A 57671-nucleotide genomic window follows, 5' to 3' on the forward strand; every position below is an offset into this window, starting at 1 on the left:
GCCTGACGGCCACAGTTCAGCAACACCGCAACGCCGCGGCCGGGGATCAGGTAGTCGAGCCTGCAGGCCTGCGTCCAACCGGTGGTGGTTGCCGCGGCAATGCCGGGGGTATCGATCACGGTCATCGGTGTCATCCTCCAAACGCCCTACCCATTGGTACAGGCGTCCTGTTTCTGTGCGGTTAAGCCGTCATTTCCCGTGCGTAGCGGTGCTGGTCCCCGCCCCTACGACCACCTCAGGCATGCCGAGCAGCACCGGCACCTTCCGTGCACCGGAATCGTCGAACGAGATGGTCGGATCAGCCTCCTCCGGCGCGTTCACGAAGGACACGAAGCGCGACAGCTTCTCCTCGTCCTCCAGCACCGCGGCCCATTCGTCGCGGTAACCGGCGACATGCTTGGCCATCGCGGCCTCCAGCTCGTCGGCGATGCCGAGGCTGTCCTCGCAGACAACCTGCTTCAGGTAGTCGATGCCGCCCTCGAGCGCCTCCTGCCACGGTGCGGTGCGCTGCAGCCGGTCGGCGGTGCGCACGTAGAACATCAGGTAGCGGTCGATGTACCTGATCAGCGTCTCGTCGTCGAGTTCACCGGCGAGCAGCACCGCGTGCTTCGGGGTGAGTCCGCCGTTGCCGCCGACATACAGGTTCCAGCCCTGCTCGGTGGCGATCACGCCGACGTCCTTGCCGCGCGCCTCGGCGCATTCCCGGGCACAGCCGGACACGGCCAGCTTCAGTTTGTGCGGGGAACGCAGTCCGCGATAACGCTTTTCGAGCAGCACGGCCATGCCGACCGAGTCCTGCTGGCCGTAGCGGCACCAGGTGGAGCCGACGCAGCTCTTCACCGTGCGCAGCGACTTGCCGTAGGCGTGACCGGATTCCATGCCGACGTCGACGAGGCGCTGCCAGATCTGCGGCAGCTGTTCGACTCTCGCGCCGAACAGGTCGATCCGCTGACCACCGGTGACCTTCACATACAAGCCGAAGTCCTTGGCGATCTGACCGATGGTGATGAGCTGATCGGCTGTCACCTCGCCGCCCGGCATCCGCGGCACCACCGAATAGGTGCCGTTCTTCTGCATGTTGGCCAGGAAGTGGTCGTTGGTGTCCTGCAGCGCGGCCTGCTCGCCGTCGAGGATGTGCTCGCTCGAGGTGGACGCGAGAATGGAGGCGACCGTCGGCTTGCAGATATCGCAGCCGGTGCCCTTGCCGTACTTGGCGATCAGGCCGGAGAAGGTGCGGATGCCGGTGACCTGGACGATCTGGAACAGCTCGGCGCGCGACTGACCGAAGTGCTCGCACAGCGCCTTGGACATCTCGACGCCGGACTGCTCCAGCAGCTTCTTGAGCATGGGAACGCAACCGCCGCAGGAGGTTCCGGCGGACGTGCATTTCTTGATGCCCGCGATATCGCAGGCGCCGTCGGCGATGGCGCCGCAGATCGAGCCCTTCGACACGTTGTTGCACGAGCAGATCTGCGCGTCGTCCGGCAGCGCGTCGGCGCCCAATTCCGCACCGGCGGGCGAGATCAGCGCCGCGGGCTCGGCGGGCAGCGGCCGCCCGACCAGCGGCCGCAGCGCGGCGTAGGCGGTGGCGTCGCCGACCAGGATGCCGCCGAGCAGGATCTGCGCGTCATCGGAGACAACAAGTTTCGCGTAGGTGCCCTTGGCAGCATCGTGCAGCACCACCGACAGCGCGCCCTCGGTGGTGGCGTGCGCGTCGCCGAAGCTGGCCACGTCGACACCGAGCAGCTTGAGCTTGGTCGACATGTCCGCGCCGGGGAATTCGCCGGTGCCACCGAGCAATCGGTCCGCGACGATCTCGGCGGTGGTGTAGCCGGGTGCGACCAGGCCGTAGCAGGTGCCCTCGACCGCGGCGCATTCGCCGATGGCCCAGATGTTCGGATCGGAGGTCTGCAGCCCGAGATCGGTGATGATGCCGCCGCGCGGCCCGACCTCGAGTCCGCTCTCGCGAGCGATCTGGTCACGCGGCCGGACGCCCGCGGAGAACACGACCAGCGCCGCGTCGATCACCGACTCGTCGGAAAGGCCTACCCGCACACCACTTTTGGTCGCCTCGATCGAGGAGGTGCCGACGCCGGTGTGCACGGTGAGGCCGAGGTCGGTGACCAGGCGCTCCAGGATGGCGCCGCCGCCCTCGTCGACCTGCGCGGGCATCAGCCGGTCGTTGTACTCGACCACGTGCGGCGTAAGACCGAGCTGGCGCAAGGCATTCGCGGCCTCCAGGCCGAGCAGCCCGCCGCCGACGACGACACCGACCGCGCCGGGCCCTGCGGCCTCGGCGGTCGCCCTGATCCCGTCCAGATCGTCGAGGGTGCGGTAGACGAAGCACTCCGGCAGGTCGTGGCCCGGCACCGGGGGCACGAACGGATACGAGCCGGTGGCAAGCACCAGCGCGTCGTAGCCGAGGGTGTCGCCCGCCGAGGTGGTGACCTTGCGTGCGTCCCGGTCGATGGTTTCGGCCCGCTGCCCGAGCCGCAGCTCGACCAGCGCGTCGTCGGCGTACTCGTTGCCCGGCAGCGCCAAAGCGCTTGCGTCCCAGGCGCCTACGTAGGACGACAGGCCGACCCGGTCATAGGCGGGCAGCAGTTCCTCGCTGAGCACGACGACCTGCCACTGGCCCGCCTCGTCCCGCGCGCGCAGCGCCTCGACGAACCGGTGCCCGACCATGCCGTGCCCGACCACAACGGCGGTCTTGCGCCCGGTCGGATCGACTGAGGGATTCATCGATATTCCTCCTTGACTGTGCTGGCGTCAGGCGCGGGGCGCGGAGCTTGCGGACACGGATGAAAAGGGTTGTGGCGCGGCCTCAGCCGCCAGCACCATGGACTCGGCCGCGACGACGACGTCGGAGTCGGCCCGGCGACCCGGCGTGCGCAGGAAGACCGCCCAGGTGACCAGCGTGCAGGCGATGTAGAAGGCCATGAACACCCAGAACGCGGTGGTCGCGGACGCGGTCGAGGCGTAGGACGAGCGCAGCACCAGGTTGATGGCGACTCCGCCGAGCGCGCCGACGGCGCCGACGAAACCGATCAGCGCACCCGAGGTGTGCTGCGCCCACGCGGCCCTGGCTTCCTGGCTCGCGTCGAGGCTCTTGGACTTCGCGGCGAAGACCGAAGGGATGATCGTGGTGACCGATCCGTTGCCGATGCCGGACAGCACGAACAGGGCGATGAAGCCGGCGACCAGCGCGATCATCGCCGCCCCGCTCGGCACGCCGCCGCTGCGGTCGCCGAGGGTGCTCGCGACGGCAACGACGACCGCGGCCACCGTCATCGCAGCGAAGATGTACATGCTGACCCGGCTTCCGCCGACCCGGTCGGCCCACTTGCCACCGTAGGGCCGGGCCAGCGAGCCGAGCAGCGGTCCGATGAAGGCGATTTGCGCGGCATGCAGCGCGGCCTGCGCCGTGCTGTCGCCGCCCGCCTTGAAGCTGATCTGCAGCACCTGGCCGAAGGCGAAGCTGTACCCGATGAACGAGCCGAAGGTGCCGATGTAGAGGAACGCGATCGCCCACGACTGCGGCACCTTCAGCGCCGTCAGCATCGAGGACAGGTCGGCCTTCTGGTTGCGCAGGTTGTCCATGTACAGCGCGGCGCCGACGCCTGCCAGCGCGACGAGCACCAGATAGATGGCGCAGATCAGCGAGGCATAGCCGTTGCCGAGGGTGGCGATGACGAGCAGCCCGACCAGCTGGATGGCGGGAACGCCGATATTGCCGCCGCCCGCGTTCAGTCCGAGTGCCCAGCCCTTGAGCCGCTGCGGGTAGAAGGCGTTGATATTGGTCATCGAGGAGGCGAAGTTGCCGCCACCGAAACCGGCGAACGCCGCGACCACCAGAAACGTGGTGTACGAGGTGCCCGGCTGATTGATGAAATACAGCGTGAGCAGCGTAGGAATCAGCAGGAGCAGCGCGCTGAAGATGGTCCAGTTACGCCCGCCGAATTTCGCGGTCGCCACGGTGTACGGAATTCGCAGAATGGCGCCGACGAGCGTCGGAACCGCCACGAGAAAGAACTTGCCCGCCGGGTCGATACCGAACGTGTCGGTGGGCATGAACAGCACCATCACCGACCAGATGGACCACACCGAGAACCCGACATGCTCGGCGAACACCGACCACACCAGGTTGCGCTTGGCGACGTCTTTACCGCCTGCCTCCCACGCAGTGACGTCTTCGGCATCCCAGTGCTCGATATCGCGATTGCGCATGAGCATGCTCAAGAAGGGCCTCCCAAATTCCGGTTGGCCCAACGGTAGGTAACGGGTATTGCGGTAATGCTGCGTGAAATGACCGGCGTATCAACGGTTGCTCACGAGTGTCCGAGATCGAGGGTGAGCACGCGCTTATGTTGCAGGCATGTGACACAGCGGTTTCCGCGGATCACCGATTGCCTGGCCGGACTGGCAGCGGCCGGTGAGGTGTGACGTACAGCATGGCCACACCGACACCGGCCCGCAACTCGAGCGGGGTTATCCCCAGGTGTCTTCCAGCATCCGCGGCTTGCATGCCTGCCAGGCACCGGCGAGCAGCACCAGCACCGCGACGACGAGCAGGGCGAACGGCGCGAGCCAGCCGTCGGTCAGCGAGTGCAGCACGCCGAACAGCAGCGGCCCGACGCAGGCGACCGCGTAGCCGACGCCCTGGGTGAACCCGGACAGCGCGGCGGAGCCACCCGAGGTGTTGGTGCGCAGGTTGATCAGCGTCAGCCCCATCGGGAAGGTGCTCGGACCGATGCCGAGCAGCACCACCCACAGAATGGGCGCGCTCATGGGGGCGACGAGCAGCCCGACGAAGGCAGCGATGAAGAACGCCGCGCAGCCGACCACGATGAAGAAGGGATTGCGGAAGCGCGCGACCACCGTCGGCGCGATGAACGCGGCGGCCAGGCCGACGACCGCGAACAGACCGGTCATCGAGCCGCCGAAGCTCGCGCTTGCTCCGGCGTCGCTGAGGATCTTGGGCAGCCAGGTGAACATGGCATAGGTGATCAACGACGTCATGCCGAACATGCCTGCCATGCCCCAGGCGAGCGGCGAACGCCACACCTGCCCGGTCCTCGGCTCGTCGGTCGGCAGTGCGGTGGTGTCCGCGCGATCGCGACCACGCCGGTCGCGCAGCACCCCGAGCCACGGCAGCACGGCCGCGAAGCTGAGGATCGACCACAGCCCCAAGGAGATTCGCCAGCCGTGCGCGTCGGCGATCGGCACCGCGACGAACGCGGGCACCACCGTGCCGAGCTGCACCATCACGATGTACAGCGAGCTGACCACCGCCAGCCGGTCGGCGAAGTACCGCTTCACCAGCGGCGGGATCACCACGTTGCCGATGCCCATGCCTGCCAGGGCGAGGGCGGAGAAGACGAGGAGTTCGGCGGTGCCGTTCAGCAGCACCCGGACCAGCATGCCGGTGCCCGCCATGAGCATGGCCGCCAGCGCGGTGCGTTCCAGGCCGAGCCGCCCGACGAGCAGCGGGGTCAGCACGCCGGACAGCGCGAACATCGCGGTCGGGATCATGCCGAAGACACCGACAACGGCGGTGCCGTAGCCGACGTCGGCGCCGATCCGTTCGGCAAGCGGGCTGAATGCGGTGACCGCGACACGCAGGGTGAGTGCCGACATCAGGATGGCTGCGAGCACGAGCAGACGACCCTCGATCAGCGCGCGTCGGCGCTGCTCGACCAGTGCGGATTCCGGCCGTTGCTGAGTTTCCTGGAGGGTTGCAGTCACCGCGAAATCATAGGATGACCGGATGATAGGAGGCAACGATTTGTGATGAGCGGTACTCTAGGTCAGTGCAACCAGTCCGGCGCACCAGCCTCATTGCCCAGGTCACCGAGCAGCTGCGTGCCGAAATACGTTCCAGCCGTTGGCCGATCGGCTCTCGCATCCCTACCGAACCCGAGCTCACCGAGCTGACGGGGACGGGTCGAAACACCGTGCGCGAGGCCGTTCAAGCCCTCGTCCACGCGGGGATGCTCGAGCGAAGGCAAGGCTCGGGAACCTACGTGATCGCCTCCTCCGACCTGGGAGGCACACTCGGTAAATACTTCGCCGATGCCGAAGAGCGCGACGTCCTCGAACTGCGGCTCGCCCTCGACACCACGGCCGCCGCGCTGGCCGCGCGCCGCCGCGACGACGGCGATATCGCGAACCTGCTGCAGCTGCTCGCCGAGCGGGACAAGGCCTACGACGACGACAACCCGGCCGCCATCGAGGCGGACGTCGAGCTGCACCGCGCGATCGTGGTCGCCAGCCACAACGCCGTCTACCTCGAGTTCTACGATTCGCTGCTGCCCATCATCGAACAGGTGATCCGGGCACGGACATTGAAGTCCGACGACTCGTACCCCGAGGAGCACGCCGAATTGGTGCACGCGGTGATCGACGGCGATCCCGAGCGGGCCGCGTCGGCCGCGAGCTGCTTCCTCAACTCGCTGATCGCCGAATACCCCGACCAGCGGTAGGCGTCATTCGCGGCATCGAACAGCAGGGTAACCAAGTCGTCACACGTCGACTGCCCAGCATGTGAGTCGGAATTGCCGGGAACTTCACCGAGAGCCATAGCGCGGCAACAACTCCTCCCTAGGTTATGAATCGACCATAACCAGGCAACTCGACCGAGCCTGTGGCCACCGTGCCGCGATGAGGGCAGTCGAGCTGAAGTGAGAGGAAGCCGATGACTGCCATCGCCACCGGCACCCCGTCGAACCCACCGAACGAAGTACCAACGGAATCACCGACTTTCGTCCATCAGCTGCGGGGGCGCTGGCTCGAGCACTGGGAGCCGGACAACCCGACGTTCTGGGCAGCGGGCGGTGACAAGACCGCGCGCAAGAACCTGATCTTCTCGGTGTTCGCGGAAAACCTCGGCTTCGCCGTCTGGGTCCTCTGGGGCACCGTCGTCACCAGCATGGGCGCCGCGGGCTTCGGCTTCCTGGCCGGGCTCGGCAAGGGCGATCCGACCGCGGTGAGCAACGCGCTGCTGCTGTCGTCGACCCCGACCCTGGTCGGTGCCGCGCTGCGCATCCCGTATACCTTCGCCATCCCCAAGTTCGGCGGACGGGCGTTCACCACGTTCAGCGCTGCGCTGCTGCTGATCCCGACGCTCGGGCTGGCGTACTTCATCAACCAGCCGGGCACACCCATGTGGGTCTTCATGATCCTGGCCGCGCTGGCCGGTGTCGGCGGCGGCAACTTCTCCTCCTCGATGGCCAACATCAACTTCTTCTTCCCCGACGGCAAGAAGGGCGCCGCGCTCGGCATCAACGCGGCAGGCGGCAATCTCGGCGTCGCGCAGACCCAGCTGGTGCTGCCGCTGCTGATCACCCTCGGCACGCATCTCACCGCCAAAGACGCTGCGGGCTACCGCTTCGGGCTCACGCTGGCCATCCTGGTCTGGGTGCCGTTCATCCTCGTCGCGGCTTTCGGTGCGCTGCGCTACATGGACAGCGTGTCGAATGCCAAGTCCGACGGTCGTTCCTACAAGCTGGCGCTGACCAACGTGCACACCTGGGTGATGGCGGTGCTCTACATCGGCACCTTCGGCTCGTTCATCGGGTTCTCCTTCGCCTTCCCGACGTTGATCAAGGCCAACTTCCCGGAGCTGACCAAGATCGGCTGGATCACCACGCTCGGCAACCTGGCCTTCCTCGGCGCGCTGGTCGGCTCGGTCAGCCGTCCGTTCGGCGGGTGGGTGTCGGACAAGGTCGGTGGCGCCAAGATCACCCTCTATGTGTTCGGCGGCATGGCGGTGTCGGTCGCATTGATCATGGCCGGGCTGGAGCTGAAGAGCTTCCCGCTGTACCTGATCGCGTTCCTGCTGCTGTTCGTCCTCGCCGGCATCGGCAACGGTTCGACCTATCGGATGATCCCGACCATCTTCACCGCCGAAACCAAGAAGTACGCCGCGGAACACGGTCTGAGCCAGAGTGAGTCGGCCGCCTCGGCCCGGCGACAGGCAGGCGCTGCGATCGGTGTGATCGGTGCGGTGGGCGCCGCGGGCGGGTGGCTGTTGCAGCAGGCGCTGCGGCTGTCCAACATCAACTACCACTCGATGGCGCCCGCGTTCTGGGCCTACGCGGTGGCGTTCCTGCTCATGGGCGCCGCAACCTGGTGGTTCTACCTGCGGTCCTCGTTCGCGATCGGTCGCTCGCCGTCCCTGGCCTACGCGAACGTGTAACCGCCGCAGCGCGTTCCCCGGCCTACAGCAGCAGGCGGACCATATCCGCCGTGCGGGCAAGACCGGGGAACGCCTCCGGTGTCGAACGCGGGTGCAGCGCGTGCACCGCGAGCCGGAACATGACCGCGCGCAACAACATCTGCGGCCACTCCGGCAGATCCCGCCAGCGCTCCAGCAGCCCGTCGTCGGCGCCGCCCCACGCCAGCGCGTCGACCACGATCACCCCGGCGGCCCACGGCGCAGGCCGCCAGTACGGCGTGATGTCGGTGAGCCCCGGCGTGAAAACCCCTGCGAACAACACGGTTCCGAACAGATCGCCGTGCACGAGCTGAGCGGGCGTCTGCACCGGCTTCCGCAGCGTGGCCAGCTGACCGATGAGCTCCATGCTGCGCAGCCCGTCCGGCGACTGCGACGGCTGGGCCGCCCCACCCGCGCGCAGGCTGCGCAGCGGCACCGCCTCCCATGCGGCCCGGTCCGCGGCGACGAACACGTCAACGTCGACCCACGGCGCGACCGGCGGCTGCACCAGGAATCGGGGTCGCTCGAGCTGCGCCGTGGCCTGATGCAGGCGCAACGACACCGAAACCACTTCGTCGTGCCTCGGTTCCGGGACACCCTCGAGATAGGTGTCGGCGCGCCAGCCGGACACCACGTAGCGCCCGTCGGTCGCACGCACCGGGCGGGCCAGGCGCAGCCCGTCCACCTTCAGCGTCTCGCGCACCTTGGCCGACCACGCGGCCCGTGCATGATCGGCGACCGGGCTGAGCACCACGTCCCCGAAACGCCAGCCACCTTCCCAGTCGCCCAAGGTAACCGGTGTCACTTCGCGCAGACCGAACGTGGCACGCACGTGCTCGGGGGGTTCCACAGAAGTCACGGCCGTACCGTACCGCCGGGGTGGACGCTGTACAGGACGCCGCGCCGATGCGCAACCCCCGCCGGTCAGGCTGGGGTCACCAAGCGTGCGTCAGCCGCCGCGGACCGTCAGTAGACCGGCAGCGAGGGGTCGACCTGGCGGGCCCAGGCGATCACACCGCCCTGCAGGTGCGTGGCATCGGCGAAGCCTGCGCGCTTGAGCGCTGCGAGGGCCTCGGCGGAACGGACACCGGTCTTGCAGTGCAACACGATCGGACGATTCTGCGGCAGTTCGGCCAGCGCCTCACCGGACAGGATGCGGTCCTTCGGAATCAGCTTGGCGCCATCGATGTGCACGATGTCCCACTCGACGGGCTCACGCACGTCGATCAGCTCGATCTCCTTGCCCGCGTCGAGCAGCTCCTTCAGCTCGCGCGCGGTCACCGTCGAGCCCGCCGCGGCGGCTTGGCCTTCCTCGGACACCACACCGCAGAACGCTTCGTAGTCGATCAATTCGGTGATCGGCTGCCGTTCCGGGTCGCGGCGCAGCTTGATGGTCCGGTAGTTCATGTCCAGTGCGTCGTACACCATCAGCCGACCGAGCAACGGCTCGCCGATGCCGGTGATCAGCTTGATCGCCTCGGTCACCATGACCGAGCCGATGGACGCGCACAGCACGCCGAGCACGCCGCCCTCGGCGCAGGACGGAACCATGCCCGGCGGCGGCGCCTCCGGGTAGAGGTCGCGGTAGTTGATGCCGCGCCCGTCCGGTGCGTCCTCCCAGAAGACCGAAACCTGGCCCTCGAAGCGGTAAATGGAGCCCCACACATAGGGCTTGCCCGCCAGCACCGCCGCGTCGTTGACGAGGTAGCGGGTGGCGAAGTTGTCGGTGCCGTCCACGATCAGGTCGTACTCGGCGAACAGCTCGACCGCGTTCTCCGGCTCCAGCCGCAGCTTGTGCAGCCGCACGTCGATGCCGGAGTTGATCTCCAGGATCGAGTCGCGCGCGCTGTCGGCCTTCGGCCGCCCGATATCGGACTCGCCGTGGATGATCTGGCGCTGCAGATTCGAGGCATCGACCTCGTCGAACTCGACGATGCCGAGGGTGCCGACACCCGCGGCGGCCAGGTAGAGCAGCGCCGGAGATCCGAGCCCACCCGCACCGATGACCAGCACCTTGGCGTTCTTCAGCCGCTTCTGTCCGTCCACGCCGAGGTCGGGAATGATCAGGTGGCGACTGTAGCGGGCGACCTCGTCCTTGGTCAGCTCCGCGGCAGGCTCGACCAGCGGCGGCAGGGACTTAGGTGATGACACGTCCAGGACTCCTCGCATCGAATGGGTCGATCTCGTTGTGCAACATCCGCGACCAGACCGTTCTTCCCGACCTATCGTCGCGCACCGGTTGCCGAGTCAGCCGCGGGGGTACGGCCACGGGTTGAAGCGACATCGCTTGCCGTCCATCGGAACGGCCCCGCCCGGCTCGAGCGCGGCGATGTCGTTGTTCTTGATGCCGAAGGTCTGCTGCATCATCACCGGGGCGAGGCCGCCGTCGGTCTCGCACGGCTGATGCTGGTGGTAGCCGATGGCGTGGCCGACCTCGTGGTTGATCTGGTACTGCCGGTAGGAGCCGATGTCGCCCTCGAACGCGATCGCGCCGCGGACCCAGCGGACCTCGGAGAGCACCACCCGGCCGAGATCGGCGTTGTAGCAGGACGAGTCGATCGGGATCTCGAAACCGCAGGCCTCGCGGCTGGTCTTGCGGGAGGTGAGCGAGATGCGGAACTCGGTGTCGCCCTGGTCGACTCGGCGGAAGGCGAACTTCTGATCCTGGGTCCAGCTCTTCGGGTTGGCCAGCGTGGAGTCGACCAGCTTCGCCACCGACTGGTCGCCGCCGAACGCGGTCGTGTCGACGCCGTCCTCGATCTCGACGGTGTAGCGGAACACGGTGTCGGTGCCCGTCCCGACCTGCGCGGTGCCGCCGGGCACCACATGCCAAGAGCCCGTACCGCTTTCGACGAACGGGCCGCCGTCCGGCAATGCGCCGGTCGGCAGGTCGGTGGGAAAGTGGCCGTCGCCGGGTGGTGCGCCGATGATGCCCGAGTTCGCGGCCCGCGGGCTCAAATGTCCCAAGCCGGGCGCGGTGGCGGCAGCGACCGACGGATCGCTGCCGCGCACTGCGTCGACGACCACCAGCACGGTGACGACGAACAGGACAGGCAGCGCGTACGCGCGCCAGCCGTAGGTGGAGACGAATCGGCCTAGCGCGCTTTGCTTTTTGACGCTGCGCTCGGGGCGGCCTCGGTCTCTGCCCTCGGCCGGGGCGGTGGGATCCCAGCTGGCGCGCAACGGTTGATGGGAGCGGTCGGACTGGCCGTAGAGGCCGAGCGGGTCGTAGATCTCGACGCCGTTGTGATCGCGCCGCACCCCGTCCGAATCGGGCTGCCCGTCATGGTGATTCGCACCGCGCCTCGGCCGGGTGGTGGCGCCGGGACGTGGGCGGGCGCGGCGCTCCTCGGTGGTGAATCCGTCGGCGGCGGCATAGCTGTCGATGCCGAGTTCGTCCTCCGGGTCGAAGCCGTCGTCGGGCCGCAGCGGGTCGTCGGCATCGAACCGCGACGCAGCGCCGGTACGGGCGGCTGCGCCCCGACGTATCTCCGGGCCGGACCTTGCCACGGGGTCTGACACTACGGAACCGGGCGCGCCGGGACCAGCACGGCGGCGCGAGTCGCGCCCACCGCCGGACGGCCCTTCCCGTCGGTCCTTCACGGACACCAGGTTCTCACAGCCGCCGAGCGGCGCCGTCGGGCACGCCAGCACCGCCCTCAGGTGCGACATTTCTCACCGCCCCGAATGACTTCTCACGCCCGGGTCTAGTGGTCGGCAACAACCGAGTATCGTTCTTGGGATACCCGGTGCATACCCCTTGCCGGGGAATCAACTGGGAGAGCCGAAATGACTGACCTCGTGGACCGGATGGCGTCCCGCAGATCGTCGTCCGAGCCCGCCAAACGCGGCACCCGGCTTCCGCGGGACGAGCGACGTCAGCAGCTACTCGCGGCGGCCAGCGAAGTATTCGTGCAGCGTGGCTACCACGCCGCCGGTATGGACGAGATCTCGCAGTGCGCAGGCGTGAGCAAGCCGGTGCTGTACCAACACTTCACCAGCAAGCTGGAGCTGTATCTGGCGGTGCTGCAGAACTACGTGGACATGCTGGTCTCCAGCGTCCGGCAGGCACTGCGGTCGACCACCGACAACCGCCAGCGGGTGCGGGCCGCCGTGCAGGCCTACTTCGACTTCGTCGACAACGAGATGCAGGGCTTCCGCCTCGTCTTCGAATCCGACCTCACCAGCGAGCCGCAGGTGCAGCGCCGGGTCGAGCAGGCCACCGAGGCCTGTGTGGACGCGGTCTTCGATCTGGTCGCCCACGACTCCGGCCTCGACCCGTACCGGGCCCGCATCCTCGCGGTCGGCCTGGTCGGTGCGAGCCAGTTCACCGCGCGCTACTGGCTGGAGGCGGACCGGCCCATCCCGAAGGAAGAGGCCGTCGACACGACGGTGTCGCTCGCCTGGGGCGGTCTGTCGCACGTCCCGCTGCACCCGATCGACTGACGCACGAACAGCAACGAGCCCCTGCCTCCCGAGGAGGCAGGGGCTCGTTGCTGTTCGGCCGGGTGTTTTTAGACGGTGGCGAAGCCGACGCGGCCCGCGGTCACGGTGCCGATCTCGACGTAGGCGACCTTCGAGGCCTGGATCAGGAACTTGCGGCCCTTGTCGTCGGTCAGGGACACGACGCCGCCGTTGCCGTTCAGCGCACCGGACACCAGCGCTTCGACCTCGTCCGGGGTCTGCGAGCTGTTGATCACGAGCTCGCGCGGGCTATCCGAAATACCGATCTTGACCTCCACGGCCAACCTCCGAACGTAAGAGTCCTGTGCTGTCCCGATAAAGGCTAGTGCAGCGAAACCCACAGCGGACAGACGGCTACCTGCGCCCTCAGCGAACACAGGAAAGGCCCGCACGCCGCTGTGCAGGCCTGTCGCGGGAGCACCGTTTTACTTGGGCTCGATCAGCTGGATCTCGAGCTCGATGTTGACCTTGTCGCTCAGCATGCCCGGCAGCAGGCCGCCGACGCCGAAGTCGGTGCGCTTGATGGTGCCGGTGGCGGAGAATCCGGCGTGGCGGTCGCCGGTCGCGCCGAATTCCTGCACGCCGCCCCACTCGACGTCGAGGGTGACCGGCTTGGTGACGCCGCCGAGCGTGGCCTCGCCCTCGACCTCGAAGCTCTCGCCGACCTGCACCGGCTCGGTGGCGCGGAAGGTCAGCGTCGGCCGGTTGGCGACGTCGAGGAAGTCCGCGGTGCGGATGTGCGCGTCGCGGTCGGCGTTGCCGGTGTCGAACGAGTCGAGGTGGATGGTCGCGCCGAGCTGGGCGGCGCCGGACTCGTCGACCACGAATTCGGTCTCGAACTTGGTGAAGCCGCCCCGCACCTTGGAGATGCCGAGGTGGCGAATGGTGAAGGCGACCGAGGAGTGCGCGGTGTCGAGCGCCCAGGTGCCTGCCTTCAGCGACGTGGTGGTTTCGGAGGAAGTTGTCATGCCAACCACAATGACCGGACCGTGGTCCGTTAACCAGACCGCCGTTATCCTGGACCTGACAGGGCGAGGCTAAGCCTCCTAGGAGACGGCACGATGGAGCCCATGGCAACCAACGGATTCGCGGAGTTCCTGATCGCGCGCCGGGCCGAACTCCGGCCAGGCGACGTCGGCATGCCGGAGGGCAGGCGGCGGCGGACCCCGGGACTGCGCCGCGAGGAGGTCGCCGTCCGCGCCGGCGTCAGCGCCGACTACCTGGCGCGCCTGGAACAGGGCCGCGACACCAATCCCTCGGTCGCGGTGGTCGACGCGCTCGCCGACGCGCTCTTGCTTCGCGGCAAACAGCGACACCACTTCAGCCTGCTCGCCCTGGCCTCGGGCAACGAATCCCGTTGCCCCGGTAGCGAATCCGCCGAGGAGCAGATCGCCGAGACGATCCAGTCCATCCTGCACGCCTTGCAGCCGACCCCCGCCTTCGTGGTCGGCAGACGACTCAACGTGCTCGGCTGGAACGCCGCATGGGCCGACTTCGCCGCACCCATCGGCCTGCTCGGCACCGAGGGCCAGCCGAATCTGGCCTGGTACACGTTCGTCGATCCGACGGCGCGCACCGTGCTGCGCAACTGGTCCGAGGCCGCGGATCTGTTCGCCGCGGCGCTCTTGCGCGCCAAATCACGGTGGCCAGGCGATGATTCGCTGCTGGAAACCATCGATGCGCTGCGCAAGTACCCCGCCTTCGCCGAGCGCTGGAAACCCCATCAGGTCGGCGCGCCCGCCTCGGGGATGCTGCATATCGACCATCCGGAGCACGGCCAGGTCGCGGTGCCGTTCGAAACGCTGGAAGCCGACCGCGATCAGAGCATCGTCGTCTGGCTCGTCGATCAGGCCCAGGTCCAGACGCAGGGTCTGCGCCTGGTCCGGTCCACGGCGGTCAACGAATAGTGCTGGAGCCCAAGCAGGTCTAAATGCCGAGCTTTGCCATGCGCTCGGCGTGGCTGGCCTGCATGCGCTCGAACAGTGCGGCAATCCCGTTCAGGTCACCGGTGGCGCTGAGCACCAGCTCGGTCAGCTCGTCGCGCTGCGCCATCACGTACTGCGCCTGGGTGATCGCCTCGCCGAGCAGCCGCCTGCCCCACAGGGTGAGCCGGTCGCGCTCGGAGCGGCTCTCCTCGACCGCGCGGCGCACCTCTTCGACCACGAACTCGGAGTGGCTGGTTTCGGCGAGCACGTCCCGGACCACCTCGGCAACCTCGGGGGCGAGCGCACCGGCGATCTCGGTGTAGAAGTCCGCGGCGATGCCGTCGCCGACGTAGAACTTCACCATCGACTCGAGCCAGGTCGAGGGATCGGTGGAGGCGTGGTAGGCGTCCAGCGCCCGCACGAAGGGCGCCATCGCGTCGAAGATGTCGACGCCGCGGTCGGCCAGTGCCGACTCGAGCGCCTTGAAGTGTTCCATCTCGGCGGAGGCCATCTTGGCGACCGCGACCTTGCCCCGCAGAGTCGGGGACAGCTTGGCTTCCTCGGCCAGCCGATAGAACGCCGAGATCTCGCCATAGGCGAGCACCGCGAACAGTTCTATGACCCCAGGGTGGTCGGCGGGGATGGAGTCGGTCGACGAAACACCCAGCGCGGCAGGTGACTGTGCTCCCATGCCCCCCAGCCTAGTACCAGGTCTTGCTGCCTAGAGAGGCGTGTGAGAATTCGCCTCCGCCAAGAACTTGTCCAGGTATGCCCATGTGGTCGCGCGGGCCTCGGGTCCGGTGAGGATGCCGAGGTGGCTGCCCGGCGCGGTTTCGTAGCGCACCGTCGCGGCGCCGGTGAGGGTGCGGGTGCCCGCCTCGACGGCGGCGGCCGGAGCGATCACGTCCGAGGGGCCGCCGACCAGCAGCACCGGGGCACTCACCTGGGCCAGCTCGATGTGCCGGTCGCCGAGCTGCACGACGCCCTTGCCGATGTCGTTGTTCAGGATCATCCGGCGCCACAGCTGATCGTAGAAACGACCGGGGTAGCCGGGCATCTCGGCCATGAACCGATCGATCGACTCCATCCGCGCCAGCGTCTCGGTGCTGGTGATGTTGTTTGCGATGAACCACGGGCGTTTGAGCTCGCGATCCCAGGCGGTGATCTTGTAGGCGAAGCGGGTCAGCGGCGCGGGCACGCCGCCCGTTGCCCGGATGAGCGTCGACATCCCGAGGCCGCCGGTGAGTTTCGCGGCCGCGCGCAATTGCGGGATGCCTGCGAGCTTGTCGTAGTCCAGCGGTGCGCCGACGGCGGTGATGGACCGGATCGGCAGTTCGGGATGCGCGGCGGCGGTGAGCAACGCGAGGGTGCCGCCGAGCGACCAGCCGACCAGATCGACCGGCCTGCCGTCCTGATCGGCGGACGTGCGCAGCACCGCCTCGGGCAGGATCTCGTCGATCCACTCCTCGAAGCCCATGCCCCGATCGCCGAAGGTGATGTCGCCGTAGTCGACGACGTAGGGCGTGCGGCCCGTCTCCAGCAGGAAGCCGGCCATGCTCTGGTCGCGACGCAGGTCGAAGCAGCTGGCAGGCGCGGCCAGCGGCGGCACCAGCAGCACCGCGGAATCCGTTGCGGCCGTTGCGGTGTCGAATTCCGCCTGGGCCGAGTCGAGGTCCGCGCGCTGCTCGAAGCGACGCAGTTGCCGGTGCGGTTCGTCCCACAGCACCGTCGACGGGGTGGGGTCGGGAGCTTCGACGCCGGGGCCGAAGGTCAGCGCCCACGCGTTGCGGGCGGCGATCGTGACAGTGTCCGCGATGTTCACCCGGAAAATGTCTCACATATCGGTACCGGCGGTAACAGGCAAGGCCCGCTTTGCCGCTACCGCTTCCCCATCGCGACCGGGTTCATCGGCGGAACGATGTCCACGTGCAGCCGCTTGACCAGCGGCTCGAGCGAGGTCGTCAGCTCGGTGACGGCGTCGGCGGACAGCACGGACAGTCCGCCGTTCCAGGCCGCCGCATCGGTGCTCGCCTCCACCCGCTCCAGCAGTTCGCCGCCGCTGTTGGTCAGCGCGGGATTGGTCGATTCGCCGCGCACCAATCCCCTGGCCCGCAGGTCGTCGAACGCGTCGGACCACTCCGGTTCGGAAAGCCCCCGCGCCCGCCGCATCACCGATTCCGCGACCTTGCCCGCCGCTACCTGCATGATCATTGCGTGGCGGCCGGTCAGTCCGTGCGTCACCAGCGCGGCGATGTGCCCGTCGCCACGGTGCTCGCGCAACGAGGCGCACAGCTGCCACAGTGCGCCGACCGGATCCGCGGGCAGCGGCAGCGCCGCATTCGCCGCGAAGAGCGGCCGTCCGGTCGGATCCGCGGCCTCCTGCACCGGAACAAGCAACTCGACCGCGCGCGCACATTCCGCATCGCCCGCCCCGATGCCACGGAGCAACGCGGTGGACAGGTCGAGCCGGACATCGAGACACTGCTGCGGCGTGGCGCGTGACCACGCCTCGGGTAGCGCCTTATAGATCATTTCCCGATGAAAACCGGCGAAGGTCGCCAGCACTGTGGCGGGGGTCACCGGGCCGAGCGGCGCGGCCCGAAATGCGAAGTATGTTTGCCAGTAACCGCGCAGCCCGATCGCGACGCCCGCCTCCTTGACACCGGTCCCGAAATAGACCACGTCATGGAGTGGCTCCAGGGTCGTCCAGATTTGCCGTGCGGGATGAATTGCCATGTCGCGCAGCGTACGTCGATGAACAGGCGCGCGGTTACCGGAGATGGGATTTCGAATAATCGGCGGTGCAATTCGAGTGGCGCACAATATCACGCTACAATCGCAGCGGACAACGAAAATTTTCGCTCGACCGAGTTGCCAGATCTATGCGAGCACCGCACCGCGGTACCGACAGATCGGCCTTTCGAGCAGCGGATTCGTCGTTCAGGAAAATGTGCGCGCACCAGCTCCGCATCACCAGTGCGCCGCGCCGATGTCTCCCGAGGTAGCTGCGCTCCGATCGCCGCACCCGACGACATCCAGAGCGTGGCCGGGTGAGTATCACAGGCGGAGACGTGGTCGTCGCGGGCCGGCCGGTCCGCCCCACCTCGTGCGCGCGGGACGCGATTACGAGGAAGGCACGAACCTGAGCAAGATCACCGTCGAACAGGAACCCGGGGTGGCGGAGACGCTGTTGACCGCCGAACTGGACGCAACGCATACCGCACCCACATTTGCCGAATTAGGAGTTCGCGACGAAATCGTCCGCGCGCTCGACGAGATCGGCATCGAACGTACTTTCGCTATTCAGGAACTCACCCTGCCGCTCGCGCTCGCCGGTGAGGATCTCATCGGCCAGGCACGCACCGGCATGGGCAAAACCTTCGGTTTCGGCGTTCCGCTGCTGCACCGCATCGCCACCGCCGACACCGGGACGACGCCGCTGGACGGCACCCCGCGGGCACTGGTCATCGTGCCGACCCGCGAGCTGTGCATCCAGGTCACCAGCGACCTGGAGAACGCGGGCAAATACCTGACCAACCACCAGGGCGCGCTGAAGGTGGCCTCGATCTACGGTGGCCGCCCCTACGAGTCGCAGATCGCGGCGCTGCGCACCGGCGTCGACGTCGTCGTCGGCACGCCGGGCCGCCTGCTCGATCTGGCGAACCAGAACCACCTGATCCTCGGCAAGATCGGCGTGCTCGTGCTCGACGAGGCCGACGAGATGCTCGACCTCGGCTTCCTTCCCGACATCGAGCGCATCCTCACCATGGTCCCGGACAAGCGCCAGACCATGCTGTTCTCCGCGACCATGCCGGGCCCGATCATCACGCTGGCCCGCACGTTCCTGACCCGCCCGACGCACATCAGGGCCGAGGAACCGCACGATTCCGCCGTGCACGACCGCACCGCACAGTTCGTCTACCGCGCACACGCGCTGGACAAGAGCGAGCTGATCGCCAAGATCCTGCAGGCCGAGGGTCGCGGCGCCACCATGATCTTCACCAGGACCAAGCGCACCGCGCAGAAGGTCGCCGACGATCTGGCCGAGCGCGGCTTCTCGGTCGGCGCCGTGCACGGTGACCTCGGTCAGATCGCCCGCGAGAAGGCGCTCACCAAGTTCCGCAAGGGCGCCATCGACGTGCTCGTCGCAACCGACGTCGCGGCCCGCGGCATCGACATCGACGACATCACGCACGTCATCAACTACCAGTGCCCCGAGGACGAGAAGACCTACGTGCACCGGATCGGGCGCACCGGCCGGGCCGGGCGCACCGGTATCGCGGTGACGCTGATCGACTGGGACGAGCTGAACCGCTGGGCAGGCATCGACAAGGCGCTCAACCTCGGCATCCCGGAACCGGTGGAGACCTACTCGCGGTCGCCGCACCTGTTCGCCGAGCTCGGCATCCCCGAGGGTGTCACCGGCACGGTCCGCAAGGCCAAGCCCGCGGAGCGGGACGAGGACGCGGTCGTGGTTGAGCGTCCGGCGCGGGCACCGCGTAAGCGCAACCGCAAGCGGACCGTGCGCGGCAGGCCGATCGACGAGGCCGCGGCGAACGGGGACGGCGCCGACACCGACGACGCCGTGGCCAACGGCAGCGACGCGCACCACAACGGCACGCATCCCGCCGACGACGCGGACGAGAACGGGGACAAGCCCGCTCGGCGCGGGCGGAGCAGGCGGCGCAAGCCCGCGGGCGAGTCCGACAACGGATCCGATTCTGCGGAAACCGCTTCCGACGACAACGACGCCGATGCTGCCGACTCGGCCGACCAGCCTGCCCGGCGCAGGCGGCGGCGCCGCAAGCCGGCAGGCGATGGCGCCGCCGAGAACAACGGTGTCGCGGTGGAGCCCGCCACGGCTTCGGTCTGACCGACCGGATCCGTTACTCTCGCAATCGTGCTCGCACCCGAGCGGCGAACGCGCGCCGATGTCGTCTCCGCTGCCGCGATCGCCGTACTCGTGGTGATCGCGGCGGTGGTGGTGTGGGCGCGTAGCGATGCCAACAGCACCGAATCCGTCACCGCGGCCGCGCCCGTGCCGACGCCGGTCGCGGCCGACCAGCTGCCGACCGCAGTGCGCGAGCTGTGGCATGCCCCGGATCCGGCGGCCGCCAGAGCGTTGACCGCGGCGGGCGTCGTGGTCACCGGCGCCGAAGGCACGGTGATCGGCCATGATCCGCGCACCGGCAACGAGCTGTGGCGCTATCGGCGCGACCTGCCGCTCTGCGGGCTCGAGAGCCAGGCCGCGACCGTGGTCGCGGTATATCTGGATCAACGCGGGTGCAGTCAGGCGACGCTGCTGGCCGGTGACAGCGGGGCCAGGCGCACCGCGCGCACCAGCTACATGGACCCGTCCGTGCGGTTGTCGGTCGACGGCACCTACATGCTGGCGCAGGGGCCGAAGCGACTGGAGATGTGGCGTTCGGATCTGGTGCGCACCATCGAGTACGGGTTCGTCGACGCGCCGGTGAACGTGAAAACCCAACCGCGCAAAGGCTGTGCGCTGCTGTCGTCGGGCTCCAGCCCGTCCCGGCTCGCGGTGCTTGAGCGCTGCCCGGAGGACGCGGCCGACCGGCTCACCGTGTTGAATCCCGCGCCGAAGGACAACACGGTGCCCGAGGAGTACGGATCGCACGTATTGGCCGGTCCCGGAACGGATTCCGCCGACGCGAAGGTCCTCGCGGTGTCGGACAACAGGATCGTGCTCTACCTGCCCGGTGCACCGGCCGCCGCAGGCGCCGAGGCGACATCGCCGCGACTGGCCGTCTTCGATGCCACCGGCAATCCGATTGTGGTGCACCAGCTTTCGGCACCGTTGAGTGACAAGACGACGACCACCCGAATCGGTTCGGCCTACCTGGTTTTCACCGGCAACAGCCTGATCGCGTTGAACGGCAGCACCTTCGATCCGCTCTGGACCGCGGCCAGCGCGCTCGGCTCCCCCGCCGCGATGGCAGGCAAACTGCTCATGCCGACACCGGGTGCGCTCGCGGTCCTCGATCCGGCGTCCGGCGGCGAGGTCGCCCGTATCCCGGTGAACCGCACCGAATACACCGGCGCCCCCATCTCACTCGCGGTGCTCGGCACGACGATTCTCGAGCAACGCGGCACCGAGCTCTACGCGCTCGGCTGAGCGCCCCACCCATGGGAAGACCGGCTTGATTTGCGGGGGCTGTGCGGCACACTGCGGTGATGAGTGAAACTGAGCCCTCGGCAGCGGAATCGACCGTCACGTCCTATGACGACCCGGACGCACCGTGGAACCAGGACTTCTCCGACACGGAGCTGGCGAACTGGAACGACGACGTCATCGAGGAATTCCGCAGCAACGGCGGTAAGGTTGGCGGCTCCTACGCGGGCGCCGAGCTGCTGCTGTTGACCACCACCGGGGCCAAGAGCGGCAAGCCGCGAACGGTTCCGCTCGGCGTGCTTCGCCGCGACGACACCCTCTACCTGAGCTCGTTCATCGAGGACAAGTACCCGGCCTGGTACCACAACGTCAAGGTGAACCCGCAGGTCACCGTCGAGCTGGCGGGCTCGACCCAGCACGGCACCGCGCACGTGCTCGCGGGGGCGGAGTACGACGAGTTCGCGAACTGGGCGCTCACCAACAACCCGTTCCTCGCCGACTTCCAGGCCAAGGTCGAACTCCCGATTCCGCTGGTGGTGCTGACCCTCGACCAGCCGAGCTGACCGGCGCTGCCGCGGGGCCGGACGGCACAGTTCGGCCCCGGTGAACCATGATGGATTCATGTCCGCCCTCGACGATGCCCGACTGGTGCTGCTTCGACACGGGGAAACCACCTGGTCCACCCAGCACAAGCACACCGGCCGCAGCGATCTGCCCCTCACCGAGCACGGCGAGGAGCAGGCGCGGGCCGCAGGGCCGCTGCTTGCCGCGCTGAAGCTGCGCGACCCGCTGGTGTTCACCAGCCCGCGCAGCCGGGTCATGCGCACCGCGGAGCTGGCCGGGCTCACCGCCGCCACGGTCGATGCCGACCTGGCGGAATGGGACTACGGCGACTACGAGGGCCTGACCACTCCCGAGATCCGCGAATCCGCACCGGGCTGGACCATTTGGACCGGCGCCGTGCCAGGGGGCGAGTCCGCCGACGCGGTGCGGGCTCGTGCGGATCGCGTCCTCGATTCGATGGAACCCGTGCTGCCGGAACGGGATATCGTCCTCGTCGGGCACGGGCACTTCTCCAGGGCGTTGATCGCCCGCTGGGCCGAATTCGATATCAGGGAGGGCCGCCGGTTCGCCATGTCGACCGGCGCGCTCACCGTGCTCGGTTACGAGCACGAGACGCGAACCGTCCTGGCGCACAACCTCGTTCCCACCACCAGCTGATCCCTCGCTCGAGTTACCCACCGCAATGGAGCTACCCGTGACTGCAGAACTACGCCGCGCCGTCCCCGCCGACGTGCCGGGCCTGGTCGACCTCATCCACGATCTCGCCGAATACGAGAAGGCGAGCGACGAGTGCACGGTCACCGCCGCACAATTGGACACCGCGCTGTTCGGTCCGGCCGCAAAGGTCTTCGCGCACGTGGTCGCCGAGGGCGACGCGCTGGTCGGCTGCGCGATCTGGTTCCTCAACTTCTCCACCTGGGACGGCGTGCACGGCATCTATCTGGAGGACCTCTACGTCAAGCCGGAGACCCGCGGCAAGGGCTACGGCAAGGCGCTGCTCGCCGCGCTGGCGAAGGAGGCGGTCGACAACGGCTACAGCAGGCTCTCCTGGGCCGTGCTCACCTGGAACAAGCCCTCGATCGATTTCTACGAATCCCTCGGCGCCGCAGTGCAAGACGAGTGGGTCGGCTATCGGCTCACCGGCTCGGCCCTCGACACCCTCGCCAAGGAAGCGTAGTAAGTTCACCCACAATGACTTGGCTCGGACACATCGACGAACTCACCTGGCCGACCACGCCGGACGAGGCAATGGCGATCCAGGACGAACTGCGCCCCAAGGTGGAAACCACCACGCGGGCACAGGAATTCAGGACCATCGCCGGACTCGACTGCGCCTATGCCGACACCGGCGCGGTGGCCGCGGCCGCCGTCGTCGTGCTGGCCCAGACGCTGGAAACCGTCGATTCGGCGGTCGCCCACGGCTTCTCGGAGTTCCCGTACTACCCAGGGCTGCTCGCGTTCCGCGAGCTGCCGACGACCATGCAGGTGCTGGAGCGACTCAGCACCGCACCGGACCTCTTGGTGTGCGACGCACAGGGTTTGGCGCATCCACGGCGCCTCGGCCTTGCCTGCCACATCGGCGTGCTGACCGGTGTTCCGACGATCGGCGTCGCCAAATCCGTGTGGGGCGACTACCTCGAACCCGGCCCAGAGCGCGGCGCACGCACCGACGTCACCATCGATGGCGAGGTGGTCGGCAGCGCGTTGCGCACCAGGGCAGGCGTGAAACCGGTCTTCGTCTCGGTCGGCCATCGCATCGACCTGGATACCGCGTGCGCTCAGGTGCTCGCCCTGACGCCGCGCTACCGGCTTCCGGAAACCACGCGCCGGGCCGACGCGCTCTGCCGGGCCGCGCTACGCACCGCAGGCACCGTGGTCAACGGCGCCTGAGCGCGGCATCACTCGCGAGTGGCGCCGGGATCGACGCCGTATTCCTCGGCCATCCAGCGGGTGGACGGCGGGGCGAACAGCAGCACCAGCGCGCCGACGGCAACGACGGCGAGCAGCGTGCCGAACACCGGCTGATGCGAGTCGGTGAGCAGCGACCATGCCACCGGAAGCAGCAGCAGCTGAGCGATGACGGCGATCGCTCGGCCCCAACGCTTTCCGAGCAACAGGCCGATGCCTGCGGCGAGCACGCCGCCGCCGAGGATGCCGAACCACGCCGCGGTGCCGTACCCGCTCGTCGCGGATTGATCGTGACCGAGCAGCCCGCGCACGATCAACACCAGCGCCACGGTGACGGCGACGGCGCCCTCCAGTGTCACCAATCCGCCCGCGCCACGGACCGTCGTCGGCACGCCACCGGAACCGCCATCCTTGCCTCGTTCAGCCACCCGGCAAGCCTACGACCCGCTGTAGTGACGGTGGCTGCTGGCGGGTCCGGTTCAGCGGCTTTTCGGACCGTTCGGCGCTGACGATTAGGCTGCGCATTGTGCGGACGCTGCTGATCGTCAATCCGAATGCCACCTCGACCACTCCGGCGACTCGTGACCTGTTGGCGCACGCGCTGGAGAGTCGCACGCAGCTGACCGTCGCGCACACCCAGCACCGCGGCCACGCCGCCGAATTGGCGCAGTGGGCAGCAACCAACGAGATGGACCTGATCGTCGTGCACGGCGGCGACGGGACGGTCAACGAAACCATCAACGGCTTCCTGCCGCTACCCGAACTCAACGACGGTCAGGCGTGGCTGCCGCGCCTAGGCGTGATCCCGGGCGGCTCGGCCAATGTGTTCGCGCGCGCACTCGGCATCTCGCCGGATCCGGTCACCGCGACCAACCAGCTGATCGACCTGCTCACGCTGGACCGGGACCGCCGCATCGGGCTCGGCCTCGCCGACGATCGCTGGTTCACCTTCAGCGCGGGCGTCGGCCTGGACGCGGACGTGTGCGAGGCGATCGATGCCAGTCGCGCCCGCGGCAAAACGGCGACCCCGGCCCGCTATCTTCGAACAACAGTGCGACAATTCTTCCGGGCCAAGCGCAACGAGCCGACCGTCGAAGTCGAGATCCCCGGCTACGAACCAGTGAGTGGCGTGCATTACGCCTTCGTAACGAACACGACACCGTGGACCTACCTCAACACCACCCCGGTCCACACGAACCCCGGCACAAGATTCGAAACCGGTCTCGGCGTGTTTGCCGTGCGTTCGATGGCAGTGCTGCCTACACTGCTCCTCGCCAGGCAGCTGTTGGCGGCCGACGGAAATCCCAAGTCTCGCAATTTGTTTCGCGAAGACAACGTTCCGTCCGTGCGCATCGAGACGAAGGAACCCGTCGGTCTGCAAATCGATGGCGACTTTATCGGGAAGCGCAACGTGGTGGATTTCACGGCCGTGCCCGCCGTCCTGGATGTCGTGGCGCCGCGACCGGAGTGATGCAGGAATCGCACGAAAAACATCGTGGTTGTGCTGCGAAAACTGGGTAGAGCGAGTACAAAGGACCGGGCAGGTTCCCCATGTGGGGGCCGATAGAGCGTGAGCTTCCCCACGGTGCACCAGATACCTATTGACATCTACGGTGTTCGTGAAAGCATTCACAAGCAACCGTGCGGAAACATTCGAGTCGCACAAGTGAACGATCCACAAACCGTCGGCGCCCTTTGCGGCGCCCAGCAAAGGAGCAGAGGAATGGACTGGCGCCACAAGGCCATCTGTCGCGACGAGGACCCCGAGCTGTTTTTCCCGGTGGGTAACAGTGGTCCTGCGCTCGCGCAGATTGCCGATGCCAAGCTGGTCTGCGCTCGCTGCCCCGTTACCGCTGACTGCCTGTCCTGGGCCCTGAAGTCCGGACAGGATGCCGGCGTGTGGGGCGGTATGAGTGAGGACGAGCGCCGGGCGCTCAAGCGTCGCAACGCACGCACGCGCACCCGCACCGTCGTCTAGCAGACGTTCGGTTTTACCGGACATTCAGCCCTGGTCCGGTAAACGCATTTAAGCCCGGCACCTTCGAGGTGCCGGGCTCTCTTGTGCCACAACGCCTATAACGAAATGACCAACTAAGCGGTCCGAGATTGGCGGCTAACGACCGGAACGCCTGCCGAGCGGAACGCGAAGCACGGCATCGGTTCCGACGTCGGCGCCGGGATGCAGACCGATAGAACCGCCCAGTTCAGCGGTCACCAGCGTGCGCACGATTTGCAATCCGAGCCGGTCGGAGGATTCCAGGCTGAATCCGGTCGGCAGGCCGCGGCCGTCGTCGCTGATGATCACGTCGAGCCAGCGCGCCGACCGCTCGGAACGGATTGTCACCGTGCCGTTCTCGCCGGAATCGAAGGCGTGCTCGATCGCGTTCTGCACCAGTTCGGTCAGCACCATCACCAGTGGCGTCGCACGTTCGGCGGAGAAGACACCGAGCGAACCGGCGCGGCGCACCTTGATCCGCGCGGTGTGCACGGTCGCCACATCGGCCATGATCGGCAGCAGCCGATCGACCACCTCGTCCAGGTCGACCTCTTCGTCCACCGACATCGACAGCATCTCGTGCACCGAGGCGATCGAGGTGACCCTTCGCACCGACTCGGTGAGCGCGACCTGCGCCTCCTCGTTCTCGGTTCGCCGCGCCTGCAGGCGAAGCAGCGCGGCGACGGTCTGCAGGTTGTTCTTCACCCGATGGTGGATCTCGCGGATGGTGGCGTCCTTGCTGAGCAGCGCCCGATCGCGGCGTTTCACCTCGGTCACATCGCGGACCAGCACTGCGGCACCGGCCAATTCGCCGTGCGGCCGCAGCACCAGGGTGCGCAGCAGCACGGTCGCCCCGCGCGCCTCGACCTCCATCCTTCGGCCGGTGCGGCCCGCGAGCGCGGCCTGGATATCGCCGACCACCTCTTGGGCGTCGAACGGGTCGGTGATCAGCGAGCGGGTGAGCACCGCGAGATCCTGGCCTGCGAGATCGGCCTGCAAGCCCATCCGGTGATAGGCGGACAAGGCATTCGGGCTGGCGTAGACGACAATGCCCTCGGTGTCGAGGCGGATGAAGCCGTCACCGGCGCGCGGGCTGGAATGGGTGGCCGCGCGGTCCTCGGTGGTCGGGAAGCTGCCGTCGGCGATCATCTGGCACAGGTCGTCGGCGCACGCGACATAGGCGATCTCGAGGGTGCTGCGCACCCGAGACCGCTGCACATCGGTGTCCCGGCTGAGCACCGCGATCACGTCGTCACCGCAGCGCACCGGAATGGCCTCGCGCACCGCGTGCACCGGAGTGGGGTGATAAACGCCGGAGGTCTCGACATCGCGGTCGGCGCGGACGATCTTGCCGGACATCAACGCGTCGAACACTTGCGGATGATCGGCCTGCAGAGCCAAGGTGCCGACCAGATCCTCCTGGTGCACGGTCGGCGCGGTGGTCGGGCGGCATTGCGCGACACAGACGATGTCGGCGCCTTCCGCGATCGGTCCGGCACCGACCCACAGCAGCAGATCGGCAAAGGACAGGTCGGAGAGCAGCTGCCAATCACCCACCACGCGCTGCAGATGATCCACGGCGACGCCGGGTAGGTCGGTGTGCTCGGCTAACAGTTCACTCAGGGTCGCCATCTAGGTCTACCGCCGCAATCGATCAGGAGATGACTGCGATTAGATGACCGGCCTTGATCGCGTCGCCCTCTGTGACGCCGATCGAGGTCACCGTGCCGCCGACCTCGGCGAGCACCGGAATCTCCATCTTCATCGACTCGAGAATGACCAGCGTGTCGCCCTCTTTGACCTCGTCGCCCTCGCTGACCACGACCTGATACACAACCGACACCAGCTCGGCGAGCACTTCCTCAGCCATGACACCCCATTCACTCGGTTGGGCGGGCGGCACGCTCGGGTGGGTTCGACAAGCCCAGCCGTACGGCGCGCATCCGCTGAAGGTACAGCCAACCACACATGAAACAATGGCCTTCAATCAGAAGGGAGACTACCTATGGGTAAGCGCGGACGTAAGAAGCGTAGTCGTAAGGGCAGCGCGGCCAACCACGGCAAGCGGCCTAACGCCTGAGCCACGGCTCGAACGAAAAACGCAGAGCGGCACGCACTTCCGTCACGGAAGGCGTGCCGCTGGCATTTGCTCGACCCCTGCGGAAGGGGCGCTGACTCAGGACTCGGATGTCTCGATCTCGGTGACCGTGACCGTGCGACGGATCTCGATGGTCAACCGCTCGCGCAGCGCGTCGGGAGCCCGGTCGCCGCCGCACTTGCGGCTCAGCATCCGCTTGATCTTCTCCTCGACGCCGTACGCCTCGATGCACGGCGAGCAGTGATCCATGTGATGCTGCAACCGAGCGCGCGTCTCGTCGTTGCACTCACCATCGAGCATCAGCCAGATATCCGTGAGGACGGCGGTGCAGTCGAGGTCCATGTCGGGGTCCCGCTCCGTACTCACTGCTTAACCTCCTGGCGTTCCCCCGAACGGTTGAATCCGCGTTCGCGCGCCACATCGGCGAGCAAACCCTTGAGCTGCTTGCGGCCTCGGTGCAGCCGGGACATCACCGTACCGATGGGGGTGCCCATGATGTCGGCGATTTCCTTATATGGAAAGCCTTCGACATCGGCGTAGTACACGGCCATCCGGAATTCCTCAGGCAGCTCCTGCAATGCGGCCTTGATGTCGTCGTCGGGGAGCGCGTCCAGCGCCTCGACCTCGGCCGAGCGCAGACCCTGCGAGGTGTGCTCGGCGGTGGCCGCCAGCTGCCAGTCGGTGATCTCGTCGGTCGGATACTGCGCGGGCTGACGCTGCTTCTTGCGATAGGAGTTGATGTAGGTGTTGGTCAGGATCCGGTACAGCCAGGCACGGAGGTTGGTGCCCTCCTTGAAGGACTTGAAGCCCTGGAACGCCTTGACGTAGGTCTCCTGCACCAGGTCCTCGGCGTCGGCCGGGTTCCTGGTCATCCGCAGCGCCGCACCATAGAGCTGGTCGAGCAGCGGGAGCGCGTCACGCTCGAACCGCTGGGCCAGCTCCGTATCGTCGACCGCGGCACCGACACGGTCGGCCCCCACGTTATCGTCGCTCGTCACACCTGTCCCTTCGATCGCCGTACCTGCCAAATCTACCGGCAGTGGCAATGTGACAGGGAACCCGGCTTCCGTCGGTGACGTTTGCGTCCATACCGGACGTTCGTCGAGCAACACAGACACCGACATCTCCTTTGCGTCGTTCACGGTGGCGATTCGCGGGCGGTGAAGGAGCGATCAGGCCCCTTCGAGCGCTATGTATTTGCTTGCAACATGCGTGCCACGCCCTCTGTTCCCGCGGCGATTCCCCGGCCGCGGCCGTTCATCACCGCGCACCGCGTCGTTAAGGTGTCCGCCATGGCAGCAGCCTCGACTCCGGCGATCCGGACCCTGACCCAGGCGAAAGTGGCCCATCGGGTGCACGCCTACCCACACGACCCGCGCGCGGATTCCTACGGCGCCGAGGCGGTCGACGCACTCGCGGCCGAACTCGGGCTCGATGCGGCGCAGATCTTCAAGACGCTGGTGCTCGAATTGGCGAACGGCTCGCTTGCCGTCGCGGTGCTTCCGGTGCCGAACACGTTGTCGCTCAAGGCCGCAGCGGCCGCGCTTGGTGTCGCGAAGGCAAGCATGGCCGACAAGACGAAGGCCGAGCGGACGACCGGATACGTGCTCGGCGGCATCTCGCCGCTCGGTCAGCGCAAGCTGTTGCCGACCGTCGTCGACGATTCGGCGCTGACCTGGGATCGGGTGCTGTGCAGTGCGGGCAAGCGCGGCTTGGAGATCGAGGTGGCCCCGGCCGACCTGATCCGGCTGACCTCGGCGGTGACCGCCACGGTGAGAACCGGTCAATCCGGCTGATTCGTCACAAACTGTGCGTCAATGGTGGGGCCAGATTCGTCCGACTCGAGGATGTGATGCGAAATGTCCACGCCCGCGCGTGTGCGCACCATGGTCGTCGCCCTGCTCGGAACACTCTGCTTAGCGCTCGGTGTGCTCGCGCTGACAGCCCCGACGGCGACGGCCGCACCGCCGTCCGCGACCCAGATCGCTCTCCCCTTCGACGGGCTGAGCAAAGATGACACCCCGAGCGCGCCGAACGCGCCGGGCGGTGCCAACAAGCCGGACAAGTCAGCCGAGAAGGCCGAGAAGCTCGGCGGCGGTATTGCCAACGATGTCATCGATCTGGTCACCAATACCTTCAAGTGCGCGCTGAACATCGCAACCGACGCGGTGAAGTGCTCGATCTGAGGCACTGACCGCGAGACCAGGCCGGGCGATCAGAGCAAGCTGATCTGCCCGGCTTTCTCGTCTTCGGACACCTCCGCCAGCAGTTCCGGCCCGTTGTTCTTCACGCTGTTCACCAGCGACGGCACCGGCCGCACGGTGATCCCGGCGATCACCTCTTCGCTCGGTGTCTCCAGCAGACTGGCAGGCGCCGGATGATCCGGATCGAGCCACGCGTCCCAGTGCTCCCTCGGCATCGGCAGCGGCATCCGGTCGTGAATGCGGGTGAGGTCGCCGATCGCGTCGGTGGTCAGGATCGTGCAGGACAGCAGCGGCTCGCTCTCGGCAAGCGAGCGGTCCCGCCACACCGACCACAGACCGGCCATATACAGCCGGGATCCGTCGGCCTGCGACATGAAGAACGGGTGCTTGGCCACCTTGCCCTTCGCCCCGGCGTCCGGCTCGACGACCCATTCGTACCAGCCGTCCATCGGGATCAGGCAGCGCCGGTATTTCACGGCGTCACGGAACGAATTGGTGGTCGCCGCCTTGTCCGCGCGGGCGTTGAACAGCGGCTTGCCCTTCACCGGAACACCAGGCTCGGCGGCCTTGGTCCACACCGGGATCAAGCCCCATCGCATCCGGCGCAGCCGCAGCTTGGGCTCGTCGTCCTTGTGCCCGTGCTCGTGCCGCTCGACCACCGTGAGGATCTGGGTGGTCGGCGCGACGTTGTAGTTGGTGAAATTGCCCGCGGCGCTTTCGGTCTCATCGATCGCATCCAGCTCGACCGCGAGCCGGCCGGGGTCTGTCGTGGTCGCATATCGTCCGCACATATCTCGATACTCCCACCGGACACCGACAGTCTCGGGGACAATTGATACATAGCTGGTGACTGTCTGAGAGTTTTGGCCTAACATCCTCTCAAGGATGGGTCTGCATCGTGCCCGTCTGACGACGCTGCGCACCGACCGGCCACCACGAGGAGCCCAGGGATCGACGGGCATCCCGAGCACCCCACCGGCAAGAGGAGAGACTCATCGTGACTTCCACCGACATCAAACCGGCCGACCACGACACGGCGCTCACGTCGGTCAATCCCGCAACGGGCGAGGTCATCGGGACCCACCCGATCGCAGACGAGGACGCGGTACGCGCGGCCGTCGCCAAGGCTCGCGCCGCCGCAACCACCTGGGGCGCGCTGAGCTACGACGAGCGGCGCACCCACCTGCTGCGCTGGTCGAGCCGGTTGGTCGCGGATTCCGACGAGTTCTGCCAGCTGATCCACGCCGAGAACGGCAAGCCGGTCGACGACTCCTTCCTCGAACTCATGCTCGCGCTCGAGCACATCGCCTGGGCGGCCAAGAACGCCAAGAAGATCCTCTCGCCCAAGAAGGTCTCGCCCGGCGCGTTCATGTCGAACTTCGCGGCGCGGATCGAACAGCGCCCCCTAGGCGTCGTCGGCGTGATCGGCCCGTGGAACTACCCGGTCTACACCCCCAACGGGTCCATCGCCTACGCGCTGGCCGCGGGCAACACCGTGGTGTTCAAGCCGAGTGAATACTCGACCAGCATCGGCAACTTCCTGGCCGCTGCGTTCGCCAAGGCCAACCCCGAACTGCCCGAGGGTGTCTTCTCCACCGTCAACGGGTACGGCGCCACCGGCGCTGCGCTGGTCAAGGCGGGTGTCGACAAGATCGCATTCACCGGCTCCACCGCCACCGGCAAGCGGATCATGGCCGCCGCGGCCGACACCCTCACCCCGGTGCTGCTGGAATGCGGCGGCAAGGACGCGGTGATCGTCGCGGGCGACGCGGACGTGAAGGCCGCCGCCGACGCGGTCGCCTGGGGCGCCACCGCCAACAGCGGCCAGACCTGCGCAGGCGTCGAGCGGGTGTACGTCGACCGGTCGGTGCGCGACGAATTCGTCGCCGAGGTGAAGAAGATCCTGGAGAAGGTCGCCCCCGGCTCCGGCGACGACGCCGCCTACGGCCCGATGACCATGCCGAGCCAGATCGACATCGTGCGCCGCCACATCGAGGACGCGCTGAAGAAGGGCGGCACCGCCGTGCTCGGCGGCGTCGACTCGGTGAAGGCGCCGTTCATCGAGCCGGTCGTGCTCGTCGACGTCGACGAGAGCTCCGAGGCCGTGCAGGAGGAGACCTTCGGCCCGACCCTCACCATTCGCACCGTGAACGGCGTCGATGAGGCGGTCGAGCTGGCCAACGACTCCAAGTACGGGCTGTCCTCGGCGGTGTTCTCCAAGAAGAACGGCCTCGACATCGCGCGCAGGCTGCGCGTCGGCGCCACCTCGGTCAACTCGGTGCTCGCCTTCGCCGCCATCCCCGGCCTGCCGTTCGGCGGTGTCGGCGACTCCGGCATCGGCCGCATCCACGGCGAACCCGGCCTGCGTGAATTCACCCGCCCGCACTCGATCGCGGTGCAGCGCTTCGCAATTCCCGGCATGGCGCTGCTCAGCTACTCGCGCACCGACTCCACCATGAAGCTGCTCCGCCGCCTGGTGCCCTTCCTGCACGGTCGGCACAAGTAACGAGGTTTCACCCGAACGACCCCGCGCCCACGTGCGCGGGGTCGTTCGCGTTCGCGAAACCCCTTGCGCGCAATGGGATCCCAGCACCGAATCGAAATCACCCCACCCCAAGCACATTTGCGCACAGCGGTACAGCGACATCACGTCGACACCAAGCGCCTCGGCGCTGCCGCCCACATGAGATCAGCACGGCCACAACACAACCAACCACCACAGCGCGAGTCTTACGAGCGCCGTTCGCGGCCCGCCTCGTGTCCGAGTGGCCGAAGCGCATGCGCCGCAGGCGCGAGTCTCGGCCGCTCGGACACGAGGCCAAGGGGGCCGCGAACACGCGGCGCCGCAGGCGCCGCAATCAGACACTGCCCGCGTGTCCGCTACTCGGAACTGAGAAGATGGACAGGTGAGTTTCTGGCCAGCGCCCTATGTCGATGTCCCTGTGCACGCGACCGTGACCCTGCCTGGATCGAAGTCGATCACGAACCGGGCCTTGATCCTGGCTGCCTTGGCCGATGGGCCGTCGACCCTGACCGGTGCGCTGCGCAGCCGAGACACCAATTTGATGATCGCCGCGTTGCGGGCGCTCGGCACCACGATCGAGGGTGAGGCCGACACGCTGACCGTCACCCCGGCGGCCACGTTGACCGGTGGCGCGGTCGACTGTGGGCTCGCGGGCACGGTGATGCGGTTCCTGCCGTCCGTTGCGGCGTTGGCCGCGGGTGATGTGGCTTTCGACGGCGACGCGCAGGCCAGGGTCCGTCCGCTCAGCACGATCCTCGACGCGCTGCGCAGCCTCGGCGCCGACATCGACGGCGCCGCGTTGCCGTTCACGGTGCACGGCAATGGCGCGTTGCGCGGCGGAACGGTGACCATCGACGCTTCGGGATCCTCGCAGTTCGTGTCGGGTCTGCTGCTGTCGGCGGCCCGTTTCGACGAGGGGCTGACCGTGCATCACGACGGCAAGGCGTTGCCGTCGATGCCGCACATCGAGATGACCGTGGAGATGCTGCGGCGGGCCGACGTGCAGGTGCAGGCTCCCGCGAACAGCCGCAAAGCCCAGACCTGGACGGTGTCGCCCGGTCCCATTCGCGCGGTCGACTGGGATGTGGAGCCGGATCTGTCCAACGCGACGCCGTTCTTGGCGGCCGCCGCCGTCACCGGCGGCGAGGTGAAGATTCCGCATTGGCCGCGGCTCACCACTCAGCCCGGTGACGTGATTCGCGAGATCCTGGTCCGGATGGGCGCCGAGGCACGCATTTTCGACGGTGTGCTGACGGTGCGCGGCCCGGATCGCTTGGCGGGCATCGACATCGACCTGCACGATGTCGGCGAGCTGACCCCGACGGTCGCGGCGCTGGCCGCGCTGGCGGACTCCCCTTCCTGGCTGCGCGGCATCGCGCATCTGCGCGGGCACGAGACCGATCGGCTCGCCGCACTGTCCACCGAGATCAACCGGCTCGGCGGCAAGGTCACCGAGACCGAGGACGGACTGGAGATCGTGCCCGCCGAATTGCACGGTGGCCGTTGGCATTCCTACGCCGACCACCGAATGGCAACGGCCGGAGCGATTCTCGGATTGCGGGTGCCTGGCATCGAGATCGAGGACATCGGCACCACCGCCAAGACTTTGCCGAATTTCGTTGCGCTGTGGGAGCAGATGCTCGATCCCAGTGGCGCCGTACACGGGACTGCGCACTGAGGAAGCGCGAGTACGACGAATCCGACGTCCGGGTGCGCCCGGGCAGGAGTTCGCGTCCCCGCACGAAAACCCGTCCGCAGCACAGTGATGCGGAATCCGCGATGGTGGTGTCGGTGGATCGCGGCCGCTGGGGCTGCGTGCTCGGCGGCGACCCGAACCGGCATCTCGTCGCCATGCGCGCCAGGGAGCTCGGCCGCACCCCGATCGTGGTCGGCGATCAGGTGGATGTGGTCGGCGACCTGTCCGGCAAGCCCGACTCGCTCGCCCGCATCGTCCGGGTCACCGACCGCCGAACGGTGTTGCGGCGCACCGCAGATGACACCGACCCGTTCGAACGGATCGTCGTCGGCAATGCCGAGCAACTGTTCATCGTCGTCGCTCTCGCCGACCCGCCCCCGCGCACCGGTTTCGTCGAGCGGTGCATGGTCGCCGCGTACGCGGGCGGCCTGCGCCCGGTGCTGTGCCTGACCAAGCGCGACTTGGCCGCTGAATCCGAATTCGCTGCCGCCTTCGCCGATCTCGACCTCACCATCGTCTACGGCGGCATCGAGGACCCGCTGGAGCCGGTCCTCGAGCTACTGCACGCCCGCCTCACCGCCTTCATCGGCCATTCCGGCGTCGGCAAGTCGACCCTGGTGAATCGCCTTGTGCCGGACGCCTATCGAGCCGTCGGCGAGGTCTCCGGCGTCGGCAAGGGCAAGCACACCTCCACCCAGTCGGTGGCCCTGCCGCTGCCCGACGGCGGCTGGGTCATCGACACTCCCGGCGTCCGCTCCTTCGGCCTCGCCCACATCACCCCCGACGACGTGGTCGCCGCCTTCAGCGACCTCGCCGCCGCCATCGAGGACTGCCCGCGCGGCTGCACCCACCTCGGCCCACCCGCCGACCCCGAGTGCGCCCTGGACCAACTGCCTGGCAAAGAACGCCGAGTGGCCGCCATCCGCCTCCTCCTCACCGCCCTCAACACCAACGAGAACTGGTAAGGGTCAGCCGCGCGCTGCGGTGGTGTGGTCTTGGCCGTCGGATTGGTTGGGGGCGAAGGGCCATTCTTCGAACCAGGTGCAGCGGCCGTCCTGGTTGAAGCGCAGGATCCAGAGGTCGCGCCAGCGGGCCGGTTGGTCGGGGTAGTCGACTTCCGCGCGCACGACGGCGGTGAGGCCGTCTACCGCAACGACTTCGGGGTCCATGGTGAAGGTTTCGTCCGGGCCGTCGCGGCCGGATTCCCAGAACGTCGCCAGCGCGGGTAGGCCGGTGAGCGGCTCCGCCCACGGGGAGACCAGGTATCCGATGTCGGGAGCGAACAGGTCGCCGAGAGTGTCCGTGCCCGGCGATCGCCAAGCCCGTTCGTAAGCGCCGACCCATGCCTCTACTGTGCTGCGGTCCACGCCGCAAGAAACTACGCCACTTCGTTGAGCACCGTGCCTGTTCGGCGCAAACAGCAACCTCACCTCGCTAGGTCGCCTGACCAGGTTCTTTCGGGCGAACGCGCCGGCCCGATCCACTGCGATCGTCGCCCGACAGAATGCCGAGGGTCGTGAGCTGCCCACCAACGACGAAGGCGCCCACGGACTTCGAGTCCGTGGGCGCCTTCAACGACACTCAGTGCCGACGACGCGGCTTCGGCGCCCGCTTCCCCTTCGCCTCCGCGCGGGCGGCCTCACGGCGCTCGCGACGGGTGGTCGGCTCGCCGGCGTCGCCGTATTCCTCCCGGTCGCTGTGCACCGCGGTGTGGCCACCCTCGTCCGGACCGGAGTAGCTGAAGCCACGCTGGCTGCGCTCGTCGATGCCCTTGGCGCGCAACGCCGCCGGGGCGGCACTGCCGTTGCCGACCGGCTGCTCGTCGGTGGGCAGCGGACGCGGCGCGGCCATCGCACCGACCGGCGAGCGCAGGCCTGCGTCGACCGACACCCCCTCCGGCTGCGGCTGCTGCACCTCGACCTGCAGGTTGAACAGGAAGCCGACCGACTCCTCCTTCAGGCCCTCGAGCATCGCCGAGAACATGTCGAAGCCTTCCCGCTGGTACTCGACCAGCGGGTCGCGCTGCGCCATGGCCCGCAGGCCGATGCCTTCCTTGAGGTAGTCCATCTCGTAGAGGTGCTCGCGCCACTTGCGGTCGAGCACCGAAAGCAGCACCTGGCGTTCGAGATTGCGCATGCTGCCCTGGCCTGCCAGCCCGTCGATCTCGCCCTCGCGCCGATCGTAGGCGTCGTGCGCATCGTCGAGCAGCGCCTCGAGCAGCTCCTCACGGGTGAGGTCGCCCGCCTCGCCGACCGCGGTTTCGCCGGTCAGGTCCTTGTAGCTGACGTGGACCGGGTACAGCGTCTTGAGCGCCGTCCACAGCTTGTCCAGATCCCAGTCCTCGACGTAGCCCTCCGCGGTGGCGCCGGTGACGTAGGCGGTGACCACGTCGGTGATCATCTCCTGGACCTGACCCTCCATGTCCTCGCCGCGCAGGATCCGGTTGCGCTCGCCGTAGATGATGGTGCGCTGCTGGTTCATCACCTCGTCGTACTTGAGCACGTTCTTGCGGATCTCGAAGTTCTGCTGCTCGACCTGGGTCTGCGCGCTCTTGATCGCCTTGGAGACCATCTTGGCCTCGATCGGCACATCGTCGGGCAGGTTGAGCCTGGTCATGATCGCTTCCAGCGCCGCGCCGTTGAAGCGGCGCATCAGCTCGTCACCCAGCGACAGGTAGAACCGGGACTCGCCCGGGTCGCCCTGACGGCCGGAACGACCACGCAACTGGTTGTCGATACGCCGCGACTCGTGCCGCTCGGTGCCGAGCACGTACAGCCCGCCCGCCTCGCGCACGATGTCGGCATCGGCCTTGGTCTGCGACTTGACCTGCTCCAGCGTCGGCAGCCAGGCCTGCTGGTAGGCGTCCGGCGTCTCGACCGGGTCGAGGCCTTCCTTGCGCAGGATGAGGTCGGTGATGATGTCGGGGTTACCGCCGAGCACGACGTCGGTACCACGACCGGCCATGTTGGTCGCGACGGTCACCGCGCCTGGCCGGCCTGCCTCGGCGATGATCGCGGCCTCGTTCTCGTGGAACTTCGCGTTGAGCACGGTGTGCGCGATGCCGCGCTTGGTGAACTGCTTGGACAGGTACTCCGAGCGCTCGACGCTGGTGGTACCGATCAGCACCGGCTGGTCCCGCTGATGCCGCTCGGTGACGTCGTCGACAACGGCCGCGAACTTGGCCTCTTCGGTCTTGTAGATCAGGTCGGACTGGTCCTGGCGGACCATCGGCCGGTTGGTCGGGATCGGAACGACGCCGAGGCTGTAGATCTGGTGCAGCTCGGCCGCTTCGGTCTCGGCGGTACCGGTCATGCCGGACAGCTTGTCGTAGAGGCGGAAGTAGTTCTGCAGGGTGATGGTGGCCAGGGTCTGGTTCTCGGGCTGGATCTCCACGCCTTCTTTGGCCTCGATCGCCTGGTGCATGCCCTCGTTGTAGCGGCGACCGACCAGGATGCGACCGGTGAACTCGTCGACGATGATCACCTCGCCGTCGCGGACGATGTAGTCCTTGTCGCGGGTGTAGAGCTCCTTGGCCTTGATCGCGTTGTTCACGTAGCTGACCAGCGGCGAGTTCGCGGCCTCGTACAGGTTGTCGATGCCGAGCTGGTCCTCGATGAACTCGACGCCTGCCTCGTGCACGCCGATGGTGCGCTTCTTGATGTCGACCTCGTAGTGCAGGTCCTTCTTCAACAGCGGTGCGATGCGCGCGAATTCGGCGTACCACTTGCTGGAGGCGTCGGCAGGGCCGGAGATGATCAGCGGCGTGCGCGCCTCGTCGATCAGGATGGAGTCGACCTCGTCGACCACGGCGAAGTTGTGCCCGCGCTGCACCAGATCGTCCAGCGAGTGCGTCATGTTGTCGCGCAGGTAGTCGAAGCCGAACTCGTTGTTGGTGCCGTAGGTGATGTCGGCGCTGTACGAGTCGCGCCGCTGCGCGGGCGTCATGCCGGACAGGATCACGCCGACGTCGAGGCCGAGGTAGCGGTGCACACGGCCCATCCACTCGGAGTCGCGCTTGGCGAGGTAGTCGTTGGTGGTGACGATGTGCACGCCGTCGCCGCTGAGCGCGTTGAGGTAGGCGGGCAGCACCGAGGTGAGCGTCTTGCCTTCACCGGTCTTCATCTCGGCGATGTTGCCGGTGTGCAGCGCGGCGCCACCCATGATCTGCACCTTGTAGTGCTTCTGGTTCAGCACGCGCCACGAGGCTTCGCGCGCGACCGCGAAGGCCTCGGCCATCAAGCGGCCGAGCGGATCGGCGTCGCCCGCCTCGTACATCTCCGAGTAGCGCTCACGGAACTCGTCGGTCTTACCGCGCAACTCGGCATCGGTGAGCTGCTCGTAGTCCGACTCGAGGTCGAGAACCTGATCGGCGAAGTTGGCGAGCCGCTTGACCATGCGACCCTCACCAATCCGTAGCAACCTCGTCAGTGTCAGCGCAGGCACGGGTCTCGTCAGTCCTCTGGTCGGTGTGTCATTCGTGTCGTCGGCGCCGGGCCGCGTGGCGATACACGGCCTCGGCGTGCGGGCTCGCGCGGGAGCGCGGATCCGCTGCACGCTTCATGGTAATGCGGTGCCGATCGTAGGTGCCGCCGAGCAGCAACGTTCGCACCCCACCGGCCCATGCCGTGTCGTCCGCCTTGGTATTCACAGTACGCGGAACGCGGTCAGCTGCCAGCCTGCCCGGTGCAGAACAACCCGGGCAGCAACCGCGAACGACCGAGGTCCGCGCTGGTATCTGCCGTACACCTCCGCGGTATTCGGCGCGGTCAGTTCGACCCCGAGGGTGGTCAAGAGGGCAGGACCGAGTGCGCGGCTCTGCCGGCCGGTCCGCGCGAGTGTTTCGATGGCGGCGAGCACCGACGGCGTGGCGAGCGGCCGCAGCTGCGGCACGCCGCGCTTGCCGTCCAGCACCTCGAGCACGAGCCGCAGCGAACTCTCCGCGAATCGTCTTGCTGCCGAGCCGGTCTCACCGTCGGTCCCGTACGATGAAGGTCGTCCGTCGTGTCGGGCGCGTCGGGCCGCGCCCCCGGTAGCTGATCCGCTCTGCGACGGTAGACGACGACGGCAGGGCAACGCCGCCCGCGGCGACAGCATCTCCGGCCGCCCACTGTTCCCCTGATCGCCCGTCCCGGTCGGCTGATCCCGACCCCGGGTTCCTCGGTCGCAGTCCAGGGGCGGCTCGATGTGCGGAGCAGGGGAAAGCGACGGTCGTCGACTGTGCATCCGAAGTCCCCCTGTGATCGAATCGAGTGCCCCGAGCTCGAGTCAGACAGCTTGCCACGCAAGCAGACACCGGGACAAGGGGAACGCCGATTTCACCGAATACGCCACAACGGACGGTCTGAATCCTTGTGGCGCCAGCACAATAGGCGTGGACGGCAGCGGAGAAGGAGCACCTGGCAGCGTGATCACGAGACTGACGCCGCAGGACGCGTCGTTCTATCGGCTCGAGTCGAGCAGCAATCCGATCCATATCGGCTCCCTCGCGATCGTCCGAACCGCGGAACCGGGCGCCGACGCCGAGCCGGTCCTCGACTACGACCGGCTGCTCGATCTCGTCGAGGCCAGGCTCTCGCTGGTTCCCCGCTATCGCCGCAAAGTGCGCGAGATTCCGTTCACCCTCGGCCGCCCGGTGTGGGTGGAGGACAGCCGGTTCGACATCACCTATCACATCAGGCGCTCGGCGCTGCCGACCCCTGGCACCGACGAGCAGCTGCACGAACTGGTGGCAAGGCTGTCCTCGCGGCCGCTGGATCAGAGCAGGCCGCTGTGGGAGATGTACCTGATCGAGGGCCTGTCCGAGGGCCGCTGCGCGATCTTCACCAAGACGCATTCGGCACTGGTCGACGGCGACACCGCGCTGGAGATCGGCCACGTCATCCTCGACACCGGCCCGTCACCGCGGGAGCTGGCCGATGACGCATGGCATGCGCCGCGCGAACCCAACGAGGTGGAGTTGCTGGCCGGCGCGCTGACCCACCTGGCGGCGCAGCCGCGCGAAGCGCTCGATGTGTTCCGCCATGCCAGCGGGCGCGCGTTCGGGGTGATCGGCGCGGCGGGCCGCGCGATGGACTCGGTCGTCGGCGCGGTGCGCGCCGCGACGACCGGTGCGCCGGACAGCCCACTGAACGCGCGCACCTCGCGTAACCGGCGCTTCGATGTGATGCGCACCGATCTGGAGGACTACCGCAAGATCCGCAAGCGCTTCGACTGCTCGATCAACGACGTCATCCTCGCGGTGGTCACCGGCGCGCTGCGCAACTGGCTGCTGTCGCGGGGCGAGGCGCTGACCGAATCGACAACGCTGCGGGCCGTGGTGCCGATGTCGGTGTATGTCGAAGGGACAGCGGGTGATCGGCTGGAGCCGACGAGCGAGGTGTCCTCGTTCCTGATCGATCTGCCGGTCGGCGAACCCAACCCGGTGATGCGGCTTTCGCACATCGCGCACGCCACCGAGGCCAACGGCAGGCAGCACCGCGGAGTCAAGGCCCGCACGCTGGTGCACCTTGCCGGGTTCGCTCCGGCGAGCCTGCATGCGATGAGCGTGCGCGCGGCGAGTACGTTCGCAGAACACACATTCAATCTGGTGATCACCAACGCGCCGGGTCCGCAGACGCCGATGTTCATCGGCGGCGCGCGGATGCTGGAGATGTATCCGGTGTCGCCACTGCTGCGCAACCAGGCCTCGAGTATCGGGATCACGTCCTATGACGGGCACGTGTTCTATGGACTCAACGCCGACCGCGACGCGATGGCCGATATCGGCGTGCTGGCCGCGTCGGTGCGCGATTCCATGGAGGAGATGCTCGGTGCCTGCGTCTGATCAGGAGAAAGTGCGGGTCTACATCCCCGCGACGGTGCCGATGCTGCGCGAGCTCGTCGCGAACCGGGAATTGCGACCGGTCGGCGGCACCGCCTTCGCGGTCACGCCCGCGCTGCGCGAGGCGTACGCGTCCGGCGACGACGAGGAGCTGGCCGAGGTGGCGATGGGCGAGGCCGCCCGCGCCTCGCTGCGCCTGCTCGCCGCAGAACGTGACGAGATCGACGACGCCGAACCGGCCGACGATGCCGAGCCGGTGGCGAGCGGCAGGCCGGTGTACCGGCGCGCGGTGGTCGCCGCCGATGTCACCGGCGTGACGCTGCGCCCCGACCTCGACGATGCCGTCGTGCGGTTGACCGGGCCGGTGACCTATGACCAGATCGGCTCGGTGCACGTCGACCTGGTCGAGGCCGAACCAGAGGTGGCCAAGGCGGTCGACGTGGTCGACGCCGCTGACCTCGGCGACACCGACGCCGAGTTCGTGCTCGGCGATGCCGAGGACCACCAGCTCGCCTGGTACGCCGCGCAGGAGCTGCCGTTCCTGCTCGAGCTGCTCTGAGCACACCCACCGCACTGAGACAAGCAGCACCCGCCGCGCGCCTCCCCGGCTAACCTACGATGCCGTAACCTGGCTGGGTGGTGGCGCGACAGCGCATCCGACGACAGGAAGACGAACGGCAGCGATGAGCTCGAAACGAGGGGGATTTTCCGTGCGCGGCGTCCGGGAATGGCTGGAGGCGCCTGCGGCGAGCGTCGCCGAACGTGGCGGCAGATTGAACGTGCTGCGCGGCGCGGTCGCGCGGGTCACCACCCCGCTGCTGCCCGATGATTATCTGCACCTGGCCAACCCGCTGTGGTCGGCGCGTGAGCTGCGCGGGCGCGTCGTAGACGTGCGCAAGGAAACCGCCGATTCCGCCACCCTGGTGATCAAGCCGGGTTGGGGCTTCGACTTCAAATACCAGCCGGGCCAGTACATCGGCATCGGCGTGCTGATCGACGGGCGCTGGCACTGGCGCTCCTACTCGCTGACCTGTCCGCCGAACTGGTCGGATCCCGGCGCGGGCGGCAAGCGGGTCATCTCGATCGCCGTCAAGGCAATGCCGGAGGGCTTCCTGTCCAGCCATCTGGTCAGCGGTGTTCCGGTGGGCACCGTGGTCAGGCTCGCCGCGCCGCAGGGCGGCTTCGTGCTGCCCTACCCGCCGCCGCCGAAGGTGCTGTTCCTGACCGCGGGCAGCGGCATCACCCCGGTGATGTCGATGCTGCGCGCGATGGACCGCCGCGGCATGGTCACCGACGTGGTGCACCAGCACTCCGCGCGCACCGAAGCGGACGTCATGTTCGGCGCCGAACTGCGCGACCTGCACGACCGGCACCCGACCTTCACCTCGCACCTGCACCTCACCGGCGACAACGGCAAGTTCGCGCTGGCCGAGCTCGACACGAAGTTCCCCGACTGGCGCGAGCGCGACACCTGGGCCTGCGGTCCTGCCGCGATGCTCGACGAGATCGAACATCATTGGCGCGACGCGGGTATCGCGGACAAGCTGCACGTGGAACGGTTCGAGATCGAGCGAGGCGCGGTCGGCGAGGGCGGCACCGTCACCTTCGGCAAGACCGGCCGGACCAGCGACGTGGACGGCGCGACCAGCCTGCTGGAGGCGGGCGAGGCCGCAGGCGTGCAGATGCCGTTCGGCTGCCGCATGGGCATCTGCCAAACCTGTGTCGTCACACTGAGTTCCGGGCATGTGCGCGACCTGCGCAACGGCGACGAGCACCGCGAGGGCGACAAGGTGCAGACCTGCATCTCGGCCGCGGCGGGCAACTGCACGCTCGACGTGTGAGACGTGGGTAACACTGAGGCAGGCATGCCTTAGGTACCCTCGAATCAAATCGAGAGGGAAAGGACCCCGGTGGCCATCACCGATATTCAGGCGTTCGCCCACCTCACGGCGGCCGACATCGAGACACTGGGTCAGGAGCTCGATTCGATCCGGCGCTCGGTGGAACAATCTCGCGGCGAGCGTGACGCGAAGTACATCCGGCGCACCATCGCCGCGCAGCGCGGCCTAGAGGTGGCCGGGCGCGCGGTGCTGTTCGGCAGCCGCAACCGCTGGGCCTGGCTCACCGGTACCGCGCTGCTGTCCGTCGCCAAGATCATCGAGAACATGGAGCTCGGGCACAACGTCGGCCACGGGCAGTGGGACTGGATGAACGATCCGGAGATCCACTCCAGCTCGTGGGAATGGGATATGACGGGGCCCTCGTCGCAGTGGCGGCGGGCGCACAACTACTCCCATCACACCTACACCAATGTGCTCGGCAAGGACGAGGACCTCGGCTTCGGCATCCTGCGGATGACCCGCGACGAGCCGTGGAAGCCGATCCACCTGGTGCAGCCGCTGGCGAACCTGGTGCTCGCGGCCACCTTCGAGTGGGGCATCGCGCTGCACGACTGGAGCATCGAGAAGGAGCTGTCCAAAACCCCGCGCTGGGAGGTCATGTCGAAGCCGAACGTTGACTTCGGCCGCAAGATCACCCGCCAGGTGACCAAGGACTATCTGCTCTACCCGGCCCTCACCGGCCCGGCGTTCAAGCAGACGCTCAAGGCCAATGCGACCGCCAACCTGGTGCGCAACCTCTGGGCCTATGCGGTGATCTTCTGCGGCCACTTCCCCGACGGCGCAGAGAAATTCACCATCGAACAGCTCGAGGGTGAGACCAGCGGCGAGTGGTACCTGCGGCAGATGCTCGGCAGTGCCAACTTCAAGGCGGGGCCGGTGATGGCCTTCATGAGCGGCAACCTCTGCTACCAGATCGAGCACCACCTGTTCCCCGACCTGCCGAGCAACCGGTACTCGGAGGTCGCGGTGCGGGTGCGCGAACTCTGCGACAAGTACGACCTGCCCTACACCACCGGCTCGCTCGGCAAGCAGTACCTGCTCGCCTTCCGGACCATCCACAAGCTCGCCATTCCGGATCGGTTCCTCAAGGCCACCTCCGACAACGCGCCGGAGACGTCCTCGGAGCGCAAGTTCGCAGGCATCACGCTGCCGTCGCTGCCGAGTTCGGACACCGCGCACTGGCTCGGCGTCGATCCGGAGACCGGGCAGCGGCGCGGGCTGCGCTCGGCCATGCGCGAGGCCAAGGTGGTGCTCAAGGAGAAGGCACGCCAGGAGAAGGAGATGCTCCGCGAGGCCAAACGCGCGCTGCGCGAGAAGGCCGAGCACGAGAAGGTCGTGCTGCGCGAGGCCACCCTCGCGCTGCAGGATCGGGCCCGCCAGGAGCAGGCTTCGCTGCGCCGCAAGGCCGTGCGTGAGCGGGCGATGTGGCGTAATCGCAAGCGCCGCTGAGTAATCGACCACGAGCCGGGAGCGTTGCCGCTCCCGGCTCTGTGCATCGATGACCGGCCTACGGCCAGCGCACCTTCAGGTCGCTGACGACGGCGGCGTGGTCGGAGTAGAACTCGCCTGCACCGTGCTTGGGCATCCGCTTGTCGACGATGCGCGACGCACGCACCTCGACCGGGCCGCGCGCGAAGGTGAAGTCGATCCGCTGCTGGGTGATCAGCTTCTCGGTGGGCAGCGGGCTCCAGGTGCGGCCCGGCGCCGAGCAGACATCCGGATTCGCCGCACGGAAGGTGTCGACGAAGCCTGCGTCGGTGACGACCTTCGTCGCGCGCAACGGATAGCTCGCCCCGAAGTGGTTGGGGCACTTGCCCTGATCCGGTGTCCAGTCCGCGGCGGGCAGCGTGTTGAAGTCGCCGCCGAGCACGACCGGCGCGGTGTTGCCTGCCAGCATCTTCGGCAGCTGGGTGGTGATGATGTCGGTGATGTACTGGGTCTGCGCCCGCTCGGCGCGCACCACATCGTCGACGGAGTGCCGTGGCGTGCGCCCGTCGCGCAGGTCGATCGCGTTCTCGTCGATGAGGTAGCCGTCCCACGGGTCGGTGTAGGTCAGCCAGGTGGCAAACAGATTCAGCTCACCCCTGTTCGGCACCTTCACCCGCACGCCACCGAAGTGGAAGTCGCTGGCCGGGCCGCCCTGCGGCTTCGGGTAGGTCGCGACGACGTCGTATTTGGTGAAGATCCAGAGGTTGTCACTGCCTGCGGGGCGGTCGGTGATCTTGACGCCGGTGTAGCGGCCGTTGTTCGCCCGTGCGGTCAACGCGTCGGTGATCGTTTCGCCGGAGCCGTAGGTCTCTACGGCGAAGAACACATCCGGTTTGATGTCGATGACTTGATCGATCAGGTCGTTCAGATTGGCGGGTGTCGGTTCGCGACCGCCGTGAAATATGTTCCAGGTCAGCACGCGCACGCGCTTGTCGTCGTCGGCATGGGCCGCCGGCGCACCCCCCACAGTGACGATGCTCGCCAGTAACAGCGCGGTGAGCATCGCCTTGCATAATCGCATGATCCAAAACTCCGTTCGTTGGGAAGGCGAAAGTTAGGCGAAGATTCGAAACTTCGCGTGACCTTCAGGCAAAAATTCGACGAACGAACGTTCGGGTTACATGCTGGCTACTTGCTGATCTACCATCACCGAGGCGCCTTGGCAATGGGGGATTTGCCACATCGCCGTTCAGGTCCTCGTAACCTACGGTGTCGTAAGTTACGGTACTGTAGCCGGCATGGCGATCTCGGATGTCAAGGAATACGCACATCTCACCGAGGCCGACGTGGAAGCACTCGGCGCGGAATTCGATGCGATCCGGCGGGATATCGAGGCGTCGCGCGGCGAGCGCGATGCCCGGTATATCCGCAACGTCATCCGGTTACAGCGCGCGCTCGAAATCAGCGGGCGCGGTGTTCTTTTCGCCAGTTTCCTGCCGCCGGCCTGGCTCGCGGGCGTTGCCCTGCTCAGCACCGCCAAGATCATCGAGAACATGGAGATCGGGCACAACACCATGCACGGGCAGTGGGACTGGATGAACGATCCGGAAATCCACTCCAGCTCGTGGGAATGGGACAACGCGGGCGCGGCCAAGCACTGGAAGCACACACACAACTACCTGCACCACAAGTACACGAACGTGCTCGGCATGGACGACGACATCGGCTACGGCCTGCTTCGGGTGACCCGCGACCAGCGCTGGAAGCCGTTCAACCTGGGCAACCCGGTCTACAACCTGGTGCTGCAGTTGCTGTTCGAGTACGGCGTCTCCATTCAGCACATGGAACTCGGCAAGCTGGCCGCAGGCCGATTCAAGCCGGGCAGCCAGGAGCGCGTCGAGTTCGAGCGCAAGCGCAACGAGGCGCTGACCAAGATGGGCAAGCAGATCCTCAAGGATTACGTGATCTTCCCTGCGCTCACCGGGCCCGCGTTCGTCAGCACGCTCACCGCGAACCTCGCCGCCAACGCGATCCGCAACGTCTGGTCCAACGCGGTGATCTTCTGCGGCCACTTCCCCGATGGCGCAGAGAAGTTCACCAAGGCCGACATCGACGGCGAGACCAAGGGCCAGTGGTACCTGCGGCAGATGTTGGGCAGCGCCAACATCTCCGGCGGCCCGCTCACCCACTTCATGACCGGCAACCTCAGCCACCAGATCGAGCACCACCTGTTCCCCGACCTGCCGAGCAACCGGTACGCGGACATCGCGGTCAAGGTCAGGGCGCTGGCCGAGAAGTACGACCTGCCCTACACCACCGGCTCGCTGCCGGTGCAGTACTTCAAGGCGTGGCGGACCATCGTGAAGCTGTCGCTGCCGAACAAGTACCTGCGCGACACGACCGACGACGCCCCCGAGACCGCCTCGGAGCGCAAGTTCGGCGGCAACACCACCCCCGTCATCGATCCGGTGACCGGCAAGCGCCGCGGCCTGCGCACCGCCCTCGCCGCGGGCAAGCGCCGCCTCGCCCGCCGCACCGAAACCGTCGAGCGCGCACCCGAATTCGCCAGGTAGTCACCCAGAGAGCCGCCGCACGCCGCACAGCTCGAGCAGTTGCTGTGCGGCGTTTGCGTGCTCGGTGACCGCCGAGCGCGCACGGCCGCCGGCTGGGCCCACAGCCATGGCACAGCGGCCAACCTGTGGCGGAGGGTGTGCAGAGCCGGTGACGCCCAGGCTGGTTGACTGGGCGGGTGGATGCTGACGGGCTGAGTGTGTACGACGCGATTCGGCTGCGGCGCGATGTGCGGGCGGAGTTCACCGGCGACGTCGTCGACGATGCGACGCTGTGGCGAATCCTGGCGGCCGCGCATCGGGCGCCGAGCGTCGGCAACTCGCAGCCGTGGGATTTCGTGGTGGTGCGCGATCCGAGCACGCTGCGAAAGTTCGCCGAGCATGTGGCGGACAAGCGGATCGAGTTCCGCGACGCGCTGCCTGAGGAACGGGCCACGACCTTCGCGCCGATCAAGATCGAGGGCATTGTCGAGAGCGGCACCGGCATCGTGGTCAGCTACGACCACGGTCGCGGCGGGCCACAGGTGCTCGGCCGGGCCACCGTCCCCGAAACCGGCGTCTACTCCGCCGTGCTCGCGATCCAGAATCTGTGGCTCGCCGCGACCGCCGAAGGCATCGGCGTCGGCTGGGTCTCCTTCTACGACCCCGAGTTCCTCACCGAGCTCGTCGGCCTGCCCGACGGCATCCGGCCGATCGCGTGGCTGTGCGTCGGGCCGGTCCACGAATTTCAGCAGGTGCCCGACCTGGAACGGTTCGGCTGGCGTACCGGTCGACCGCTGACCGACGCCGTGCATCAGGAGACCTTCCGCGCCTGACGCGCACGCGACTGCGCCGCACACCCGGCCGGAACACGTCGGCCCGATACCGAGCAAGTACCGAAATGATCACAGCGGCGCCGATTCGCCCATATCGGCTGCCGTAGCCGCTGGTCGGCGTGGTAGACACAGGATCCCGACCACACCAGACCAACCGGGCCGAAAATTGGTCGGGGGCGCCGGGATTCGACTGCCCACCGACTGGGTACGTCAAGAACGGATCCATTACGAAGGCAGCGTTTCATCGGCTCAGGAGGTTTGCCATGGCCAACGTCGACGCCGTGCGGCTGTCGAACGAGCTTGGCATCGATCTGGCACATGCGATGCTGCGCTTGCGCCGGGAGGGCCGCCCCGGCGAATCCAATCACGACACGTGTCTGCGGATCATCGCCGACGAGGCTCGCCCGAAGCGGGAGCCGGACACCCAGCGTGTCCGACCCACCGCCGACGGCACCTTCCCGGCCTATCCGCCGCACCGCCCCCGCCGCACTCGCTGACTACCAGCGCAGCACGGCCTCGTATTCCTCTTCTGCGTCCGAGTGCATCCGCCCGGTCGGGACGAAGCCGAGGGATCGATAGAACCCTTCTGGGCTGCCGGGTCCCTTGCCGTAGCTGACATACAGTTCGCTCGTGCCGCGCGCTTTCAGCCAAGCCACCAGCATGGTGATCGCCTCGCGCCCGATCCCACGTCCCTGCGCGGGACCCGCGATCATGAAGCGCCACAGGAAGACACCTCGAGAATCGGGTTCGTCCTCGTCCAGCCCCAGATGCAGCATCAGGAAGCCGACCGGCTTGTCGTCGGCGTAGACCGCGCGGAACCACGCGACGTCCGAGAAGTGCGCCTCGGCGATGGAGATGCCGTTGTCGGCCACGAAATCGTGCTGCTCCTCCGACAGCGTGTCACTGAGTTTGCACACCTCATAGACGGTGTCGCCGGTGATTCGGCGGAGCTCGACGCGGCGAGCGGTGGAAACAGTCGAATCGATCATCCGCAATTCGTACTGCGCAACCGCTCGACGGCTCAACCGGTTTTCGACGGGCTACCCACCGCTCGCACGGTGAGCGCCCATCCAGCCCGAGCTCAGACGCGTTCGAGCACCGCTGAGGCGCCGATGCCGCCCGCCGCGCAAATGCCGAGCAGCGCAGCGTTCTTGCCGGTCCGCGCGAGCTCGTTGGCCATGGTGGTCACCATGCGGGCACCGGTGGCGCCGAAGGGATGGCCGAGCGAGACCGAGCCGCCGTGCACGTTGAGGGTGTCGATGTCGACCTCGCCGACGGCGGTGTCGCGATCCAGCCGCGTCTTGGCCCACTCGTCGCTGGCCAGCGCGGTGAGCACGGAAAGGGTCTGCGCGGCGAATGCCTCGTGGATGTCGACGAAGTCGATGTCGCGCAACGACATTCCGGCCTTGTCCAGCGCGCGCGGCATCGAGATCGCGGGACCGATCAGCACCTGGTCGGTCGGATCGACGCTCACGTAGCTCCACGAGCGGAACGCGGCGAGCGGCCGGTAGCCGAGCGCCTGCGCCTTCTCCTCGCTCATCAGCAGCACTGCCGAGGCGCCGTCGGTGAGCGGGCTGGCGTTGCCCGCGGTCACGGTGCCGTTCTCGGCGAACACCGGCTTCAGCTTGGCCAGTTTCGCGACGCTGGTGTCGCCGCGGACGAGTCCGTCGCGGGCGATCTCGGTGTCCTCCGGGGTACGCACCCGTAGCACCTCGTCGTCGAAGCGGCCCGAATCGATGGCGGCCGCGGCGCGGTGATGCGAGCGGGCGGCGAACTCGTCCTGGTCGGCTCGGCTCACGCCGTGGATGCGGGCCATCTTCTCGGCCGACTCCCCCATCACCTCGCCGGTGGTGCGCTCGGCGATCTTCGGCCTGCTCGGCAGCAGGTCGGTGAACGGCGCCAGCTGTGCCACCGCGGACAGGTAGTCCTTGGGCTTCGGCTTGCCGAGCGCAAGCGGCGCCGCAGCATGCACGACCTTCTGCGGCAGCTTGACCTCGGCATTCGAGGTGGAATCGCTGCCGCCCGCGATCATGATGTCGTATTCGCCGCGCTCGATCGCGGCCGCGGCGGCGGTGACCGCCTGCAGGCCGGAGGCGCACGCCCTGGTCACGGTGTACCCCTCACAACCGGGGTCGAGCCGCAGATCCAGGGCGATCTCCCTGGCGATGTTCGGCGCCGCGCTCGGCAGGATGACGCCGCCCCACACGATGGCCTGTACCTGCGCGCCGGGCAGCCCGGTCCGCTCCAGCAGACCGCGCACCGCGGCGTCGGCAAGTGCGATGGAATCCATGCGGGTGTATCCGGTGAACGCACGCACGAACGGCGTGCGCGCACCGGACACAATCACGGCACGGCGAGCAGCCTTGGTGGCCATGCGATTTCCTTTCGAAAGATCTCTGACCACCAAACTTACTCCAAAGTAAGTTCACCGTCGACCCCCTTCGCCGACGGTGATCCCGTGCCAGCGGCAATCCCCTCCCTCGCCGCTGTTAACCCGGCCTGCCACGCGCCATTGCGCAACAGACCGGAGGCGCCCGTTCCGGCGAACGCCCCTGCTCGTTCCGGAACACTCCGCAAGGTCGATCTCGGTGTAACTCGGCGCCTCAGCAGCGTAACAATATTTCCACTAACTTTTCAAACTTTTTCTATTGATTTGCTTTCAACCCTGGCCACGCATACCCTGAAACGCACTATGCATAGCCCTTCGGAGCTGTCGCGGCGCCAGAAGCGATTCGGCCGAATCATCAAGGAACGCCGGGACGAGCTCGGACTCACGCAGTTACAGATCGGCGACCTCGGGGGACCTTCGGCACCGACGATTCGCAAGATCGAGGACGGCGACGCGGCGATCAGCACGCACACGCTGAACAAACTCGACGCGCCGCTGCGTTGGCTGCCCGGCAGCGCGGCGCGCACCTACGCGGGCGGCACCCCGGCCGCCGACGAACCCGTGGCGGACCCCCGCCTGCCCGGCGAATCCGTGGTGGCCGGGCCCGACTCGATCCGCTTCGAAATCGCCGACCTCACCGGACTGCTCGCCACCGCGGGCAGGCTCAACGACGCGGTCGAACAGGGCAGAACCACCGACGCGCAGGTCGTCTCGGCGATCGCCGAACTCAACCGGGTGGTCTCCAAGCTCTCGGCGCGCTATGCCACCACGATGCTGGAACGCAACGGCGGTCCAGGCCGACAGCTGCACCCACTCGTCGAAATGGCGTTCGCGCACCTGCTCGAGGTGCCCGCCGAAGCCAGCGACAGCACCGAACTGCAGGAACGGCGATACCGGCGCTGGCTGGCCGGACGATCGGAGGACGTAGATGCTGCGACAGAAGCCCACTTCCGGGCACGGTGGGTGGCTGCCAACATGGTCACGTCCGCGAGTCGAAACGGCGGGTACTGAGATGACGGAGATGACGAACGGTGCGCCGGCGGAAGCAACGCTCATGCTGAGCCACAAGATCAATCGACTCTTCGCGGTCGTGCACCCGCGCTCCGCACCGGAGCGCAGCACCGCGACGGTGGCCGAACAGGCCGCGGAATACCTGCACCGGCCGCTGCCGTCCAGCTATCTGGAGCGACTACGCAGAGGCGAGTTCGACAGCGAAAAGGCCTCGGCGACAGTCGAGCTCGACATCCTGGCGGCGATCGCGCAGAGCTTCGGCGTGGCCGCGGACTACCTCACGACCACCGGCCCCGCCGCCGCCGCGATCGACCGCGAACTCGAGTTGCTCGCGACCATGCGCGACGCCAACGTCGCGAGCATCGCACTGCGTGGTTCGAACATCGACCAATCAATCCTCGCGAAAATCATCGAGAGCACTGATCGATCCGAACCGCCGAGTCGGTAAGATCCTGACCTACACGGGGGAACTGAGCTTGGTGTAGGAGATACAACGAATGGCCATGCAGGCCCGGTTCCGGAACCTGACCCGCGACCTTCCGATCCCGCAGCCGTGGGATCTGTCGAGTTATCTGGACGATGTCGCGGAGTATCGAGGCCGCAGCATCAGCCTGCTCCCGATCGATACCGCACTGCTCGCGGGCAGCGGCTGCGGCACAGGTAGCGGTCTGTGGATTGCCAAGCAGGACAGCGACGTCATCGTCTACGGCGCGGACACCACCGAATGGCATGCCGAGCACATCATCGTGCACGAGCTCGGGCACATGCTGCTCGGCCACGGCCCGGAACAGCCGACCGACGAGCATCCCGCATCGAGCACCCCCACCGTGGCCGCGGTCGCGGAACTGCTGCCCTCGATCTCGCCCGAATCCATCGCGCACGTACTCGGCCGCACCGATTACGGCACCAGCCGCGAACGCGATGCCGAAACCTTCGCCGACATGGTGATGCTGCACGCCATGCGGCCCCCGCGCCGAGACTCGTTGCTGCACCGGACATTCTTCCGCGACCGTCGACGGTGACCTCACCGATCCCGCTGTCTCTTGCGGTCCCGGTGATCGCGTTCGTCGGGCTTGTCACGCTGGCCCGTCGGATCGTCCTGCACGACACTCTGATCGATCGCCTGCTCAACAGGGCGTTGGGGTGGGCGCTGCTCTGCCTTGTGCTGTGGCAACGCAGCCTCGCGCCGCAGCACTTCAGCCTGATGCACCAGCTCTCCATGGGCGCGATCATGATGATGAACGCGAATCTGTATGGCACCGCGAAACTGTGGGCAGGCGCCGAGCCGGACACCGCTCGCGCCAGGCAATGGCGCTACGACCTGGTCGGCGCGACCACTGTCGTCGGCATCCTGCTCGCCGGAACCGCGGCGCGCAACGACGGCAGGCTGATCGGCGCGCTCGCGAACTGGGAAACCGGCGTCGCCATTGTGCTCATGTGGATCCCGCTGATCGCGTGCGGGCGGCTGGCCTGGCGGGTGGCGACCAGGGAGTTGCGCTCCGACGGCCTCGCCACGCACGAGCGAGTTGTGTACGGGATACTGCTCGCCGCAATGCTTGTCGGCTGCGGCGGCCTGCTGATCACCGTGGTGGAATTCGCGGGTTGGCGGACGGTCGACGATCCCATGTTGGTGCGCTGGGCAGCATCGAACTACAGCGCGATATTCCTCGGCTCCGCCATCTTGGCGGTGCCGCTGGTCGTATCGCTGCGCAGCCGCGCAGGCTGGGATCGCTCGGGCCGGGCGTGCCGCAAGCTCGAACCACTGTGGCGCGACCTGACCGCCGCAGTGCCGGGGATCGTGCTCGCACCACATACACGGGTCGGGTCCGACGCACGGCTGGTGCGGATGACGGTCGAGATCCGCGATGCCTTGATGCACCTGCACCGGTACGTCCCCGCCGAGGACGACACCGGGCAGCGCCCCGAGCGTTACGCGCGACTGATCGCGCGCGCCATCATGGCGAAGGACCACGGGTCCGACCCGAGCCCGCGACATGCGGGGCACCGCACGGTGGATACCGGTGACATCGACTCCGACGTTCGTCAGCTACTCGAACTCGCGCACGTCTGGAATCGCGATCGGCCGCTGTCGCACTTGCCCGGCGCGAAGGCGCGAGGCCCCAGATGGGATGCGGTACGCGGCACGTGATTTCGCTTCCTGGCCATCCTCCGGGCATTCAACGGGCGCGCTGAACACCCGGAGCGGCGGGCGAACAGGAGCCTTCTATGCGAGCCGGATGAGGCCGTAGTCGAAGGCGTGCCGACGATAGACAACCGACGGTCGGTCGGTCTCTCGGTCTTGGAAGAGGAAGAAGTCATGGCCGACGAGTTCCATCTGGTAGAGGGCGTCGTCGACGGACATCGGGGTCGCGGTGTGCACCTTGGTGCGGACGATATGTCCTGGCCCGGCCGCATATTCCGGGGTCTGCACGAGCTCGTCGGCGCGGCCTCGGCCGCCACCGTCGGGGTGGTCGTGCGCCGTGGTGTTCCCGTTCGACAGTGCGAACAGCTGATCGTCAACCAGGTCTGCCGTAGCCTGGGCGACCGACACCGGGGTCTTGTCCCCGTAGTGCACCTTGCGCCGATCCTTGGTGCGGCGCAGCCTGCTCTCCAGCTTGGCGGTCACCGACTCGAGGGCCGCGTAGAAACTGTCGGCGCACGCCTCGGCCCTGACGATCGGGCCCTTGCCGCGTGCGGTGATCTCGACGCGCTGGCAGCTCTTGCGCTGCCGACGATTTCGCTCGTGGAACAGCTCGACATCGAAGATGAAGATCGACGGATCAAAGCGTTCCAGCCGGGAGAGTTTATCTGCGACATAGATTCGGAAGTGATCCGGCACTTCGACATTTCGCCCCTTCACCACGACGTCCGCGCGGGGCGTCCTTGATGGGGTCGCAATGTCTTGCTCGGTCACGTCCATGGTGCGATCTGCCAGCACCGAAGGATCAGCATCGTGCACTGAAGGTCGTGAAGAAGTCGTCACGCGTACCTCCCGAATATGGCCGCACAGACCAAGTGCGTGCGGCGGGATGAGCCGTGCCGAGCGACGAAATCTCTCGGCACATGATGTCCGAGGCGCCACCTCCAAACTCCCGGTTCGGGTGTGTGATCGCGACGCTAGTACGACATTCGGGAGTGCGCCAGTGTTCACGCAAATTTCCCGGAGTCAAGCAGCACAGGTAACCAATACTGCATGTGTCGGTATGCCGGATTCGGCGAGCGCGCGCACCGACTCGCGGGCCGTCGCACCGGTCGTCAAGACGTCGTCGACCAGCACTACCTCGGCGTTTTCCTGGATCGTGCACGGTGCCACGGAACCGGGTATCGTCGTCACTCGACCACGCAGATTGTGAGCCCGCTCACCCGGTGTCAAGCCCACCGAATCACGCACACCCCACCACACCCGCAACACGGATACCATCCGGCTATCAGTCAGCCAACTCGCGGCTACTTGCGCCATGCGCAACACGGGATCTCCGCCGCGACGCCGCGCGGCCGCCGTCCGGCTCGGCGCGGGCACCAGCACCAGTGGCCGATCCGCCGAGCGCAACCGGGCCAGCCCACCCGCCAACGCCAGCCCGAGCGGCTCCGCCAGATCCCGGCGCCCACTCTCCTTGGCCGCCAACACCGCCCGCCGCCCCGGCCCCGCATACGGTCCGAGCGCCCAGCACGGCACCCCGGGATCGGTGCGCGGCCGCACCCGTACCGGCGGGCACGCGAGCACCGCGGCACACCGCGCACACCACCCCGCGCCCGCCACGCCACACCCCGCACACGACACAGGCAAGATCAGATCCAGCAGGGTCCGCATCGCCAGAGTGTGCACCTGCCCACCGACACGAAATGCGCAGGCGACCGCATACCGCCCACAGTGCCGCGCAGACGATTACGCCGGCGCCGTCGTCAGCCGGGCAGCACCGGAACGGCATTCGCGCCGAGACCGGGCACCTCGCGCCAATAGGGCTCGCCGCCATCGGGATTGCTGGTCAGTTCGAGCACCGCGCGGGAGTCGGCGGCGTACTGGTGTTCCGGGGAGGCGCTCACCTGGCGCACCGGAACGGTCACGTTCCGGCTCGTCTGCGTGGTCGATCCGGAGCCGTCCAGCGACACGGTGCTCACCGGATCGACGTTGCCTTCGCGGGCGATGAGCAAGGTGTCGCTGCCGAACCAGGAGACCGAGACCGCGGCAGAGGTCGCGCCGAGACCGACCGGCAGCGGCGACGACAGCGCGAACCGGCCGTCCGGCGTCGGGGCGACCACGACGACATAGACCTTGCCGTCCGCGATCAGCGCGGCCCGCACCCCGGACCGGGAGACCCGCAGCTCGGTGATGGGCGTGCGCAGGGCCGAGGACGAACTGGTGAGCGCCGAGATGTCGACATCCTGCACCGAGACGGTGCCGGTGGCGCGGTCGTTGACGGCACGGATCACCCGGTCGCCGTCGATGACCGCCCAGGCGGCCGTGCCGTCGACATTCCAGGACGGGCGGGTGATGGTCCCGCCTGCCGCGACCGGAAAGGCGTTGCCGCCGTAGGTGCCGATCATCAGCGTCCGCGGCGGATCCGGCGCGGGCCGCCCGGCATCCGCGACGCCGGCGACCAGCTGACCATCCGGCGACATCGCGGCCGACAACAGGTTGTTCACCGCGCCGAAGTAACCGGGAACCGGCGTGATCACGCCGTTGTTCTCCGGCACCCGCACCAGCGCGCCGCCGCGCAGCGCGTGCAGCCCGACCTGGTTGCGCCCGGACGTCGCCGGGCTGTACTGCTGCACGTCGGCAACCGACCAGCCGTTGGCGAACCGGTCGTCGAGCGGTTTGCCATCGGCGAGCAGCACGTAGGGGCCGAGCACATCGGCGCCTGCGAGCGTCAGCACGACTTGTGCGGCAAGCAATTCGCGCTCGTGCGGGGTGAGCGTCGACGCGCCTGCGAAGTCGATCTTCACCCCACCGAGCCCGACGCCGACTTCGTCCGTTTCGCCGTTGGCTTTGGTGACCGGGCTGCGCAAGCTGATCGGTGCGGCGAGCTCGTTGCGCAACACCGAGGCGAGCGCGGGCTGGGTGCCTGCGCCGAGCATGCTGAGCAGCCGCTGGGTCAGCTGCACCTTGGGCACCGAGATCCAGCGCAGGTCGGGTACCACGGTGCTGCCGGTCGGATCGGCGAAGTACAGGACATAGCGCCGGTAGGACTTGCCGAACGCGGTGTTGTCGATCACCACCCCGTCGGGCAGCTCATCGATGCGCCACTCGCCGTTGACCTTGCTCATCTCGATCTTGTTCTCGAGCGGCTCGACGGTGGCCTGGTAGGCGCCGTCCGGGGACAGCTCGCCGACCCGGCGCGCCCGGATCCGGTAGGTCGCCTTGTCGCCGGTTCGCGACTCGCGCAACGTATCCGGCTTCTCCACGATCGTGATGCCCGTGGTGTCGTCCCACTGCGCCGCGGCCGCCGGAGTCATGTACTGGCGCGCCGCGAGATGCCGGTTGGTGGGGTCGGCGGTGGCCTGCATGAAATCACGCAGCAGCAGGTCGGGCTCGCGGCCCTGGGTCGGCGCAGGCGGGCCCTCCGAGGTCGGTTCCCGGTTGATCGTGCCGATCGCCTGGGGCGCCGAGGATTCGGGCAGGCTCGCGCACCCGGACACGAGCACCAGCGCCGCGAGGAGCGCGAGCAGCAGCTGCACCTTCGCAGAACCGACACGCATTCTCATGACGGTACGTCCCCCGATTCACTCGCCGCGTCGGCACCCGCCGACCCGGCTTCGGCACCCGCCGACGACGCGGTCGCGCCCGCCTTCGGCGCCGCGGTACCCGCTTGCGTCGTCGAATTGTTGAGCTGCGCGGCGGCTTCGGTCGGTGCGGCGGCGGCACCCGACGATCCGTTCCCCGCCGCGGTGGCGACCACACCCGGCGCGTTGTCCGGCTCAGTCGCATTCGGCACGACCCCGAGCTCGACCTGGCGCACCTGCCTGCGCATGGGCTCCAGCGGCAACGGGCTCGCGCCGAGCTTCTTGCCGCGCACCAGCGGCAGCGTCAGCCGGAAGCTCGCGCCGACACCGACCTCGCCCCACGCCTCCAGCCTGCCCTCGTGCAGGTTCGCGTCCTCGACGCTGATCGACAGGCCGAGGCCGGTACCGCCGGAGCGGCGCATCCGCGACGGATCCGAGCGCCAGAACCGATTGAAGACCAACTTCTCCTCGCCGGGGCGCAGGCCGACGCCCTGGTCGCGCACCACCACCGAGACGGCGTTGGCGTCGAGGTCGCCGCGCATCCTGATCAGCACCGGCTTGCCTTCGCTGTGGTCGATCGCGTTGGCGAGCAGGTTCCGCAGCACCCGCTCGACCCGGCGCGGGTCTACCTCGGCGACCAGCGGATCCTCCGGCAGATCGATGACGACCTCGACGCCCGCGTCCTTCGCCAGGTGCCGCACCGTCGAGATCGCCGCCCGCGCACACATCCGCACATCCAGCGATTCGACCTGCAGCTCGGCGACGCCTGCGTCGTGGCGGCTGATCTCGAGCAGATCGTTGAGCAGTCCCTCGAACCGATCCAGCTCGTTGACAAGCAGTTCCGCGCTGCGCGCCAATGCGGGATCCAGATCGTCGCTGCTGCCGTGGATCAGGTCGGCGGCCATGCGCACGGTGGTCAACGGGGTGCGTAGCTCGTGGCTGACGTCGGAGGTGAAGCGGCGCTGCAGGTTTCCGAATTCCTCCAGCTGGGTGATCTGGTTGGACAGGCTCTCGGCCATCTCGTTGAACGCCTGCGCCAGCCGCGCCATATCGTCTTCGCCGCGGACCAGCATGCGTTCCTTGAGCCTGCCATCGGCGAAGCGGCCCGCGATCCGCGCGGCCGACCGAATCGGCAACACCACCTGCCTGGTCACCAACGCGGTGATCGCCGCGAGCAACACAAGCAGCACGATGCCACCGATCAGCATGGTGCCGCGCATCAACGACAGGGTGCGCTGCTCGCTGGCCAGCGGGAAGATGAGATAGGTCTCCAGCGTGGGTATTTCGAT

Annotated in this window: 57 protein-coding genes (2 of these 57 cut by a window edge); 29 read left to right on the top strand and 28 right to left on the bottom strand. The window is 67.5% G+C overall.

Annotated elements, in window-relative coordinates:
- The 4 genes from nirD to NA11_RS20455 form a co-directional block, all read right to left on the bottom strand.
- Positions 1-125, bottom strand: partial view of a nitrite reductase small subunit NirD gene (gene nirD / locus NA11_RS20440; protein ID WP_069163605.1) — the 5' end (the start) only. The gene continues 277 nt to the left of window position 1, outside the view; only the first 125 of its 402 coding nucleotides appear in the window; its start codon is at positions 123-125; its stop codon lies off the left edge, out of view.
- Between the two features lie 64 nt (positions 126-189).
- Complete coding sequence (nirB, locus tag NA11_RS20445) at positions 190-2742, bottom strand: nitrite reductase large subunit NirB (RefSeq protein WP_069163551.1); 2553 nt, start codon at positions 2740-2742, stop codon at positions 190-192.
- Positions 2743-2769: 27 nt separating this feature from the next.
- Positions 2770-4227, bottom strand: coding sequence for a nitrate/nitrite transporter (locus NA11_RS20450; protein WP_069163606.1), 1458 nt, complete (start codon positions 4225-4227; stop codon positions 2770-2772).
- A gap of 261 nt (positions 4228-4488) precedes the next feature.
- Positions 4489-5745 carry an MFS transporter gene (locus tag NA11_RS20455; RefSeq protein ID WP_084654854.1) on the bottom strand — a complete coding sequence of 419 codons (1257 nt, stop codon included), beginning with the start codon at positions 5743-5745 and terminating at the stop codon, positions 4489-4491.
- Between the two features lie 65 nt (positions 5746-5810).
- Here NA11_RS20455 and NA11_RS20460 point away from each other — a divergent pair, with 65 nt between their 5' ends.
- Both NA11_RS20460 and NA11_RS20465 read left to right on the top strand, forming a co-directional pair.
- On the top strand, positions 5811-6482 hold the full coding sequence (locus NA11_RS20460) for a FadR/GntR family transcriptional regulator (RefSeq protein WP_069163552.1): 672 nt from the start codon (positions 5811-5813) through the stop codon (positions 6480-6482).
- Positions 6483-6694: 212 nt separating this feature from the next.
- Positions 6695-8197: an MFS transporter gene (locus NA11_RS20465; protein WP_069163553.1), complete on the top strand. Its 1503-nt coding sequence runs from the start codon at positions 6695-6697 to the stop codon at positions 8195-8197.
- A 22-nt stretch (positions 8198-8219) separates the two neighbouring features.
- On the opposite strand, the gene NA11_RS20470 is transcribed toward NA11_RS20465, so the two are convergent.
- The 3 genes from NA11_RS20470 to NA11_RS20480 all read right to left on the bottom strand — a co-directional run bounded on the left by NA11_RS20470 (position 8220) and on the right by NA11_RS20480 (position 11449).
- On the bottom strand, positions 8220-9074 hold the full coding sequence (locus tag NA11_RS20470) for a TIGR02569 family protein (RefSeq protein WP_069163554.1): 855 nt from the start codon (positions 9072-9074) through the stop codon (positions 8220-8222).
- A gap of 107 nt (positions 9075-9181) precedes the next feature.
- Positions 9182-10366, bottom strand: a complete 1185-nt coding sequence (moeZ, locus tag NA11_RS20475; protein WP_069163555.1) for an adenylyltransferase/sulfurtransferase MoeZ — start codon at positions 10364-10366, stop codon at positions 9182-9184.
- A gap of 96 nt (positions 10367-10462) precedes the next feature.
- Positions 10463-11449: a DUF3152 domain-containing protein gene (locus NA11_RS20480; protein ID WP_369691143.1), complete on the bottom strand. Its 987-nt coding sequence runs from the start codon at positions 11447-11449 to the stop codon at positions 10463-10465.
- A 555-nt stretch (positions 11450-12004) separates the two neighbouring features.
- Here NA11_RS20480 and fasR point away from each other — a divergent pair.
- The gene (gene fasR, locus NA11_RS20485) at positions 12005-12661 is read left to right on the top strand and encodes an HTH-type transcriptional activator FasR (protein ID WP_069163556.1); all 657 of its coding nucleotides are present in this window, start codon (positions 12005-12007) and stop codon (positions 12659-12661) included.
- A gap of 68 nt (positions 12662-12729) precedes the next feature.
- On the opposite strand, the gene NA11_RS20490 is transcribed toward fasR, so the two are convergent.
- Positions 12730-12957 (bottom strand): DUF3107 domain-containing protein, encoded by a 228-nt coding sequence (locus NA11_RS20490; protein WP_069163557.1) that lies wholly within the window; start codon positions 12955-12957, stop codon positions 12730-12732.
- Positions 12958-13104: 147 nt separating this feature from the next.
- Complete coding sequence (locus tag NA11_RS20495; protein ID WP_069163558.1) at positions 13105-13647, bottom strand: YceI family protein; 543 nt, start codon at positions 13645-13647, stop codon at positions 13105-13107.
- A gap of 102 nt (positions 13648-13749) precedes the next feature.
- Between NA11_RS20495 and NA11_RS20500 the strand changes: the two genes are divergently transcribed.
- Positions 13750-14586, top strand: a complete 837-nt coding sequence (locus tag NA11_RS20500) for a helix-turn-helix transcriptional regulator (protein ID WP_069163559.1) — start codon at positions 13750-13752, stop codon at positions 14584-14586.
- Positions 14587-14605: 19 nt separating this feature from the next.
- On the opposite strand, the gene NA11_RS20505 is transcribed toward NA11_RS20500, so the two are convergent.
- From NA11_RS20505 to NA11_RS20515, 3 genes are read right to left on the bottom strand one after another with little or no spacing between them, the layout of a single operon-like run.
- Complete coding sequence (locus NA11_RS20505) at positions 14606-15295, bottom strand: ferritin-like fold-containing protein (RefSeq protein WP_069163560.1); 690 nt, start codon at positions 15293-15295, stop codon at positions 14606-14608.
- A 30-nt stretch (positions 15296-15325) separates the two neighbouring features.
- The gene (locus NA11_RS20510) at positions 15326-16426 is read right to left on the bottom strand and encodes an alpha/beta fold hydrolase (protein ID WP_069163561.1); all 1101 of its coding nucleotides are present in this window, start codon (positions 16424-16426) and stop codon (positions 15326-15328) included.
- A gap of 56 nt (positions 16427-16482) precedes the next feature.
- Positions 16483-17340: an SCO6745 family protein gene (locus NA11_RS20515; protein WP_069163562.1), complete on the bottom strand. Its 858-nt coding sequence runs from the start codon at positions 17338-17340 to the stop codon at positions 16483-16485.
- A 439-nt stretch (positions 17341-17779) separates the two neighbouring features.
- On the opposite strand from NA11_RS20515, the gene NA11_RS20520 reads away from it, so the two are divergent.
- Genes NA11_RS20520 through NA11_RS20545 form a run of 6 tightly spaced genes read left to right on the top strand, consistent with a single transcriptional unit; the run spans position 17780 to position 23191 of the window.
- Positions 17780-19477 (top strand): DEAD/DEAH box helicase, encoded by a 1698-nt coding sequence (locus NA11_RS20520; protein WP_218023354.1) that lies wholly within the window; start codon positions 17780-17782, stop codon positions 19475-19477.
- A gap of 27 nt (positions 19478-19504) precedes the next feature.
- Positions 19505-20740 carry an Rv3212 family protein gene (locus NA11_RS20525; RefSeq protein WP_069163564.1) on the top strand — a complete coding sequence of 412 codons (1236 nt, stop codon included), beginning with the start codon at positions 19505-19507 and terminating at the stop codon, positions 20738-20740.
- Positions 20741-20799: 59 nt separating this feature from the next.
- On the top strand, positions 20800-21300 hold the full coding sequence (locus NA11_RS20530; RefSeq protein WP_069163565.1) for a nitroreductase family deazaflavin-dependent oxidoreductase: 501 nt from the start codon (positions 20800-20802) through the stop codon (positions 21298-21300).
- Between the two features lie 58 nt (positions 21301-21358).
- Positions 21359-21958 (top strand): acid phosphatase, encoded by a 600-nt coding sequence (locus NA11_RS20535; RefSeq protein WP_069163566.1) that lies wholly within the window; start codon positions 21359-21361, stop codon positions 21956-21958.
- Positions 21959-21983: 25 nt separating this feature from the next.
- Complete coding sequence (locus NA11_RS20540; protein ID WP_069163567.1) at positions 21984-22478, top strand: GNAT family N-acetyltransferase; 495 nt, start codon at positions 21984-21986, stop codon at positions 22476-22478.
- Between the two features lie 14 nt (positions 22479-22492).
- The gene (locus NA11_RS20545) at positions 22493-23191 is read left to right on the top strand and encodes an endonuclease V (RefSeq protein WP_069163568.1); all 699 of its coding nucleotides are present in this window, start codon (positions 22493-22495) and stop codon (positions 23189-23191) included.
- An 8-nt stretch (positions 23192-23199) separates the two neighbouring features.
- On the opposite strand, the gene NA11_RS20550 is transcribed toward NA11_RS20545, so the two are convergent.
- The gene (locus NA11_RS20550; RefSeq protein WP_245746004.1) at positions 23200-23637 is read right to left on the bottom strand and encodes a hypothetical protein; all 438 of its coding nucleotides are present in this window, start codon (positions 23635-23637) and stop codon (positions 23200-23202) included.
- Positions 23638-23735: 98 nt separating this feature from the next.
- Here NA11_RS20550 and NA11_RS20555 point away from each other — a divergent pair, with 98 nt between their 5' ends.
- Complete coding sequence (locus NA11_RS20555) at positions 23736-24680, top strand: diacylglycerol/lipid kinase family protein (RefSeq protein WP_069163569.1); 945 nt, start codon at positions 23736-23738, stop codon at positions 24678-24680.
- 252 nt (positions 24681-24932) lie between these two features.
- Positions 24933-25187: a WhiB family transcriptional regulator gene (locus NA11_RS20560; RefSeq protein ID WP_011211115.1), complete on the top strand. Its 255-nt coding sequence runs from the start codon at positions 24933-24935 to the stop codon at positions 25185-25187.
- Between the two features lie 135 nt (positions 25188-25322).
- On the opposite strand, the gene NA11_RS20565 is transcribed toward NA11_RS20560, so the two are convergent.
- Together NA11_RS20565 and NA11_RS20570 are read right to left on the bottom strand one after the other, a co-directional pair.
- A complete protein-coding gene (locus tag NA11_RS20565) occupies positions 25323-26837 on the bottom strand; it encodes a sensor histidine kinase (protein WP_069163570.1) in 1515 nt (504 codons plus the stop codon).
- 22 nt (positions 26838-26859) lie between these two features.
- Positions 26860-27075: a biotin/lipoyl-binding carrier protein gene (locus NA11_RS20570; protein ID WP_069163571.1), complete on the bottom strand. Its 216-nt coding sequence runs from the start codon at positions 27073-27075 to the stop codon at positions 26860-26862.
- Positions 27076-27210: 135 nt separating this feature from the next.
- Between NA11_RS20570 and NA11_RS47350 the strand changes: the two genes are divergently transcribed.
- On the top strand, positions 27211-27285 hold the full coding sequence (locus NA11_RS47350; protein WP_095887907.1) for a 50S ribosomal protein bL37: 75 nt from the start codon (positions 27211-27213) through the stop codon (positions 27283-27285).
- 96 nt (positions 27286-27381) lie between these two features.
- Here the strand turns inward: NA11_RS47350 and rsrA are convergent, their stop codons facing one another.
- Positions 27382-27645, bottom strand: a complete 264-nt coding sequence (gene rsrA / locus NA11_RS20575; RefSeq protein ID WP_069163572.1) for a mycothiol system anti-sigma-R factor — start codon at positions 27643-27645, stop codon at positions 27382-27384.
- Between the two features lie 20 nt (positions 27646-27665).
- Positions 27666-28301, bottom strand: a complete 636-nt coding sequence (locus NA11_RS20580; RefSeq protein WP_141717726.1) for a sigma-70 family RNA polymerase sigma factor — start codon at positions 28299-28301, stop codon at positions 27666-27668.
- Between the two features lie 294 nt (positions 28302-28595).
- Here NA11_RS20580 and ybaK point away from each other — a divergent pair, with 294 nt between their 5' ends.
- Both ybaK and NA11_RS20590 read left to right on the top strand, forming a co-directional pair.
- On the top strand, positions 28596-29099 hold the full coding sequence (gene ybaK, locus NA11_RS20585; RefSeq protein ID WP_069163611.1) for a Cys-tRNA(Pro) deacylase: 504 nt from the start codon (positions 28596-28598) through the stop codon (positions 29097-29099).
- An 81-nt stretch (positions 29100-29180) separates the two neighbouring features.
- On the top strand, positions 29181-29489 hold the full coding sequence (locus NA11_RS20590) for a hypothetical protein (RefSeq protein ID WP_141717727.1): 309 nt from the start codon (positions 29181-29183) through the stop codon (positions 29487-29489).
- Positions 29490-29518: 29 nt separating this feature from the next.
- Here the strand turns inward: NA11_RS20590 and NA11_RS20595 are convergent, their stop codons facing one another.
- Positions 29519-30298, bottom strand: coding sequence for an SOS response-associated peptidase (locus NA11_RS20595; RefSeq protein WP_069163574.1), 780 nt, complete (start codon positions 30296-30298; stop codon positions 29519-29521).
- Between the two features lie 206 nt (positions 30299-30504).
- On the opposite strand from NA11_RS20595, the gene NA11_RS20600 reads away from it, so the two are divergent.
- The 3 genes from NA11_RS20600 to rsgA all read left to right on the top strand — a co-directional run bounded on the left by NA11_RS20600 (position 30505) and on the right by rsgA (position 34692).
- Positions 30505-32013, top strand: a complete 1509-nt coding sequence (locus NA11_RS20600) for an aldehyde dehydrogenase family protein (protein ID WP_069163575.1) — start codon at positions 30505-30507, stop codon at positions 32011-32013.
- 400 nt (positions 32014-32413) lie between these two features.
- Positions 32414-33709 (top strand): 3-phosphoshikimate 1-carboxyvinyltransferase, encoded by a 1296-nt coding sequence (gene aroA / locus NA11_RS20605; protein ID WP_069163576.1) that lies wholly within the window; start codon positions 32414-32416, stop codon positions 33707-33709.
- Positions 33706-34692 carry a ribosome small subunit-dependent GTPase A gene (rsgA, locus tag NA11_RS20610; RefSeq protein ID WP_084654862.1) on the top strand — a complete coding sequence of 329 codons (987 nt, stop codon included), beginning with the start codon at positions 33706-33708 and terminating at the stop codon, positions 34690-34692. Before aroA ends, rsgA begins: the two co-directional genes overlap by 4 nt.
- 3 nt (positions 34693-34695) lie before the next feature.
- Here rsgA and NA11_RS20615 read toward each other — a convergent pair whose 3' ends face one another.
- The 3 genes from NA11_RS20615 to NA11_RS47065 form a co-directional block, all read right to left on the bottom strand.
- Positions 34696-35094 (bottom strand): YybH family protein, encoded by a 399-nt coding sequence (locus tag NA11_RS20615; RefSeq protein WP_069163578.1) that lies wholly within the window; start codon positions 35092-35094, stop codon positions 34696-34698.
- 214 nt (positions 35095-35308) lie between these two features.
- Positions 35309-38170 (bottom strand): preprotein translocase subunit SecA, encoded by a 2862-nt coding sequence (secA, locus tag NA11_RS20620; protein ID WP_084654857.1) that lies wholly within the window; start codon positions 38168-38170, stop codon positions 35309-35311.
- Positions 38171-38371: 201 nt separating this feature from the next.
- Complete coding sequence (locus NA11_RS47065; protein WP_369691142.1) at positions 38372-38950, bottom strand: Rv3235 family protein; 579 nt, start codon at positions 38948-38950, stop codon at positions 38372-38374.
- Between the two features lie 181 nt (positions 38951-39131).
- On the opposite strand from NA11_RS47065, the gene NA11_RS20630 reads away from it, so the two are divergent.
- From NA11_RS20630 to NA11_RS20645, 4 genes are all read left to right on the top strand, one after another.
- Positions 39132-40550 carry a WS/DGAT/MGAT family O-acyltransferase gene (locus NA11_RS20630; RefSeq protein ID WP_069163613.1) on the top strand — a complete coding sequence of 473 codons (1419 nt, stop codon included), beginning with the start codon at positions 39132-39134 and terminating at the stop codon, positions 40548-40550.
- Positions 40551-40590: 40 nt separating this feature from the next.
- Entirely contained in the window at positions 40591-41106 is a 516-nt protein-coding gene (locus tag NA11_RS20635) for a DUF6912 family protein (RefSeq protein WP_174567704.1), read from the top strand.
- 124 nt (positions 41107-41230) lie between these two features.
- The gene (locus NA11_RS20640; protein WP_069163581.1) at positions 41231-42388 is read left to right on the top strand and encodes a ferredoxin reductase; all 1158 of its coding nucleotides are present in this window, start codon (positions 41231-41233) and stop codon (positions 42386-42388) included.
- 69 nt (positions 42389-42457) lie between these two features.
- On the top strand, positions 42458-43897 hold the full coding sequence (locus NA11_RS20645; protein ID WP_069163582.1) for a fatty acid desaturase family protein: 1440 nt from the start codon (positions 42458-42460) through the stop codon (positions 43895-43897).
- Positions 43898-43955: 58 nt separating this feature from the next.
- On the opposite strand, the gene NA11_RS20650 is transcribed toward NA11_RS20645, so the two are convergent.
- The gene (locus NA11_RS20650; protein ID WP_069163583.1) at positions 43956-44957 is read right to left on the bottom strand and encodes an endonuclease/exonuclease/phosphatase family protein; all 1002 of its coding nucleotides are present in this window, start codon (positions 44955-44957) and stop codon (positions 43956-43958) included.
- Between the two features lie 217 nt (positions 44958-45174).
- Here NA11_RS20650 and NA11_RS20655 point away from each other — a divergent pair, with 217 nt between their 5' ends.
- The 3 genes from NA11_RS20655 to NA11_RS20665 all read left to right on the top strand — a co-directional run bounded on the left by NA11_RS20655 (position 45175) and on the right by NA11_RS20665 (position 47758).
- Positions 45175-46449 (top strand): fatty acid desaturase family protein, encoded by a 1275-nt coding sequence (locus NA11_RS20655; protein WP_069163584.1) that lies wholly within the window; start codon positions 45175-45177, stop codon positions 46447-46449.
- Between the two features lie 191 nt (positions 46450-46640).
- Complete coding sequence (gene bluB / locus NA11_RS20660) at positions 46641-47261, top strand: 5,6-dimethylbenzimidazole synthase (protein ID WP_069163614.1); 621 nt, start codon at positions 46641-46643, stop codon at positions 47259-47261.
- Positions 47262-47524: 263 nt separating this feature from the next.
- Complete coding sequence (locus tag NA11_RS20665; protein ID WP_069163585.1) at positions 47525-47758, top strand: hypothetical protein; 234 nt, start codon at positions 47525-47527, stop codon at positions 47756-47758.
- On the opposite strand, the gene NA11_RS20670 is transcribed toward NA11_RS20665, so the two are convergent.
- Positions 47759-48250 carry a GNAT family N-acetyltransferase gene (locus NA11_RS20670; protein ID WP_069163586.1) on the bottom strand — a complete coding sequence of 164 codons (492 nt, stop codon included), beginning with the start codon at positions 48248-48250 and terminating at the stop codon, positions 47759-47761.
- 92 nt (positions 48251-48342) lie between these two features.
- A complete protein-coding gene (locus tag NA11_RS20675) occupies positions 48343-49635 on the bottom strand; it encodes an acetyl-CoA C-acyltransferase (RefSeq protein ID WP_069163587.1) in 1293 nt (430 codons plus the stop codon).
- A gap of 318 nt (positions 49636-49953) precedes the next feature.
- Between NA11_RS20675 and NA11_RS20680 the strand changes: the two genes are divergently transcribed.
- Genes NA11_RS20680 through NA11_RS20695 form a run of 4 tightly spaced genes read left to right on the top strand, consistent with a single transcriptional unit; the run spans position 49954 to position 52810 of the window.
- Positions 49954-50661, top strand: coding sequence for a helix-turn-helix domain-containing protein (locus tag NA11_RS20680; protein WP_069163588.1), 708 nt, complete (start codon positions 49954-49956; stop codon positions 50659-50661).
- Between the two features lies 1 nt (position 50662).
- Positions 50663-51109, top strand: coding sequence for a hypothetical protein (locus NA11_RS20685; protein WP_069163589.1), 447 nt, complete (start codon positions 50663-50665; stop codon positions 51107-51109).
- Positions 51110-51158: 49 nt separating this feature from the next.
- Positions 51159-51683 (top strand): hypothetical protein, encoded by a 525-nt coding sequence (locus NA11_RS20690; protein ID WP_069163590.1) that lies wholly within the window; start codon positions 51159-51161, stop codon positions 51681-51683.
- Complete coding sequence (locus NA11_RS20695; RefSeq protein WP_069163591.1) at positions 51680-52810, top strand: MAB_1171c family putative transporter; 1131 nt, start codon at positions 51680-51682, stop codon at positions 52808-52810. The genes NA11_RS20690 and NA11_RS20695 overlap by 4 nt, the downstream gene beginning before the upstream one ends.
- Before the next feature lie 75 nt (positions 52811-52885).
- Here NA11_RS20695 and hpf read toward each other — a convergent pair whose 3' ends face one another.
- The 4 genes from hpf to mtrB all read right to left on the bottom strand — a co-directional run.
- Entirely contained in the window at positions 52886-53644 is a 759-nt protein-coding gene (gene hpf / locus NA11_RS20700; protein ID WP_069163592.1) for a ribosome hibernation-promoting factor, HPF/YfiA family, read from the bottom strand.
- A gap of 183 nt (positions 53645-53827) precedes the next feature.
- A complete protein-coding gene (locus NA11_RS20705; protein WP_069163593.1) occupies positions 53828-54472 on the bottom strand; it encodes a ComF family protein in 645 nt (214 codons plus the stop codon).
- A 92-nt stretch (positions 54473-54564) separates the two neighbouring features.
- Positions 54565-56364, bottom strand: coding sequence for an MtrAB system accessory lipoprotein LpqB (gene lpqB / locus NA11_RS20710; RefSeq protein ID WP_069163594.1), 1800 nt, complete (start codon positions 56362-56364; stop codon positions 54565-54567).
- Positions 56361-57671 carry the 3' portion of an MtrAB system histidine kinase MtrB gene (gene mtrB / locus NA11_RS20715; RefSeq protein ID WP_245746009.1) on the bottom strand. 504 nt of this gene lie beyond the right edge of the window, so 1311 of the gene's 1815 nt are visible here — the last part of the coding sequence; the start codon falls outside the window, past its right edge; the stop codon is at positions 56361-56363. Before mtrB ends, lpqB begins: the two co-directional genes overlap by 4 nt.

Source organism: Nocardia altamirensis NBRC 108246 (assembly GCF_001612685.1).
Lineage (GTDB): Bacteria > Actinomycetota > Actinomycetes > Mycobacteriales > Mycobacteriaceae > Nocardia > Nocardia altamirensis.

Coding starts and splice junctions, on each gene's coding strand:
- nirB (WP_069163551.1), bottom strand. CDS start 2,742: ATGAATCCCTCAGTCGATCCGACCGGGCGCAAGACCGCCGTTGTGGTC.
- NA11_RS20450 (WP_069163606.1), bottom strand. CDS start 4,227: ATGCGCAATCGCGATATCGAGCACTGGGATGCCGAAGACGTCACTGCG.
- NA11_RS20465 (WP_069163553.1), top strand. CDS start 6,695: ATGACTGCCATCGCCACCGGCACCCCGTCGAACCCACCGAACGAAGTA.
- fasR (WP_069163556.1), top strand. CDS start 12,005: ATGACTGACCTCGTGGACCGGATGGCGTCCCGCAGATCGTCGTCCGAG.
- NA11_RS20495 (WP_069163558.1), bottom strand. CDS start 13,647: ATGACAACTTCCTCCGAAACCACCACGTCGCTGAAGGCAGGCACCTGG.
- NA11_RS20500 (WP_069163559.1), top strand. CDS start 13,750: ATGGCAACCAACGGATTCGCGGAGTTCCTGATCGCGCGCCGGGCCGAA.
- NA11_RS20505 (WP_069163560.1), bottom strand. CDS start 15,295: ATGGGAGCACAGTCACCTGCCGCGCTGGGTGTTTCGTCGACCGACTCC.
- NA11_RS20515 (WP_069163562.1), bottom strand. CDS start 17,340: ATGGCAATTCATCCCGCACGGCAAATCTGGACGACCCTGGAGCCACTC.
- NA11_RS20530 (WP_069163565.1), top strand. CDS start 20,800: ATGAGTGAAACTGAGCCCTCGGCAGCGGAATCGACCGTCACGTCCTAT.
- NA11_RS20535 (WP_069163566.1), top strand. CDS start 21,359: ATGTCCGCCCTCGACGATGCCCGACTGGTGCTGCTTCGACACGGGGAA.
- NA11_RS20540 (WP_069163567.1), top strand. CDS start 21,984: ATGGAGCTACCCGTGACTGCAGAACTACGCCGCGCCGTCCCCGCCGAC.
- NA11_RS20545 (WP_069163568.1), top strand. CDS start 22,493: ATGACTTGGCTCGGACACATCGACGAACTCACCTGGCCGACCACGCCG.
- NA11_RS20560 (WP_011211115.1), top strand. CDS start 24,933: ATGGACTGGCGCCACAAGGCCATCTGTCGCGACGAGGACCCCGAGCTG.
- NA11_RS20565 (WP_069163570.1), bottom strand. CDS start 26,837: ATGGCGACCCTGAGTGAACTGTTAGCCGAGCACACCGACCTACCCGGC.
- NA11_RS20570 (WP_069163571.1), bottom strand. CDS start 27,075: ATGGCTGAGGAAGTGCTCGCCGAGCTGGTGTCGGTTGTGTATCAGGTC.
- rsrA (WP_069163572.1), bottom strand. CDS start 27,645: ATGGACCTCGACTGCACCGCCGTCCTCACGGATATCTGGCTGATGCTC.
- ybaK (WP_069163611.1), top strand. CDS start 28,596: ATGGCAGCAGCCTCGACTCCGGCGATCCGGACCCTGACCCAGGCGAAA.
- NA11_RS20595 (WP_069163574.1), bottom strand. CDS start 30,298: ATGTGCGGACGATATGCGACCACGACAGACCCCGGCCGGCTCGCGGTC.
- NA11_RS47065 (WP_369691142.1), bottom strand. CDS start 38,950: ATGCACAGTCGACGACCGTCGCTTTCCCCTGCTCCGCACATCGAGCCG.
- NA11_RS20635 (WP_174567704.1), top strand. CDS start 40,591: ATGCTGCGCGAGCTCGTCGCGAACCGGGAATTGCGACCGGTCGGCGGC.
- NA11_RS20640 (WP_069163581.1), top strand. CDS start 41,231: ATGAGCTCGAAACGAGGGGGATTTTCCGTGCGCGGCGTCCGGGAATGG.
- NA11_RS20650 (WP_069163583.1), bottom strand. CDS start 44,957: ATGCGATTATGCAAGGCGATGCTCACCGCGCTGTTACTGGCGAGCATC.
- NA11_RS20655 (WP_069163584.1), top strand. CDS start 45,175: ATGGCGATCTCGGATGTCAAGGAATACGCACATCTCACCGAGGCCGAC.
- NA11_RS20665 (WP_069163585.1), top strand. CDS start 47,525: ATGGCCAACGTCGACGCCGTGCGGCTGTCGAACGAGCTTGGCATCGAT.
- NA11_RS20670 (WP_069163586.1), bottom strand. CDS start 48,250: ATGATCGATTCGACTGTTTCCACCGCTCGCCGCGTCGAGCTCCGCCGA.
- NA11_RS20675 (WP_069163587.1), bottom strand. CDS start 49,635: ATGGCCACCAAGGCTGCTCGCCGTGCCGTGATTGTGTCCGGTGCGCGC.
- NA11_RS20680 (WP_069163588.1), top strand. CDS start 49,954: ATGCATAGCCCTTCGGAGCTGTCGCGGCGCCAGAAGCGATTCGGCCGA.
- NA11_RS20685 (WP_069163589.1), top strand. CDS start 50,663: ATGACGGAGATGACGAACGGTGCGCCGGCGGAAGCAACGCTCATGCTG.
- NA11_RS20690 (WP_069163590.1), top strand. CDS start 51,159: ATGGCCATGCAGGCCCGGTTCCGGAACCTGACCCGCGACCTTCCGATC.
- NA11_RS20705 (WP_069163593.1), bottom strand. CDS start 54,472: ATGCGGACCCTGCTGGATCTGATCTTGCCTGTGTCGTGTGCGGGGTGT.
- lpqB (WP_069163594.1), bottom strand. CDS start 56,364: ATGAGAATGCGTGTCGGTTCTGCGAAGGTGCAGCTGCTGCTCGCGCTC.